This is a genomic window from Corynebacterium sp. HFH0082 (assembly GCF_000411235.1).
Classification (GTDB): domain Bacteria; phylum Actinomycetota; class Actinomycetes; order Mycobacteriales; family Mycobacteriaceae; genus Corynebacterium; species Corynebacterium jeikeium_D.
In genome coordinates this window covers 1,569,034-1,626,704 of sequence record NZ_KE150404.1, presented here as the reverse complement: position 1 = coordinate 1,626,704, position 57,671 = coordinate 1,569,034, and the positions used below count along the sequence as shown (strand labels likewise).

The window sequence follows — 57,671 nt, the reverse complement described above, 5'->3', positions numbered from 1 at the left end:
CCTAGGGCTGGTTCGCCGCCGCCGTCCTCCTGGCTACTGGCTGCGAAGGCCGCACCGAGGATTGCAGGTCCAGTGCGGTGCGGCTGGCCGTCGGGCGTGAATTGGCCGTCAATGTCGACATCGCCGAGGTTGACCCACTTGTGGACGGTAGAGATTCCGCCTCCTGGCAGTGCAATGGTCTGACCCTGGGTAGCGTCAATCTGACGCTGACCGAGAATGCGGGCGGACTCTGCTTCGTCTCCGTTGCCGGGACCCGAATTTGGCACGAGCCCCATGTTCGGGCTGATGTCACCCGGGCACGACATGGTAAATGCGGCGACAAAGGGGGCATCGGCCGGCTCACGGTGGGTAACCCCGCGGTCGACCTCAACCTTCCATGCTGCATAGCCCTTGTTGTCGCCGTCGATGATGGTGTGCTCGGGGCCGAAGGTGGTCGGATGAATTCCATACCAGTTAATGAATCCGACTTCGCGACCACCGCGACTCACGTGCAGTGTATGGCTTTCCGGGTTGACTCCGTCGGGGAAAAGACGCTGTTCTTCCTCGGGGTTACGCCTGAATGCCTCCAGGGAGCGGTTAACACCCGCATCCTTGGCAATCCCCTTGGTCAGGTGGATAGTCGACGGCTGGTAATCAGCGTGTGCACGTTCAATAGCCTTGACCACACCGACGACCACAGCTTCGAAAGTGACGGGACGGAAACCGAGAGTAGTCAGGTCGACCATAAGATGGCCCGATGTACCACCCGGCGCGACATGCGTATGAGATGCGCAGATAAGCACGTTGCCCTCGTGGTAGAGGTCTCCGAAGAGAGCTCGCAGTCGCCGCAGAACTTCCATCTGGATGGACTGGAACATGAGCCCCATATCTGCGGTGACGTGGACGACACGGTTGTCGTTGTCATCACCGAAGATGAATGCACGCGCCATCTGGCGAAGACGCAGACCCGAGGTGGTCTGGTCCATGACCGCATACCCGTTCATGCCAGCGCCGAGTGGCTCGCCTGTCATGTCAGCCATTCCTCGACCGACATTCAAAGTGGTGGTCGAATTCCCCGCGGCGGCAGAAGCCCCGTTTGCAGGAGCGGCGTTTGCCTTTGATGCACCATTTACGGCAGGCATCATACTCGCAGCTGACACGGCAGTTGCTCCGACGAGGAAGCCTCGCCTGCCCACTTGGTACGGGGCGCGTGCGGTTGGTTCTGCCGAATTCGACGATGATGCCATCTGGGGATCGAGCATGTCACATCCTCTTCATATTTCTTTTTGAATATCAATATGTTGGACTTTAATCAGACAATCCCCTACGCGTGGCCTAATAAGCCAAAGTTCCCAAAATTCCCCCCGCGACAGCAGTAACCGATACGACATTCGCAAGGCAGTATCACTACCATGGACACAGTAGAATTTCGCAAGCTTTAGCGCGCTCCTCGCAGACACAACTTCAGAAAGGGCACCATGGCTCAGGCTGTCGGTTTTAACCGCGAAAAGTACATCGAAATGCAATCCGCTCATATTAAGAAGCGGCGCGCAGACATCGCAGGTGAAGGCGGCAAGCTCTATCTCGAAATGGGCGGCAAGCTATTTGATGACATGCATGCCTCGCGCGTGCTCCCCGGCTTCACGCCTGACAATAAAATCGCTATGCTCGATCGCCTCAAAGACGATCTGGAAATCATGGTGTGCATCAATGCCAAGGATTTGGAGCGCCACAAGGTCCGCGCTGACCTCGACATCACTTACGAAGACGATGTGCTGCGCCTCGTCGATGTCTTTCGTGAACGCGGGTTTCTAGTCGACAGCGTCGTCGTCACGCAGCTTTCCGACGACAACACCCTGGCAAAGAACTTCATTGAGCGCCTGCAGCGACTCGGATTGAGCGTAATCCGCCATCGCAATATCGAGGGCTACCCGACAAACACGGAGAAAATTGTCAGTGAAGCCGGCTTCGGGCTGAATGAATGGGCGCAAACGTCGCGGGACTTGGTCGTTGTTACAGCGCCGGGCCCGGGCTCTGGAAAGCTGGCGACCTGTCTATCGCAGATTTATCACGATCACAAACACGGAATTCGTTCCGGTTACGCAAAGTTTGAGACCTTCCCTATCTGGAACCTGGCACTCGAACACCCGGTAAATCTGGCCTACGAGGCGGCAACAGCTGATCTCGATGACATCAATCTCATCGACCCTTTTCATTTGGCCGCCTATGACACCAAGGTCACCAGCTATAACCGTGATGTCGAGGTCTTCCCGCTGCTGCGCACTCTGTTGGAGAAGCTCGCGGGCGAGTCGCCGTACAAGTCACCGACCGACATGGGCGTCAATATGGCCGGTTACTGTATCGACGATGACGAAGTGTGCCGAGAGGCATCCAACCAGGAAATCGTTCGCCGTTACTACAAGGCTCTTGTCGACGAACACAAGAACAGCGCAGACGACGAAGTCTCACAGCGCATTGCCATGATTATGAGCAAGGCCAACGTGTCGACAGCCGCCCGCCGAGTCGTCGCACCAGCACTTGAAGTTGAGAAATCTACCGGGGCACCGGGTAGCGCAATCGAATTGCACGACGGCACAATCATCACGGGCAAGACTTCTGAACTACTCGGATGCTCAGCAGCAATGCTCCTCAACGCTCTCAAGAAGCTCGCCAATATCGACCCGGACTTGCACTTGCTCTCCCCAGCTGCCATTGAGCCAATTCAAACGCTTAAGACGCATCACCTGGGCAGCCGCAACCCCCGCTTACATACCGACGAGGTTCTTATCGCCCTTTCCGTGTCGGCGGCCACCAGCGACGATGCCCGCGCAGCCCTCGCCGAGCTGAAGAACCTTCGAAACTGCGATGTCCACACCACCACCATTCTGGGCAGCGTGGACGAAACAATTTTCCGCAACCTCGGTGTGCTAGTGACTTCGGAGCCTAAGTACCAGAAGAAGGCTCTCTATCAGAAGCACTAAGCCATACCAGCAGCTCACGCCGAAAATAGGATAACTGAGAGAGCAGACTAGAATAGTCCCCGTGAGCATCAGCAAGATTCTTCTGTACTACCAGTTCGCCCCACTGTCCGATCCGCGTGCCATCATGCTATGGCAGCGCGACCTTTGCGAGTCGTTAGGGCTCAAGGGCCGCATTCTGGTGTCCGAGCACGGCATCAATGGCACCGTCGGCGGTGATCTCGATGCCTGCAAGAAGTACATCAAGAAAACCAAGCAGTACCCCGCTTTTCACTCCATGCAGTTCAAGTGGAGCGAAGGCGGCGCTGATGACTTTCCAAAACTCTCCGTCAGGGTTCGCGACGAAATCGTCGCTTTCGGTGCTCCGGGTGAGCTGAAAGTCGATGTCGATGGTGTCATTGGCGGCGGCACACATTTGAAGCCGGAAGAGGTCAATAAACTGGTCGAGGAACGCGGCGACGATGTCATCTTCTTCGATGGCCGCAACGCAATGGAAGCCGAGATTGGCAAGTTTAAAAACGCTGTCGTCCCGGACGTAAAGACCACGCACGACTTCATCGACGAACTGGAATCCGGTAAGTACGACTGGATGAAGGACAAGCCGGTTATCTCCTACTGCACCGGCGGCATCCGCTGCGAGATCCTCTCCGCACTTATGAAGAACCGCGGTTTCGAAGAGGTCTACCAAATCGACGGCGGTATTGTGCGCTACGGCGAAAAGTTTGGCAATAAGGGGCTATGGGAAGGCTCCCTATATGTCTTCGACAAGCGCATGCATATGGAGTTTGGCGATGGCATCGAAGACGAGGACTACGTACAGCTCGGGCACTGCGTCCACTGCGGCAAGCCCACAAACACCTTCCAGAACTGCATCAACGAAGATACCTGCCGTCGTCAGGTGCTTATTTGCGATGATTGCTGGGAGCACACCGAGACACAGCACTGTGGGCGCGAGGACTGCAAGGAAGTTGCCGAAGAGCTAGCAGCCGCAAAGTAGGACGCTCCCTGCTGCCATCGGACTATCTCGAGCACCTCTTAATCAGCACAGATGTGGGTTGTCTCCCCAGACGCGGCTAATCTAGTAGGCAACCATGAGTACTCCTAGCCGTTCTGATAAACCAGCTCCACGTGCCCAGTCGGGAAACCACCACTCCGGCCACCGCAATTCCGCCAGGCCACAGCGCTCTGGCAAACCTGCTAAGGACACGCGTAAAAAGGAGCTCTACCAGCTCGCTGATCAATTGCCGATTCGGGAGGCTCAGTCCTTCCGACGCCGGCTAAAGCGAGCATCCGCGCCGAAGGCGCTGTCTGCAATCTCTGCAGACCTCGACTTTGCGCTGGAGCGGTTAGAAGATCGTCGTAAAGCGATTCCTCGCATCACCTACCCTGCCCAGTTGCCGGTGTCCGCGCGCCGCGACGACATTGCAGAGGCAATTGAAAACAACCAGGTCGTCATTATTGCTGGTGAGACTGGCTCTGGTAAGACTACGCAGATCCCGAAGATATGCCTCGAACTGGGACGCGGCGTGCGGGGCAAGATTGGTCACACTCAGCCACGTCGTATTGCGGCGCGTTCCGTCGCGGAGCGCATCGCTCATGAGCTGGGCGAAAAGATTGGACAGCACGTCGGCTATGCAGTGCGTTTTGATGATCGCGTGAGCAAGGATACCTGCATCAAACTGATGACCGACGGTATCCTGCTGGCCGAAATTGGCCGCGACCGACTGCTACGCGAGTACGACACCATCATCATCGATGAGGCGCACGAGCGCAGCCTCAACATCGACTTCCTGCTGGGATATTTAAAGCATATTCTGCCGCAGCGTCCAGATCTGAAAATCATTATCACTTCCGCGACGATTGATCCGGAACGGTTCGCTCGTCATTTCGCGCCTGACGACGAGCACCCTGCGCCCATCATCGAGGTGTCGGGGCGCACCTACCCGGTGGAAATCCGCTATCGCCCGCTGGTGCGGACCGTTGTTGCGAAGAATGGGCAGGAAAAGGAAGTCGCCATCGAGCAGATCGATGGTGTAATCGCTGCGTGTGAAGAGCTGATGCGGCTTGGCGACGGCGATATCCTGGTGTTCTTTTCGGGTGAGCGAGAGATCCGAGAAGCTGCCGAAGCCATCGAGGGCAAACACTGGAAAGGTGTAGAAGCCGTTCCACTATTCGGTCGGCTATCTAATGCAGAGCAGCATCGGATCTTCACTCCGCATTCCGGGCGTCGCATTGTGCTGGCGACCAACATTGCGGAAACGTCGCTGACGGTCCCTGGTATCGAGTATGTCGTCGATACTGGTACCGCACGCATTTCCCGCTACTCCACCCGCACGAAGGTGCAGCGCCTGCCAGTTGAGGACATCAGCCAGGCATCCGCGAATCAGCGCTCTGGACGCTGTGGCCGTGTAGCTGATGGTGTGGCGATTCGTCTCTACAGCGAAGAGGATTTTCTCTCGCGCCCCGAGTTTACGGATCCGGAGATTCTGCGCACCAATCTCGCTTCGGTTGTACTGCAAATGATTTCACTGCGGCTTGGCGCGATTGAGGACTTCCCCTTTGTCCAGCCACCAGAGCACAAAGCAATCCGCGATGGCATTAACCTGCTCACAGAGCTTCAGGCTATTACCACCACGTCGGGGTCTGATGCCCCCGAGCTGACGGACATCGGCCGACAAATTGCCCGTATCCCAGTCGACCCGCGTCTTGCCCGCATGCTGGTCGAAGGGTACGAGAACACCACTCTTGGGGCGGTAACCGTCATTGTCGCCGCTTTGTCTCTGCAGGATGTTCGCGAACGTCCACTGGAGTTCCAAGCTCAGGCAGATCAGCTACATGCCCGTTTTAAGGACACCACCAGCGACTTCAACTCCCTACTGAAGCTCTGGGAGTACCTGGAGGAAAAGCGTCGCGAGCTTAGCGGTAACCAATTCCGCAAGATGTGCAAGCGCGAGTACCTCCACTATCTGCGCGTTCGCGAGTGGCAGGACTTGGTGCGTCAGCTCCACCAGGCAACGGCCGAGCTGGGCTGGCATCTTTCGGCCCGCAGCTCAACCAACGGTGTCGACAATCCCGACGAGGTGGCAAAGTCACTGTTACCGGGTCTGTTATCGATGATTGGTACGCGCGAGGGCGAGGGCAAGGAATTTACTGGCACCCGCAACACTAAGTTCCTCATTCACCCCTCGTCCGCGTTGGCAAAGAAGCCGCCTCGCTGGGTGATGGCTGCGGAAATCGTCGAGACCTCGCGCACTTTTGCGCGCAACGTCGGCACGATTCAGCCGCAGTGGCTAGAGAAGGTAGCCCCTCATCTGCTCAAGCACCAGTACTCAAAGCCTCACTGGTCTACTAAGCGCGGTGCAGCGATGGCTTACCAGAAGTCGACGCTCTACGGCGTGCCCGTGGTGGTTGACCGTTTGATGCCTTATCACCGAGTCAATGCCGACGCCGCCCGCTCGATCTTCATTCGCTCTGCGCTTGTCGACGGCGAATGGAACACACATCACGAGTTCTTTAAGAACAATCAAGACAAACTTGCCGAAGCCGAGAAGATCGAGGAAAAGCAGCGTTCCCGCGGCATTGTCGTCGATGACGACGTGCTCTACGCGTTCTACGACTCCAAGCTGCCCGCCTCTATCACCACGGCCACCAATTTTGACCGCTGGTGGAAGAAAACTAAGCCCAAGCAGCCAAATCTACTGGACTTTGATCCCAATAAGCTGCTCAACCCCGAAGCCGGCGACATCGACGACAACGCCTTCCCCGAAATGTGGCAGCAGGGCTCGGTCGATTTCTCTCTGTCCTATAAATTCGAACCGGGCGCCCCTGATGACGGTGTGACTCTCCGTGTCCCCGTGCCTCTTCTTGCAGGTCTGCGTGAAGATGGCTTCGACTGGCAGGTACCAGGTCTTCGCGCTGAGCTCGCGGAAGCCTACATTCGCACTCTGCCGAAGGCACTGCGGAAGTCCGTTGTCCCCGCCCCGGATTTCGCACGCCGCGCGCTGGAGACGATGACTCCGTACTCAGGCCGCTTCGTCGATGTTTTTGCCGATGCTTTACGACGACTCGGAGGCTCGGGCATCAATGGTGCAGACTTTGCCCCTTCGAAGCTGCCAGCACACTTGCGCTTTAACTACGCAGTGGTCGACCGCCATGGAAAGATCGTCGATCAGAGCCGAGATCTTGCTGCGCTTCGAGACAAGCATGCCTCGACGGTCTCAACTGCTGTGTCGAAACGTTCGAAGTCTGCAGCACGCGAAGCTGTGAAAAAGTGGACTTCAGAGAACTTGGGCGCCGTCTCATTAACGGTCAAAAGTAATGTCGACGGTCAGTCCGTCACGATGTATCCGACGCTGGTGACCACCAAGGATGGCGTGGCCATTGAGGTCAAACCAACTAAGGCTCAGGCTGAGGCGACGTTGGCGACCACAAACTTGACAATGCTATTGCGGGATTGCCCAGTAAATGGTGCACAAATGACTAAGGGGCTTCCACTCCAGCAACGTGTTGGCGTGGACGCATGGCCACATGGGGGCGCCGATGGGCTTGTCGAGGACTGCCGTGTCGCAGTGATTCGCGACCGTATGATGGCTGCCGGCGGCCCGGTCCGCGATCCGAAGGAATTCGACAAACTACTCGAACACGTTCGTTCTGGAGTCGCCTCAGAGGTGCGCCAATTGGTCGTCGGCGTTGCCCAGGCAATGCCTCGTTATGTCTCGGTGGTAAATCAGCTAAACAAGTGGGAAGGCGATGCTATTGACGATATGCGTCGCCAGCTGGAGTTCATGTTCCCTAAGGGCGCTGTGGCAAGGCACGGTTGGCAGCACCTACGACATTTGCCACGTTATCTCCAAGCGATGGAGATTCGGCTTGAGGAAATGAACCGTGACCCGGACCGTGATGCCGAACGTGAAGATGAGGTGACTGAGGCCCGCGAATACTTGGCGGCAAAGCTTCAGCAGCTGCCTAAGGCACGTTCGAATTCCGCGGAGGTACGGGATATTCAGTGGCTCATTCAAGAGCTGCGCGTCAGCCTTTTCGCACAACGGCTGGGTACCGCCCAGAGCGTATCCCTGACTCGAATAAAGAAACGTGTGGATAAACTGCGTTAGTTCTTTTTAACCTCGTTGCCATTAGCCTGCGGTCCTTTCCCCTTGCGCATGCTGGCAATCTCTTGCGCGAAATCGTCCGCGGAGGAAAAGGACTTGTACACCGAAGCGAAGCGGAGATAGCCAACTTCGTCCAGTTCTTTGAGCGGCTCAAGGATGGCAAGGCCGATATCGTTTGAGTCCACCCGGGGCGTGCCTTTCTCGCGGAGGCTCTCCTCCACTTTTTGTGCAAGTTTCTTCAGCTGAGACTCTGATACTTCGCGCCCCTGGCACGCACGTCGAACACCCTGGATAACCTTTTCGCGGTTGAATTCCTCAGGGATTCCATCCCGTTTAACGACCATCAGCTGCGAGCGTTCAATCGTAGAAAAACGTTTGCCGCAATTCAGGCATTCCCTTCGGCGACGAATCCCCATACCGTTATCTATCAACCGTGAGTCCAAGACTCGTGTCTGATCATGATGACAAAACTGGCAATACACGGTCTCCAGTCTACGTCCCACCCCAACACCGGAAACTGGAATGATTATTGCGCGGAGTAGGAAGCGTACGTAGACGTAAAGGTGCTTTCGACCGCCTCACTTTGTCCCTGTTCAAAGACCATGCTGCCGAAAACTCCGAAGAAAGCACCAAGCCCTAGAGCCCATACCGCCATCAGGCGAGTCAGGTTAGTGCCTGCGGATACATCACTACGATTGGACTGCTGCGCCCTGCTAACGGATAGAGACGGACGCCCGTAGTTGACCGAGACATGACTGGGCCGCGACCTGTCCCTCCGCATTCGCGCCGATGAAGCCCCATTTCGATTGCGCTGTGCAATACGTGCACGCTGACCGGGCCGAACGATGTGCTGTGTGCAAGACGCACTACGTTCACCCCACACCAACGGGGCTTTCCGTGTCGTCCGAGCAGGGAGCTCGGAAACTTGAGAAAAGTCAATATCAGATGTGCTGCTAACACCAAGTGCGGTTGAAACCGTAGACATCATGTTTTCTCCCTTTCCAACGTTGACTCTCCCACCGTTGCCGGCCTGGAGAGAATAAGAGTTGTACGACCGTTTCCCGACGCTGTGGAGACTATGTCCAAGGGCGGATGCGGAGAATCCGTCTAGACCCTTTCATCAAACGACTGTTCGAGTAACTTGTCATGTTCGATTTATAACACCATGTTCGAATATTGTCTACTGCTATCCGGATTTATTTTCGATTTTCGACATCATCACCGCCTCCGAGCACGGATAATGTACACGTTTTCTAAAGAATTCAAGGGCGCACAGTGTTCGATGCTCGACGATTCGAACAGTTTTGAGTTATGATTCATTCGAAAGAGTTTGAGAAGGGATGTTCCATGGCTCAAAAGAAGAAAGCGAACCCTAAAACACTCACCGATCGGCAGCGTCGGATTCTTGACGTCATTTCGGATGCCGTCGTACTTCGCGGATACCCACCGAGCATTCGAGAAATTGGGGATGCTGTGGGCTTGAATTCCACCTCGTCGGTGGCATACCAACTCAAGGAGTTGGAGAAGAAGGGCTTTCTCCGCCGCGACCCACACAAACCCCGCGCGGTAAACGTAAGGGATTCGAAGTCCTCCGCTGGCACTTTCACTCCGGTAAAGCCTGGGCCAAAGGCTACTGGCACCACCCAAACTCCCGAGATGCCAGAGGACATGCCAGAGCCAATCTTCGTTCCTATCGTTGGACAGATTGCGGCTGGCAACCCTATTTTGGCGGAGCAGCATGTGGAAAGTCACATGGCACTTCCGATGGAGATTACGGGCTCTGGTCAGCTATACCTACTCAAGGTCGTGGGTGATTCCATGGTTGACGCGGGCATTCTCGACGGAGACTGGGTGGTAGTCCGTTCCCAAGACGTGGTCGAACAGGGAGATTTCGTTGCAGCCCTGTTTGAAGATGAAGCAACAGTCAAGGAATGGCACGAAGACGCTGCTGGCAAGTGGCTCATGCCCCATAATCGCGCCTTTGACCCACTCCCCGCGGAGCACGCCAAAATCCTCGGCAAGATTGTCAGCGTCCTACGCAGCCTCTAATTTCCCACATTTTCGTTGCCCGAAACAGACATAAACGGGCATACTGGGAACAGATAGTAAAGCTGAAATTTCTTAACAGCTAAGGAGCGGGGAATGTACGCAGAGGAACGCCGCCGGAAGATTGCGTCTTTGACAGCAGTCGAAGGGCGCGTGACGGTCGCTGATCTTGCGGAAGCTTTCGATGTCACAGCAGAGACGATTCGCCGTGACCTAGCTCAGTTGGATGCAGAGGGCGCAGTTCACCGCGTACACGGTGGCGCTGTGGCTACTCGTTCTTTTCAGACTGTTGAGTTTTCAGTTGCCGCTCGAAAGAACGCGCAAAAGGACGCGAAGCTCTCTATTGCCCGCTGTGCTGCGGATTTTCTGCCTGACTCTGGTGGTGGAATTTTTCTCGATGCTGGAACTACCACCGAGGCTCTTGCAGAGCTGATGGTCCACTCCCCTGATAACCGCCGTTGGTCGGTTGTCACAAACTCTCTTCCCAACGCCATCACACTCGCAGGATCGAACCGCATTGAGCTTCAACTCCTTGGCGGCCAAGTTCGCGTCATTACTCAGGCGGTTGCTGGCGATACGGCACTCCGCACTCTCGCGGTTATGCGTGCCGATGTCGCTTTCATTGGTTCTAATGCCTTGACAATTGACCACGGTCTTTCTACTGCTGATCCGCAGGAAGCGGCGGTAAAGCGCGCGATGATTACGAATGCGCGCAAGGTCATCGTTATGGCGGACTCGACGAAACTTGGCCGCGACTTTCTCGTCAGCTTTGCAGCATTGGAAGATATCGACGTCGTGATTACAGATTCCTCTGCCCCGGAACAGTTCGTCAACGATCTCAGGGAGCAAGGTGTCGAGGTTGTGGTTGCTTCATGATCCTGACCTTGACTGTAAATCCGTCAATCGATCGACTTGCTCGACTCGATACGGAGCTCAAGCGAGGTGGCGTGTTCCGCCTACCAATGGCTGAGGACATGGCTGGTGGCAAGGGAATTAATGTGTCCAAGGCGTTGCACTACGCCGGAGAAAAGACGCTCGCGCTCTACCCGGCATCGGACTCCGGAAAATTCACGCGCCTGTTGGAAGTCTCTGGCATACCCCATGAAGCCATCAACACGACTAACGAAGCCCGCGTTAATCTCACACTCGCAGAGCCAGATGGGACGACCACCAAGCTCAATTCCCCTGGCATGACATTGACGAAAGCGCACCGTAGGCGTGTCCTGGAGAAACTTATCCACCATGCTAAACACGCCACGTGGGTAGTTTTCGCAGGTTCATTGCCCCCTGGTGTCCCCAGGGATTTTTACGTTCAATGCACCGAGGCGGTGTATTCGGTCAACCCGAATATTCGTGTTGCTATGGATACGAGCGACGGCCCACTGACTGAGGTCGTTCGCGCATTTCCAAAGGTGCGACCTTTTTTGATGAAGCCGAACGCCTACGAACTTGGTCAAATCATTGATCAGGACGGCGAAGAACTTGAGGCCGCTGCAGCCGAAGGGAACTATCTTCCCGTAGCGCAGGCTGCTCGTGCGCTGAACGAGCTTGGCGTTTCCGAAGTCCTGGCCACTCTCGGCGAAGCAGGGGCGGTGCTTTCAGTGAAGTCAGGCGGTTGTTTCGCTGCTACCTCCCCCTCGATAGTCGCTCAGTCGACGGTCGGTGCTGGAGACTGTGCTTTGGCCGGCTACGTTATGTCCCGCGAACGCGGTGATAGCTACCAAGATGCACTAACCACCGCCGTAGCTTATGGGGCGGCGGCAACCAGTCTTCCCGGTACGACCATCCCCTATCCAGAACAGGTTCACCCCGAGGCCGGCCGGTTATGGCAGCTCGACACTTAGCTTTTCGATGCCTAGATAAGGAGCATTAGAAAACCATGTCTTCTTCGGCAGATTTTTCCGCTATTGCATCAGACCTAGCCGATGAGTCGACAGTGTTCCTTGACCTAGATATCGGTCCGCAAAAGGAGAAGATCCTTAACTATCTCATCGCTAAAGCTGTAGAGACCGGCCGCGCCACCGACAGCAACGGCATCGTCGCAGCAGCCCTCGAACGCGAAGAGAAGGCCCCGACAGGTCTGTCGGGAGGGATAGCCATCCCCCACTGCCGCCATGAGGACTGGTCGAAGCCGACCCTGATGTTTGCCCGCTTAACCAGCGCTACAGAATTCACCACACCAGATGGGCCGGCGGACCTGCTCTTTTTCATTGGTGTCCCATCTAGTAACAGCGATGTCCACGTCGATATTCTGGCCGCACTCGCAAAAGCACTTCGCGATAAGGGGTTTCGCGCAGCTCTTCGCGGTGCTGAAAGCGATGAAGAGACTGCCCGGATCATTAGCGAGCACGTCACCAAAGCGCCTCGTCGGAAAGCGAAAAAACCTCCGGCGAAGACCAATATCGTCGCCATCACGGCCTGCCCCACGGGCATCGCACACACTTATTTGGCAGCCGAAGCGCTTACTGGCGCGGCAGAAAGCATGTCTGATGTCACACTAACTGTAGAGACGCAGGGCTCGGCAGGAACCCAGGAAGCCCCCGCAGAGGCAATTGCCCGGGCCGACGTGCTAGTAATCGCAGCCGATATTGGGGTTACGGGGCTTAAGCGCTTCAGCGATAAACCACAGGTCAAAGTGCCAATTCGTAAGGCAGTCAATGAACCTACTGCGGTTATTGAACAAGCGAAGGCAAAAGCAGAACAATCACGGGTTCGCGCCTACGACCGAAAGGCGCCGCAACCTAAGGATGACCACGACAAGGAGGCCGGTCCGCAAACCGGTACTACCGGCGCGGACCCTTCATCTGAGAGGGTACAAGCAACTACCAAGGTGGGGGCACATAAATCATCCTTAGGCGGTGACAAAGCCTTCGGACACTGGGTTCGTGATGCCATTATGACCGGTGTCAGCTATATGGTGCCGTTCGTGGCCGCATCGGGGTTGTTGATTGCGCTGGGATTCCTCGTCGGCGGTCATCAGGTTGGTGTAGTAGCTGACGCCGTGACTAGGGATTTGCGGCTGCCGGAGATTATCGGACTCGATGCCCCGATTGCTGTGCCGACAAAAGATCTCGGCACCGTGCTAATTGATCGTAGTGGGCTGTGGCTGTATCTCGGCTCGGCGCTTTTTGCCATTGGCAACCACGGCATGCAGGTCATTGTGGCTGTAATGAGTGCTTATATCGCCTTTGGCATGGCTGGCAGAGCCGGCATTGCACCAGGCTTTATTGGCGGTGCCATCGCGGTCACGGTTGGCGCCGGCTTCCTTGGGGGCCTGGTGACAGGCATCCTGGCGGGACTAGTTGTAGCCCTACTGTTGAGGATGAAAGTCCCGGACTGGCTGCGACCGCTGATGCCGGTTGTCGTGATTCCTATGCTCGGAGCTATGGCCGTTGGGCTCACCATGTACCTGCTGCTCGGGATGCCGCTGGCTTGGCTGATGACGGCTCTGCAGCAGTGGCTGCAATCACTGGATACGACGGCGGCGTTCCTGTTCGGTGGTCTTCTCGGCGCAATGATGTGCGTGGATATGGGCGGAATGATCAACAAGGCTGCTTATCTTTTTGCCGTCGCAAACATCGCCTCAGCAGATCCCGCATCATGGAAGGTCATGGCCGCTGTGATGGCGGCGGGCATGGTACCTCCATTGGCTACATCTCTGGCAGTTGTGCTCCGACCAAAGCTGTTCAGTTCGGCGGAGCGTCAAAACGGCAAAGCGGGCTGGGTGCTCGGTGCGGCCTTCATTTCAGAGGGAGTAATTCCCTTCGCCGCCGCAGATCCGCTACGTGTGATTCCGCCGATTGTGATTGGCGGTGCCGTCACCGGTGGCACCTCAATGGCTTTGGGTGCGGCCACACGTGTTCCGCACGGAGGTATTTTTGTGCTGTTTGCAATCGACAACCCTGTCGCATGGCTTACTGCAATCGTCTTGGGCAGCATAGTGGCAGCAATTCTCGTTGTGGCAGCTAAAAGCCTGTGGCCGCGGCAAGTCAGCACCGATAATCAAAACCTAGAAGCGGACGTTTCAGCGGAAGCGTAGTTTTTACCGCACCGGCTGGTTTATCCCAACGAGCATTTCTACGATTTTCAGCAAACATTCCCCAACCCATCCGGGCAACCTATTAAGCTCAGAAATGGCATCGAGGAAATCGAGAAGCAGAAAGGCAGGATGCCGCTCGCATGGTTACTCAACATGTCCACGTCGGCTCCAAGGTGGGTATTCATGCCCGCCCTGCAACGGTCATCGCTGAGCGTGCCTCCCGTTTTCAGGAAGAAATTCTGGTCGAGCTCCTTGACTCAGACGAGCCCGACAACGAACCGGCCGATGCTTCATCCTCGTTGATGCTCATGGCACTCGGTGCCGAATTCGGCGATGAAGTCACTGTGACCAGTAGCAACGCGGTTGCGGTAGAGAAAATCGCCGAACTCATCGCCCAAGATCTGAGCGATTAAAAAGCAAAAGAGCTTAACGACGAAACATCGTGGCAACGGTCACGTGGTTCCGTCGTTAAGCATTCGTGCGAGATTCTGCCCTGGACGGGTGGCCTACGAGCGGTTCTCGCCGATGCGGTTGTAGAGCCAGTTCAAAATTGGATAGCCGATAATAATGCCGACCGACCCCCAAGCAATGCCCTCCAGCGTCAGCGAACCAATGTCGAGGGTGAGGTTGCCGATACCCGCGATCAGCGCGGTAGCGGCAGCGGTGAGATTAACCGGGTTGTTGAAGTCGACCTTTTCGTCCATCCAGATGCGCACACCGAGCAAACCGATTAGGCCGTAGAGCACCATCGTTGCCCCACCGAGCACGCCGGTAGGAATGGTCAAGATGAGTGCGCCGAACTTTGGAATGAAAGCCAGTGCAATGGCGGTGAAAGCTGCCACCCAGTAAGCTGCGGTCGAATAGACACGGGTAGCGGCCATAACACCGATATTTTCAGCGTAGGTAGTGGTACCAGAACCACCAGCTGAACCGGCGATGGTGGTGGCTAGACCGTCTGCAATAAGAGCATCGCCAGCGATGTCATCGAGGTTTCGGCCGGTCATGGCAGCAACAGCCTTGACGTGACCGACATTCTCTGCGATGAGTACTACGATGACGGGCAGACCAATCAGCATCGCATTGAAGTGGAACTCCGGCGCGTGGAATGCGGGCAGACCGATCCAGGCGGCATTGCCGACAGTTTCTGTAGCCTCGGGCGAGAGATTTCCAGTGGCAGCGGCGAAGACCCAGCCGATTAGTACGCCGATAAGGACACCCAGACGGCTGACCATACCGCGGCCAGCGACGGTTGCGAAGACAATGGATGCCATCGTGACAAATGCGACCAACGGCTGAGTGGCGAAGTTCTCCGTGGCGGCAGGCGCCAGGTTAAGTCCGATGAGAGCGACGATGGCACCGGTTACTGCAGGTGGCATCACTGCATCGAGGACACGCTTGCCGGCGAACTCTACAACGCAGCCAACGAGCATGAGCGCGATGCCGGCGCAGAGCACGACACCGAGCTGAACACCAATACCCTGCGCCTGTGTCGCGGTCAGTGGTGCGATGAAGGCAAACGACGAGCCCAGGTAAGAGGGCAAGCGGTTTCGGGTGATTAGCAGGAAGACAATCGTGCCGATACCCGAGAACAGCAGTGTGGTATTGACTGGGAAACCAGTCAATAGCGGCACCAGAAGAGTTGCACCAAACATGGCAATGACGTGCTGTGCGCCAATGCCAATTGTACGAGGCCAATCGAGGCGTTCGTTGGGAGCCACCACGGCTCCCGGTGCAATCTTTCGACCGTCACCGTGAATATCCCAACCGAAAAGACGGCCACGTTCGGCGTTTTCAGCAGGCGGATTTGCGGAGGTTCCCTGTTGGGTCTCCGCGTCAGAAGTAGAATTCATGGTTGTAATGCTAGTGGATGCCCACCGCAGATCACGCCACGGATACAGCATTAAACCCAGGACTGCCGGAGCTCTTTGTCGCTCTCCCTATTCCAACTCCGCTCGCCCTATTCCGACTAGCCGTCGTTGCTACTATCCTCATTCGCGTCGGCCGAGAAGTCAGTATTCTCTGCAGGTTCGATGTGGTATGCCGACAGTTCATCCGCGAGGCTAGTGGGCAAACGCACATCCATCTGGGTGCCTTGCTCTGTCCATGTCTCCGACAGCACGGTCGCATCTTCGTGGAGCATGGAGACAATATTGCCCTTGTCATAGGGGATCAACATGTGGACGTGAGACTCCAGCTCATTGAGTGCAAGCTCGAGTCGGGTCTCCAGTTCACCGATCCCCTCACCCGTTCGCGCAGAGACAAAGACCGCATCATCGAGCTGGTGGCGCAGTTGCGCCAGAGTGATGCCATCGGCCTTGTCCACCTTGTTGACTACCAACAGCTCGGGCGGAATCTCGGCCTTTTCTTCCTCCGCGATTTCGTTGATGACTTTGTTGACAGCCTTAATCTGCTCCAGCGGGAATGGGTCAGAGGAGTCTACGACGTGCATGATGACGTCGGCTTCGAGCACCTCTTCCAAGGTCGAGCGAAAAGCTTCAATGAGCTGCGTCGGCAAGTGGCGAACAAATCCGACCGTATCGGTCATAATCACCGTGCGACCGTCGCGAAGCTTGGTGCGACGAGTCGTCGGGTCCAGCGTGGCAAACAGCGCATCTTCCACCAGCACACCGGCACCTGTCAGTGCGTTGAGCAACGAAGACTTACCCGCGTTGGTGTAGCCGACAATTGCCACGCGCGGCAGGTGTCCAGCCTTACGACGTGCGCGCTTGATCTCACGCGCAGTCTTCATGCCAGCCAATTCCTTGCGAATCCGCGCCATATCTTGGCGTAGCCGCTGACGATCGGTTTCGATCTTAGTTTCACCCGGACCACGCAGACCCACGCCGCCGTTGGAGCCCGCGCGACCACCAGCCTGACGCGATAGGTTGCCACCCCAGCCGCGCAGACGCGTGTACAGGTACTGCATCTGCGCCAGCGAGACCTGCGCCTTGCCCTCCTTGGACTTCGCGTGCTGAGCAAAGATATCCAGAATCAGCATGGTGCGGTCAATAACCTTGGCGTCAAGGCGATCCTCCAGCGCCACCAATTGGCCGGGAGACAGCTCACCGTCGCAAATAACTGTATCTGCGCCGGTAGAGGCGACAATATCGCGAAGCTCGTTGAGCTTGCCGGATCCCACGTAAGTACCAGGGTCCGGCTTATCACGACGCTGCAGCACCATCTCTAAAACTTCCGAACCTGCAGTCTCTGCCAGTGCGGCGAGCTCCTCCATCGCCACTTCGGCTTCCTGAAGGGTCCCGGATGTCCAGACACCGAGCAACACAACGCGCTCCAGTCGGAGCTGACGGTACTCGACCATCACCTCTTCGGATTCAGTATGTGCTACTGACCTGGTCAGCCGGCGCAGAGAGGAACGCGCCTCCAGATCCAAATCACCGACGGTAGGTTCCCTTTGCGTGCCGACGTCCGTTGCGAACGCATCCCCGGAGGCACTATCGGCGTTTTCGCCAGCATCGTTAGCGTCGATGAAAAAATCGTCCATCTCGTGCGAGGTGCGAGCTTGCTGCGACGTTTCGTCGCTGACCTCATCAAAGTTGTTGGAAAAATTCGTCATACTAGCTGCTATTGTCGCATGACAAGCCAAATTCTCCGCATTGTGTGCGGAGAATACCGAGCCGAAGCTCAAGACTTAGGCTGCAGAAGGTGGCCTGCGTGTCAGAACCAGTGCGACCGGACCACTCTTAGAACTACCACCAGTACACGTACCGCTGTCGGACATTCCGCAGTTGGAACAACCTCCGCCTGGGCACATGCCACCGAGGGATTCCCGGCGCAGTTGGCCGGTGTGTTCCATGCGGTCAAGGATGAGGTCTACCGTTGCTCGCTGCAATCCGGTGATTTCGCAAATCTTGCGTCGGGAGCTAATGCCCTGCGCAATTGCATCCTGAACGGCTTCTGAAGGCCGACGAGTAACCGTCGTATTCTTCCTGGCTCTAAAGAGTCCCACGGCGATAGCTCCTTTCCGTATCGCGATTCTTGTTGGATCTGATTTCTAGTTCGCAAGTGTGACTTAGTAGCTTTGCCGAAGCTACTAGGAATCAACGAGGCTTTACAGGAACAGCTTCAACCCTTGGAAAACAATCACGGCCAGTGCCCATGCAACGACCAGCTGCGCTAGCAAACCGAAGCCCGTCCACTTCAAGCCGATCTCTCGACGTTGTGCCGCGAGCGTAGCCACGCACGGTGTGTAAGCCAGCAGGAAGATCATGTAGGCCCAGACTGCTGCCAATCCATGTCCATCGGATGCATTGTCAAAGTCACGTCGAATACTCTCCGCGAGCGGGCTGGAGGCCTGTTCGCTCGAATCGGAGTCGGTGACGTCCTCCACTGCATAGGTCTGTGCCCAGGTAGAAATGACGGCTTCCTTGGCCACAAAGCCCGTCACCAACGGACCTGTCAGAGACCATGTACCGAAACCTGCCGGGTTAAACACAGGAGCAATAGTTTCGCTGACTGCACCGTATGCGGAGTCCTGCGGTGCCAGGTCTTCATCGGCAAAGGAGTGCCCGGAGACAACCGGGATAGACATCAGAAGCCATACGACGATGACGGTGCTGACGATGATTCCACTAGCGGTCTGCAGGAAGCCCTTCAGACGCATCCACATCACAGATAGTGCCAGCCGTGCGGTCGGAAGCTGGTAGGTTGGCAGGTCAATGACCAGCGGTTCCGACGGCATGGTGCGCCACAAGGTCTTACGCAGTGCAAGGCCGGTCAGAACGATCAGCAGAATCGAGATCACGTACATAGCGAAGACGACTGTGCCCGCGTGTTCCGGGAAGAACACCGCACCCAACATGACATACACGGTTAGACGCGCCGAGCAGGAGGTAAACGGAACCAGTAGTGCCGTCAAAATGCGGTGGCGCGGATTACTCAGCACACGTGTTGCCGAAATCGCTGGCACGTTACAACCAAAGCCAACAATCAGCGGAATAAATGCCTTACCCGGAAGACCAATTGCACGCATGACACGGTCAGCCACCACGGCTGCACGCGCCATATACCCTGAATCCTCGAGTACTGCGAGGCACAGGAACATGAGTGCCATCAGCGGAACGAAGGTCAGCACCATGCCGACACCACCGATGATGCCGTTTACAAGCAGCCCGGTGACAATCGGATGGTCCCATCCCACCGCTTCTAATCCACGAGTAACCAAATCTGCGAAATTACCGGTAATAAGGGTTTCCAAACCGTCCTGCAACGGTGCTGCTACCGTCGTCGTGATTTGGAAGACTGCCCACATAACTGCCAGGAACACAATCGGTCCGAGCACCGGGTGAAGAACCACGTTATCAATGCGGTCGGAGAAAGTCTGGCGATCTTCCACCCCGCCCGTAGATGCCGCAACCGCCGCATCAATCGCGGCAAAGCGTGCGTCGTCCAGGCGTTCAATCGATTCACCATCGACCTGGCGAATCGGTGACGACACCGAACTACATCCGTCCAGAGCCGCTGCTACCGCGTCGGCCAACCGCGCCATTCCCGCTTTACGACGGGGATCCAGCGCCACCACCGGCATCCCCATAGCTGACTGCAATGCGTCCGGATTCACATCGATGCCCTTGGCCTTGGCAACATCTAGTTTGGTCAGAGCCAGAACGATGCGCTGGGGCTGTTCCGCCAATTCCGCGGCCATGTAGAGACCACGGCCCAGTGCCGTGGCGTCGACAACGACAACGACGAGATCCGGGCGTTCTTCTTCCGGTTTCTCGATGAGCATCTCGCGAGTGAGCTCTTCGTCCGGACTCATGGCATCCAGCGAGTAGGCACCCGGGAAATCGATGACATCGTACTCAGCGGCATCGGTCTTCCACGCGCCGCGGCTGACCTCTACGGTCGTACCAGGCCAATTGCCCATCTGCGCTTTCGCACCAGTCAAACTATTGAACAGTGTTGACTTACCGGAGTTCGGTGCGCCGACTACTGCGACAACAGGTGCACCATCCTTTGCTGGTGCTCCGCCACTGCATGCATGGCAGCTGGGCGTGGATGCGAATTTTCGCGTTGAGGAATCCGTAGGTGTTGTCATTGTTTACTTTCAGGAGGGAGGTGAGAAAAGAGATGTAGGGGACCTAACCCACGACGGACATCTTGTGCAGCGTGCTGGCATCGATGGCGTAGCGCGTTGCGCCAGCATGGACGATTCGCCCACCGCCGCTGGTGCTCCGTCCCACAGTGACACTCATTCCAGGGCGAAGCCCCAGTTGCGAAAGCCTGCGGCACAGGCGCTCATCCACATGCGACGCTCCCAGAGTGACGGTTACCCCCACCGGGACGTCGGCAAGCGACTGAATGTCATCCGACTGTTTTCGAGACCGCAATCCGAGCATGAGAAACCTCGCTTATATAGATAAGAATTAAGCTAAGCAAATCGTGTTTACGGAGATGAGCTTACTCTTAGGCATGCCTAAATGGAATAAACCGGGCACACCTAAGGAAAGTTATTTATGCCACACTTAATATTTGCCTATTTAGCGTGGCAGAATTGTTAGTCCCATCCGAATAGTTGCCGCGGCGTGGAGGAATGGTTCTAGGTACCCCAGAGCACAATGTGCTCACGTGCGATTCGTTAGTTCGCAGATGAAGATATGGGAAGTATCATCGAAAAGTATGACTACTGACTTGCGAAGCATTGGCATGGACTACCCCAGCTGGCGAGACGCGATGGAAGCCGCGATTGCCAGTGACAATCTGTCGGTCATCGGCGAGGTCCGCGGTGGCCAGCTGGTCCGTTTCGAAGATTCCTCTGGTGCGCGTCTGCACATCCTGGGTGTTGAACCATTTTCTACCTACGCCGGCTTCGCGGGCAGCCCGACCGTCACTGCCCATGTATCCAGCGTGGACGATGTCTTGGCGCTCGTGGAAATCGTCGAGGATGATCCCTCCTCGGATAACTTTGACAAGGTCATCGAGGTCGCTACCTGCCTGCTGTCACAGGGGCCAATGATTGTTGATGCCGGAACTCAGACTTTTGAGCATGTCGCGCTATCAGCTCTGGCAACTGATTTCACCCTCGACGCATCCGCTGAGGAGTACGAAAAGCGCACTGGGGCAACCCCGACAACATTGGACTTCGAAGGTGCTAAGGCAATTGTCGGAGATCAGGTCGGCAAGGCATCGCCTAGCGCAACCGTCAAACTGGCTGGTGTTATCAATAACTCCCGCAAGCATGTCAATGAGCTGACCGGCAAGAAGTTCTGGGTGCTCAACCTTGCTCTTCCGACCCCCATGGACGTACTTGTCCCCGGCGGCGACGAAGCTCCCCAGCCAGGTATGGTCGTCTCCGGCACTTTCTCACTGACCGGTGAGATCATTCCGCCTCAAGGTTGCGGAGGCGGCTGTGGCGATGGCGGCTGTGGTTGTGGCGACGGTGGCTGCGGCGGACACTAGTCCGCTAACTCCCCACCGCTTCCACTACCCCGCTAGGGCTCCTGCTGCACTAGCTACCAGTCACAGGGCTTCCAGCTCAATATCGCCGAGCGTGTGAATCACGCTCGGCCCGGTCAAGGTCGCCGAGAAGTCCCCATCCGCATTGCTGGCCTTGTGGACATCCACAGTCACCACACCGCCAGGCACCTTGACTGTCACAACCCCCTCAGTCCGGCCGGCATCGGCCAGCGCGGCAATAGCTGCCGCAACCGTACCGGTGCCACACGAGCGGGTCTCACCAACTCCACGTTCAATTACTCGCATGGACACCGAATCAGAGGCATCCAGCGGGGTGACAATTTCCACATTGAGGCCGTTCGGGAACATGGCTTCGTCGGCACGCACTGGCTTCGCGACACTACCCGCCGCTTCCAATTCCAGCTCCGCCAGAGCGGCGGCATTTAGGCCAGGCATGACGCAGGCCAAATGCGGATTTCCCACGTCGACACCAATCCCGGCGAATTTCTGGGCATTGTTGCCCGAACCAATGAACGCAGTAGCGAGGCCGAGGACTTCCGGCTGGCCCATATCCACCCCAACGACCGCGTGCCTGCGGCTGAGCTCATCAATCGAAACAGCGCGCAGCCCTGCTCGAGTGCCCACCCGCAAAGTTCCGTCGACGACACTGTCCGGGCTGTGAATCGCGGCAATATAGTGTGCAAAGACGCGGACACCATTCCCGCACATCTCGGCAATAGAACCGTCACTATTGCGGTAGTCCATAAACCAATCGTCGGCTTTAACGCCCTCCGGCAATGCCGCCAAAACACCGGCATCGACGAGTTTCCCCGCACGGGCAACCCGCAGGACGCCGTCAGCGCCAAGACCTCGCTGTCGATCGCACACTGCTGCGACCAGTGATTCGGTCAAATCAATCGACACCAAATCATCTGGAAAAATCAAGAAATCGTTTTGCGTACCGTGGCCTTTGGCAAATGAAACCATGCCCTTGATGCTAGCGGGAGGTCCGAATCTCTTACAGACCAAGTGCGGAAAACGCCTGTCCCGGCACGTCACCGGCAGCGTCTAGCCACATGATCCGATGATCACGGTTGAACCAGGAGCGCTGACGTCGCACATACCTGCGCGTACCAGTAATCGTGCGTTCACAAGCCGTATCCAGGTCGTAAACCCCATCGAAGTAGTCCAGCACCTGCGCATAGCCGATCGCGCGACTAGCGGTCACACCTTCGCGCAACCCTTGCGCAATCAAACTCTCAGTTTCTTCCACCAGGCCAGCGGCAAACATGCCCCGCGTACGCTGTTCAATCCGCGGATTTAGCCATTCCGCCTGCGTGCGCAACCCCAATATGCGAGTGTTCCACCGCGGTGGCTTATCAATCGACGGCTTCGACGCTGCAAAAGGTTTGCCCGTGAGCTCGATGACCTCCAGGGCGCGGACGGTGCGCCGCGGGTCATTGGTCTCAATAATTGCCGCCGCATCCGGATCAATCTCTGCCAGCCGATCATGCAACGCCGCCGGACCGATCTCGTCCTGCACTGTCTCCCACTTCGTACGTACTTCAGGGTCCGTAGGTGGGAACTGCCAGTCGTCCACCAACGCCTGCACATACATCATCGACCCGCCGACAAGGATGGGGACTTTCCCCCGCGCGCGAATGGCCTCAACATCCGCGACCGCCTCACGCTGATACGTCGCCACACTCGCCGGCTGCGTCACGTTCAGCACATCGAGTTGGTGGTGCGGAATCCCCCGCCGCTGGTCCACCGACAGCTTCGCTGTTCCGATATCCATTCCTCGATAGAGCTGCATCGAATCAACATTGACGACCTCACCGCCAAGCTGCTCCGCAAGTACCAGCCCCAAATCCGACTTTCCCGACGCCGTCGGCCCTACCACCGCAATCGGCACCGGCAAGCTCTCACTCTCGAAAGCCGTCACTACCCAGTTCACACTCCTGCACAAAAACTAAAAACGCGCGCTCTTACTTCGCAACACACCGCCAGCTGGCCACGTGGTAGCCGATTCCATAAGGCGCCCCGTCATAGTAAGAACGCTTTACGACGGTCAATCCAGACCCCTTCCAGCTTTCAGCAGCTTTACTCAGCTGCTGCCATAACTCGGCTGCGTACGCGCCGGGAGCTGGAAACACAATATTTTCCACGTTAATACTTGAGCAGTCCTGACCAGCAATCAGACTGCACAGCGCATCAACCTCCGCTGCACCTTCAATTACGCCGACCGGGGAATCGTCCGCAAGGCCGAATGCGCCGTCGACAAGCACAAGCAGACGCGTGTGACCGGCAGCGAGTGCCTCAGCGATAGAGTCGAAGCACGTTGCCTGAATGACGCGGCCAGTGGGTCCTTCAGAATTCCGTCGCGCGTAGTCTTCGATAAGCCAGCGTCCCAGCAGCTCAGGTAATTCGGTTCCGCCTGACACCGTGACATCAACCCCATACGGAGAAAAACTGCCGGGTGCGCTGGTCTGGTGCGGGGACTTCGCCTGCATCCTGCCAGTGATAATAGCGACCGCGCCGGGCTCCCCGGGTTCGTCATCTGTCCACAGCGTCGCGACGGTTTCACGGGCATGACGGCGCAATTCCGTGGCGATAGGTGCAAAACCACCCAGCTCCTCGACGATGAGGAGCGCACGCGGAACGATAACAAGCCGAGGCAAACGCGAATTCACGTCCTCAACGCTACCGTGAGGGGCTAGTCGATGCCTTAATCCGGCGGTGTTACGCGCGCTGTGCCAAAATTTTTGGGATACTCGAGCACATACCGTAAGTGTTTGATGGCAGCCGTGTCGCGCGGCAGTTCTGCATGAAGATTGGAAGAGGTTTACCCACTATGACCGGTACCAGCAATTCCCCTAAGCCAGGTCCACGCCCGGGTCCACGTCCGGGACCTCGACCAGGCTCAATGCCGGCTCATCGTAAGGCCCCTGGAGCTACTCCAGCGCCTGCGGGGTCGGCCGCTGTGGCACATGCCGTCCACAATGATCCAAAGAAGTTTGGCCGCATTGACGAAGACGGCACTGTTTGGCTGGTCACCAGCGCCGGCGAACGCAATATTGGCTCCTGGCAGGCTGGCACCGTAGAAGAGGGTTATGCCCACTACGGCAAGCGCTACGAGGATCTGGCCACCGAGGTCGAGCTACTGGAATCTCGTGTAGTCTCCCACCCGCAGGAGGCAAAGACCATTTCTCACAACGCAGTTGAACTGCGTGAGAGCCTTGCCACCGCCACGGTCCTCGGCGATATCGATGCGCTGGATAAGCGCCTTGCAGAGGTCATTGCCACCTCCCACGTCGCAGAGGAAAAAGTCGCTCACGACAAGGCAGAGCGCCGTAAGAACGCCATCGCACGTAAGGAAGAGCTCGCCGCAGAGGCCGAAGAGCTCGCAGAGAACTCCACCGAGTGGAAGGTCGCCGGCGACCGTATCCGCGAGATTCTCACGGAGTGGAAGCAGATTCGCGGCATCGACCGCAAAACTGATGATCAGCTCTGGCGCCGTTACTCCCGCGCGCGTGATTCTTTCAACCGCCGCCGCGGTGCCCATTTTGCGGAACTGGACCGCAACCGTGCGGCTGCTCGCCGCGTTAAGGAGGACATCATTGAGCGAGCTGAGGCCCTGAAGACCTCCACTGATTGGGGTGGCACCGCTGCTGCCTTCCGTGACCTGATGGCTGAGTGGAAGGCCGCTGGTCGAGCCCCGCGCGAGGTCGATGACAAGCTGTGGGCGCAGTTCAAGGCCGCCCAGGATGAGTTCTTTGGTGCTCGCAACGCGGTCAACGAAGCTCGAGACAGGGAGTTCGAGGAAAACGCTGCGGCCAAGGACGCACTGCTGGCTGAATACGAAGACCGCATTGATCCGTCCAAGGGCCTCGATCACGCTCGCAACGAACTGCGTCAGTTGCAGGAGAAATGGGAGGCCATCGGCTTTGTGCCGCGTGGTCGTGTGCGTGAGTATGAAAACCGCATTGGCGCACTGGAAAAGCGCGTCTCCGATGCTGCCGATTCGCAGTGGCGCCGTACCGACCCCGAAGCACAGGCTCGCGTCCAGCAGTTCGCCGACCGCGCAGCGGAGTTTGAGCAGAAGGCCGCCGAACTCGAGGCGAAGGGCAAGGCTTCTCAGGCAGCCAAGGCTCGGGAGCAGGCCGAACAGTGGCGACAGTGGGCAGAGCAGGCCGCGGAGACTCTCAAGGAGCTCTAACAGAAGCTAGTTGTGTGTCGGGGAAGCATGTTCTCGCTCTCCGGCTTCCTCAACCGAATCTGGCTCAGCTGGGCGCTGGCAACGCGTCGATGGTTAAAAGTATGGGGCTCTCTTCCGGAGTGGAAGAGAGCCCCATACTTACTGCGCTAGTTAAAAAGTCTCACTACTCGTCGCTGACCTGTTCGTCCTTTTCGCCGGTCTGCTGAGAGACATTATCCGCGCTACTGCCCTGCTGGACACGATTGCGTCGGCGAGCGCGTTCACGGCGGTCGTCGACGACCTCAACATCCGTAGTCGTATTCGGGGTCAGGCCCGCCCGCAGGTAAACCTGCTGCGCGCGCAGTACCGGATCGGTGTCAGCGTGCTTGCGACGTTTCGTCGCGATTGCGAGCTGCTCCTTACTACGTCGGAAAGCGATGAAAGTCACGGAGATGGCCAGTAGAAAACTGCAGAAAATACCGAGCATCAGGCCGAAGGAAATACCCTCGCCGGCCAGTTCCTGTGGACGAGACTGACGCATCCAACCAGCGAAGACTGAGTAGACCATCTGAATACAGGCAAAAAACCAGGTGACGAATGCGAGAATCGTCGTCCGCGTAATCAGCGTGGCAATAGCTAGCAAGACACCTACCACCACGAGAATGGAGTAAATTCGCTCCGGTCGAGTCGTGAAGTACTGATGCGCAACATCCGTATCCAGCAACACATCAAAGCCCAAAACAACGCCCGAGTGCGGAAGGAAGAAACTCGTAATGAGGCCGATGACGGCAACCATCATCGGAATCACCGCACGGCCGAGGTCCAGCTCGCCAGCGGCCTTGCGCTCCTGAACCCGCAACGCCTGCGCGGATTCCACCGACTGCTCGCTAGTGGATTCCATATCACTTTCCGGCGAAGCCTTGTCACTACTCACAGCCGCATCCCTCACTTACACTCGTTTTCTCCGGGCGTCCAATCTTTGGCAAGCCCAGACCAACTCCAATCGGAGCGGTCGTCGGAGTCTGACCGACCTCTACATTATCCCCCGCCTTAGTGCGGCGGTGTGTGAGCACACCGGAGTCAGCAATGAGGAAGTGCGGTGCGGAGTCGGTCACACGCACTGTCACGTAATCACCTGGGCGAATCTTGCGGTCGACGACGCCTGGTTCGCTTTCCGACGGGCTGAAGTGCACCAGGCGGCCATCCCGACTCCGACCTGACATGCGATGAGTCTCCGCATTTTTACGCCCATCGGACTGGCTGACCAGCAGCTCAACTTCCCGACCGACGAGCTTGGCGTTTTCTTCCTCGGAAATACGCTCCTGAAGCGCTAGCAGCCGACCATAGCGTTCTTTCACAACCTCTGGTGGAACCTGATCAGTCATGGTCGCCGCCGGAGTTCCCGGGCGAGGCGAGTATTGGAAGGTGAACGCCGAGCTAAAACGAGCCTTTTCCACCACGTCGAGAGTTTGCTGGAAGTCCTCTTCGGTCTCGCCTGGGAAACCGACAATGATGTCAGTGGTAATGGCCGCGTCCGGCATTTTTTCCCTAACCTTCTCCAGAATTCCCAGGAATTTCTTGGTGCGGTAGGAACGGCGCATGTCTTTCAGCACTCGGTCGGAACCGGACTGTAGTGGCATGTGTAGCTGATGAACCACATTCGGTGTCTCCGCCATAGCGTCGATGACATCATCGGTGAACTCAGCTGGGTGCGGAGACGTAAAGCGCACGCGCTCCAACCCCTCAATCTGGCCGCAGGCGCGCAACAACTTGGAAAAAGCCGAGCGGTCGCGTTCCATGTCAGGGTCGGCGAAGTTAACACCATAGGCGTTGACATTCTGTCCGAGGAGGGTGACGTCAGTAACGCCCTGCTCCACGAGTGCCTGTACCTCAGCGAGAATCTCGCCCGGACGACGATCGCGTTCCTTACCACGCAAACTGGGGACGATGCAGAAGGTGCACGTGTTATTGCAGCCTACGGAAATACTCACCCAACCTGCGTAAGTGGATTCACGCTTGGCCGGCAGCACCGAGGGAAATTCTTCCAGCGCGTCCTTAATCTCGACTTCAGCCCGGTCATTATGAGCGGCGCGTTCCAACAAAGCTGGCAACGAACCCAAGTTATGCGTGCCGAAGACTACGTCCACCCATGGGGCCTTCTTTACGACGACGTCCTTATCCTTCTGGGCCAAGCAGCCACCGACGGCAATCTGCATGCCTGGGTGAGCATCCTTGACCGGTTTGAGCTGTCCCAATGTGCCATAGAGGCGATTGTCCGCATTCTCTCGAACGGCACAGGTGTTGAAAACGACCAGATCAGGATTATCGCCTTCTGCAGCCGCTACATAACCGTTTTCTTCCAGCAAGCCAGACAGTCGTTCCGAGTCATGGACGTTCATCTGACAACCGAACGTACGTACCTCATATGTGCGAGGCGAAGACTGCTGCTGAGAGTTCAAAGAAGGGGTAGTCACGGCAGTTTAGGTTAGCTGTTTATGGCCCATTTCCCCAATCAGCGACCCCTTTAAACCTGACGGGTCCGCAGCCGGCGTGCTAATCCGGCGTGCGGTGGCACCGGCGCTAATCTGTGTCCTCTTCGAGTTCCCGGTATCGCTCTTCTAACTGATCCCGAGCAATGCTCATGGACAATTCAGAGGGGAAACCGCGCCGCGCCAGCACACCGACGACTTTGCGTAAATCCTTTTGCTTGGAGTTGAAGTCAGGTGCCACTGTTTTAATAGTGGCCGCTTTCTTCGCCGCTAGCTTCCGGGCGACTTCTTCTTCCGCGTTGTGCGTAATCTGCTCCAACGCATCTGCACGAAGAGAAGCATCAATGCCTTTTTCCTGCAGCTCCCGGTTCAAAACCATCTTCGACTTGCCGCGACTGGCAAAGCGCTGCCGCACCCATTCGGATGCGAAAAGCTCGTCATTAACCAATCCACTTCGGGTCAGGTCATCAACGACTTCTTCAATCATCGAGGTTGGAAACTCCTCGACTGCCTCGAGCCTTTCTACGAGTTCCTTGCGGGAACGCATTCGCTGATCGAGCAAGCGCAGTGCCTTAGCACGAATCGGGGCCTTGGATTCCTCACGACCCGCATCGTAGAGCGAACCACCGTCAGCTTCCGCAATCTGCTGAGCAAGCTTTTCGATAGTCTCCCGCACATCGCGGCCGTTACGATCCTCCACGGTCCTCTCTTTTCGTGTGTCGCGGCACTACGCCGTGAGCTAGCTAGTCTTCCAAATCATCGAAGTCGATGTCCGGCACGACATCGACAGGGGCATCGATATCGGTCTCATCCTCGACCTCCGCGAATTCCCCGACACCGAGCTTCTTCTTGATCTTGACTTCGATTTCCTGGGCAATTTCTGGATTCTCGCGCAGGTGCATACGAGCCTTTTCCTTGCCCTGACCCAACTGATCGCCCTCGTAGGTAAACCACGAACCGGACTTCTTGACAATGCCGTTATCAACGCCCATGTCAATCAACGAGCCCTCACGCGAAATGCCCTCGCCGTAGATGATGTCAAACTCTGCCTGCTTGAACGGCGGCGACACCTTGTTCTTGACTACCTTCAAGCGCGTGCGGTTACCCACCGCATCCTGGCCGTCCTTCAACGTCTGAATTCGGCGTACGTCACAGCGAACGGAAGCGTAGAACTTCAGTGCTTTACCACCCGTGGTGGTCTCAGGAGAGCCGAACATGACGCCAATCTTTTCACGCAGCTGGTTAATGAAGATGGCAGTGGTGCCGGTGTGGGACAGCGCACCAGTCATCTTGCGCAGCGCCTGACTCATCAACCGCGCCTGCAGGCCAACGTGGGAATCGCCCATTTCACCGTCGATTTCAGCCTTCGGAGTCAACGCGGCCACCGAGTCAACCACGATGATGTCAATAGCACCGGAACGCACCAACATATCTGTAATCTCAAGTGCCTGCTCACCGGTATCTGGTTGGGATACCAGAAGGTTGTCCGTATCTACTCCAAGCTTGCGCGCATAAACCGGATCCAGCGCATGCTCCGCATCAATAAATGCGGCAATACCGCCCTGCCGCTGCGCCTCTGCAATAGCATGCAGTGCGACTGTGGTCTTACCTGAGGATTCTGGACCATAGATTTCTACGATACGACCACGCGGGAACCCGCCCAGGCCCAAGGCCACGTCGATAGCGATATTGCCGGAGGGAATAACCTGAATTGGAGGACGATTGTCGTCCCCCAGGCGCATAACTGCACCCTTACCAAAGTCCTTCTCAATGTTCGCCAGAGCTACATCGAGCGCCTTCAGGCGATTATTGCCCTGGTTCGAAGCCGTAGCCTTCTTACGAGCCATAGTTCGTTGTTCTTCCTCATTGTCATTGTCGCGGTCATTGTCGCGTACGGTATCGGGTTCTGGAGCCGTACTCAGAGAATGTGTCTCCCGATTTTCATCCAAAACAGAAACTTCGCTCACACTTAATTAGGCGCGAAACTAGCCGTTCCGGTTCCAAATTGGTCCGCGACACCTCTACTGCCGGTTACACCCGGAAGTTATACCGAATCAGACGGATTGACTTCATCAGCACTTTCGATAATATGCGAAACCCTGTTCGAATGGCAACGACACGCAAGAGCCGTCGGCAAGCATTCACCGTCGTCTACGCCGGAACCTATTCGTCAGGACCGTACCAGCGGTCTTCAGGAATATCGTGTTCCCTACACAGCGCCCACCAGATATCCCGAGGTTCGACCCCGTCCTCGAGCAGTTCCGCGGGAGTTTTTCCATATTCCATCAGTACGTGGGAATGCAACAGCCACGGGCCGTGCTGAGGCCCAAATTCGTGGTTGACGAAGTTGTGAAAATCGGCCAATCGCATGAGACCAACGTACAAGATACCTGTCACTGATACCTACCTGGGCGCCTTTTTGCATAGACGAATCCCCGGCCCCCTGCCTGAACAGTGCTCAACTCAGGGGTTTAAGATGAGAGCTGTGAATAATTCCAAGGTGTATGACCTCACTATTATCGCTGCTTTCGCAGCACTAATCATCGTGCTCGGCGGCATTGCCATTCCCGTTGGCGGCCTCGGCGTGCCAATCGTGCTACAGAACATGGGCATCGCACTGGCCGGGATGATTCTCGGATTCAAACGTGGCGGCCTCGCCACTACCCTGTTCCTGGCTGTTGGTCTCGTGGGTGTCCCAAACATGGCGGGCTGGAAACCACTTCTCGCCGCACTCCCCGGCCCTACCGTGGGTTACATTGTCGGCTATTTAATTGCCGGTTTCGCAATCGGCGCGATTGCCCAGCAAGCACCACGGGCGAAGGTTTCACGAATCAGCGTCTTCATCGGCGCAGGCCTCGTCGGAGTTCTACTACAGTACTTCTTCGGATCTGTCGGATTGACTTGGCGTATGGGACTTAGCTTCACCGACGCACTGATTACCAACGTCCCGTTTATCCCAGGCGACGTGGCAAAGGTTGTCGTAGCCGCGCTTATTGCTACTGCCGTACTGCAGGCTTTCCCTGATTTGCTTCCCGACGCTGCCAACCGTAAGCAAAGTCGTTTGGTTAAGGAAGCAGCCACCTCGGGCAATTAACCCCACAGAATTAGAAAGGGTCTCGAGTCGCACTATGCCCACCATCGCTTTTGACCGCGCGTCCGCAACCTATTCGGGACGCCAGATACTGAAGCCGACCACGCTAACTCTCACAGAGAACCGCATTGGCATTATCGGCGAAAACGGTGGCGGTAAGTCCACGCTGGTGCGACTCATTAACGGCCTGGGCCCGGTCACTGGTGGCACGGTCACGTATGAGGGCATGAATGTCGCAAAGCAGGCAAAGGCAATTCGCAAGAATGTCGGCTTCATCTTTTCTGATGCGGATAACCAAATTGTGATGCCGACAGTCGCAGAGGACATTGCCTTTTCACTACGCAAGCGAAAACTGCCAAAGGATGAGCGCAACCAGCTGGTGCAGGAAGCTCTTGAGCGATTTGGGCTCGCCAATCATGCTGACGCCTCGCCACACTTGCTCTCGGGTGGACAAAAACAGCTACTGGCGCTGGCGGCAGTGTTAATTCTTAATCCCACGACCATTATTGCCGATGAGCCCACTACGCTCCTCGACTTGCGCAATCGTCTCCACATTCGGAGTATTTTCGCCCAGCTTGAGCAGCAAATTATCGTGGTCACTCATGATCTGGATTTTCTTATGGACTTCGACCGGGTTATCCGCGTAAGCGCAGGAGAAATCGTCGACGACGGTGCGCCGAAGGAAGTTATTGACCGATACGTCAGCGATATGACTCGTGCGGAAGAAGGCCGCTCATGATTCATCCAGCCGATGTCCCGTTAGGGCTTTACCTAAACCATAAGTCGCCTGTGCACAGGCTCCCGACGGCCCCCAAACTCATCATTGTCATCGCATTTTTATTGCTCACCGGGATTCTCGTGGATACCTGGCTAGGCGGGGCGATTGCCCTGGCAATTATCACCCTTGCTTATGCGGTGGCCAAGGTGCCACCAATGGTTGCTTTCCGACAGCTCCGTGGAGCCGTCATCATTTTGGCGCTGCTTTCGCTTCTCCTGTGGTGGCGCGCCGGAGGTGAGCAAGCGCTGACGACCTTCCTCGCGCTTCTCGCCGCAATCGCAGCGGCAATATTGCTAACGCTGACGACCCGCGTCAGCGACATCATGGATACTTTGACCACTGCGATGCAGCCGTTCGCCCGTTTCGGCCTACCAGTCGACACCATCGCGCTCGCACTATCGCTGACGCTGCGTATGATTCCGCTTCAGGTTATGGCCGCTGCCGAGGTACTGGAAGCTCGAAAAGCACGAGGGGCTGCCGGCTCAATCATTGCCTTCGGCGTACCAGTAGTCATCCGAACCATTAATCGCTCGAAGGCAATGGGTGATTCGCTAATCGCACGTGGTGAAGGTGAGTAGGAGAATTAATTGCCCTCACGCAGCTGGCGCATGCGCTCAGCAACAGCAGGGTCAACGTTGGAGGCAGCGCTTCCCTCGATGGACTTCTGAGCCTCGCCACCAGAGAGCTCGTTGCCACCGTTCATTTCTGCGCGGATTTGCTCCAGGCGAGAGTGCCCAGCAAGCTGAACGCCTGCGGCCTCTACCTCAGCCATACGCCCCTGAACCGAGTTCTGAGCTAGCTCGGCCTGACCAAGAGCGTTAGCGTAACGACGCTCAATCTTGTCACGAACCTGATCCAGATTAGGTGTAGCCCCCGAAGAAATCTGATTCATCGACTGCAGGGACTCAGAGACTTTCTCCTGCATCTTTGCTTGCTCCAGCTGGCTGAGGAGCTTTGCGCGCTCCGCGACCTTCTGCTGCAGCTGCATGGAATTACGCTCGACGGCCTTCTTAGCCTGAGCCGCCTGCTGCAGCGACTGATCGTGCAGAGCCTTCAAATCTTCTACCGACTGCTCAGCAGTAACCAACTGAGCTGCGAAAGCCTCAGCTGCGTTCTCATACTCCGTAGCCTTGGCAGTATCCCCCTCAGCACGAGCCTTGTCAGCGAGCTGCAATGCCTGACGAGTGTTCCCCTGCAGCTTCTCAATCTCAGCGAGCTGACGGTTAAGGCGCATTTCCAGCTGGCGCTGATTACCAATCACCGCCGCTGCCTGCTGCGATAGTTCCTGGTGCTGCCGCTGGGCATCCTCGATAGCCTGCTGAATCTGCACCTTCGGATCAGCGTTTTCCTCAATCTTGGAATCAAAAGCGGCCATCAAGTAATTCCACAGCTTTACAAATGGATTAGCCATAGCGTCCCATACACCTTTCTTATTGCAACTACCTCAAAGCAGGTCTGTGCTTATCGCGCACCCAATCTTAACTAAAGCCGAGCGTCTTCGGGTGCTAAGTACCGGAGCAATGGAATGAAATTCCACCGCCGCAACCAATTTCTACATCGCTGCCAATTCTGGGCTCGCCGAATGCAGGGCCATCGCTGTGGCTGCTTCCATCATCAAATCCGACACCGTCACACCAAGCGCCGCGCATACCGACGCCAGCAGCTCAGATGAGACTTCTTTCCGTCCACGCTCAAGCTCAGACAAATAACCAGGGCTAATAGCCGCATTTTCAGAAAGCTCACGCAGCGTCTGTCCACTGCGCGAACGGATATCACGCAGCGTCTCCCCCAGTGCCTCTCGCAGGAGTGGCTCACGGGATTCTCCCCGTTCCGCCAAATCCTGTGCCGTTAACTTTGCAACCGATCCAGGCTGCTCCCCTACAGCCACCCGCGCCGACGGTGCTGTGGCATCCATGGAAGCTTCGAAAGCGGCAGCGCTATCTACCTCTGGGTAGCGAATGGTCATAAGTGCAGTATTGTTGGTCATCACTTTCTCTAACGCTTTAGAAGGCCGACCTGTTCCCAATTTTCAAAAATTCTACTCACCGTCGAGATTCTGCAACAACAGTTCTAACGCCAATACCACTGCTTGACGACGAATCTCCGCGCGCGACCCCTCTTTATTCACCGGCAACCTAACAGCAGTTACCCCATCAAGGTACGAAACTCCCGGCGGTTTCAGACCACACCAGACTTCACCTACTGGGTGCCCATCCTGCATCGCTGGACCAGCAACGCCAGTTAGCGAAATCCCCCAGTCCGCCACTGCTTTATTTGCCACTCCAAGTGCCATATACCGGGCCGTCAACTCGGACACGGGGCCATATGCGGCCAAAGCATCCTTTGGCACGTCGGCAAGCAACGCCTTCGTGTCAGTGGCGTAAGTGACCACGCCACCGCGGAGAACGGCGGAGGCTCCCGGTACGGAGGCAACTGTAGCGCAGAGAAGACCTGCGGTAAGTGATTCTGCGGCTGCAAAAGTCTCGCCACGAGCCGTAAGCGTTTGGACGAGTTGAAGCGAAACGCCATCGACACCGTCAGCGTTTTCGTCGCTCTGGGCGAGGCGTTCGACTGTGTTCACAGCTTTACCCTCCACTTAATTTCTCTACGAGACCTTTCGCGCATCCACAATGTACTGGATACCAGTACCGACGGTGACGACAATGGCGGCAACCATCACAATCCAGGACGGCCAGAACAACCAGTCCACTGGCATCAGGAAGAGCCCCACTGCTACAGACTGCAGGACCGTCTTTATCTTGCCGCCCCGAGAAGCCGGAACAACACGCCCCTGACGCAGGGCGAACATACGCCAGATGGTGATGCCACCTTCGCGAATCACGATGATGACAGTCACCCACCACGGCAGAATGTCGATGATGTTCATACCAATCAGCGCAGCCAGCATTAGAGCCTTATCGGCAATCGGATCGGCAATCTTGCCAAAGTCGGTAATGAGGTTACGGCTACGTGCGAGGTGCCCGTCCAACTTGTCAGTCGCCATCAGAAGCGCGAATACGACAAACGACCACCAGCGCCAATTGGTGGCTTCGCCGCCCTCCTGAAGAAGTACCCACAGGAACACCGGTACTCCGAGGATGCGAAGCACGGTCAGGAAATTGGGCAAGTTCCAGTTGGAAACACGGCTTGTATCAGCACTTGGAGCAGTCACAGTTGTTACCTTATCTCACAATCGTGTTCGATTAACGCCCAGGCTCGTTCTTACCGGTGTGTGAACCGTTAGTTTCGCTTCCGGCCGACGTTGACCCCTCACTGACAGAAGTAGAGGAGGCGTGAGAGCCGAGGCCATCGCGGCTTCCATCATCATCGTGGTGAACACGCGGAAGGGCAATCGCACCCATGTTTTCATCACGCTTGCTCTTGAGCCACGATGCCAGGACAGTCACCACCAGAACGATGACGATGACCGCCAGCGACGCCCAGGTCGATACTTCAGGCACCGACACGTTCTCACCGCTGTTGATAAACGGCAGGTTGTTTTCATGCAGTGCGTGCAACAGCAACTTCACACCAATAAAGGCCAGGATGACACCCAGGCCATAAGCCAGGTACACCAAGCGATCCAGCAGACCGTCGAGCAGGAAGTACATCTGTCGCAACCCCATGAGAGCAAGGGCATTTGCAGTAAAGACGATATATGCCTCATCCGTCAGGCCGTAGATAGCCGGGATAGAGTCAAACGCAAACATCACATCGATAAAACCGATGGACACCAGCGCGATGGCAAGTGGAGTCAAGTAACGCTTGCCGTTTTCCTTAACGGTCAGCTTGTCCTTGTTGTAATGGTCCGAAATTGGGACGATTCGACGCAGCCATTGAATCAGCTTCATATCCGACGGATCGGGTTCCGGCTTATCGACGGCTTCGTCGTACACCGTCTTGATAGCCGTGTAAATCAGGAAGATTGCAAACAGGTAGAAAACGTCAGACCACTTGGCAATAACTGCCGCACCAGCCCAAATGAACAGGCCTCTGAATACCAGCGCCATCGCAATACCGAACAGCAAAACCTTTTGTTGGTACTGGCGCGGAATCTTGAATGCGCCGATGATGAGTGCAAAGACAAATAGATTGTCTACGCTGAGCGCCTTTTCGGTGATATAGCCCGATAGAAACTCAATGCCTCGGTGGTGATCCCATAACAACCACACCATTCCGCCGAAAATTAATGCCAAGACTACGTAGAAAGCGGTCCAGATGCCGGCTTCCTTCATAGTTGGGTTATGCGGCGTGCGAACGTGTGCATAGAAGTCAAAGGCGATAAAACCCATGACGACCACAATGGTGATAATCCATACCAATGCGGGGACATGCATATTAAAAAAAGACCTCCGGTCGTGCGAACATGAACCGGAGGTCTCTCCTGCTTCTGCCATAGTGGCAAAAGTGACGGCACCGGGATTCGATGTGCGCAAGACGAGTCTGTGCGTCCAATCCGTGCTGACGATAACCGTCACGGGCTAGCGGAAAACATCCACTTTTACCGGGGATACTCCCCTCCACGTGTGCCGACTATACACGCAATCAGAAACGGCGGTAAGGCTGGGTCGTCCTACGCCATAGACTGATTCGGATCAGCGTCGACTACGTTTACTTCTTCCTTAGGAGCATCCTCCGGGTTTGCGCCCTTGATCATCCACTTAATGGTTTCGAGCTCCTCTGGCTTGACCAGCACCTCACGTGCCTTAGAGCCCTCTGATGGCCCGACCACTCCGCGAGTTTCCATCAGGTCCATCAGTCGACCAGCCTTGGCAAAGCCGACTCGCATCTTGCGCTGCAACATCGAGGTCGACCCGTGCTGTGCGGTGACCACCAGCTCGACTGCCTGAAGCAAATCTTCCAGGTCATCTCCAATATCGGGGTCAATGTTGCGCTCAGCCTCAGCGCTCTTATCCTCTGTGACACCCTCGGTGTAATCCGGCTCGGCCTGTGCCTTAGCCGCATCGACTACTGCCTGAATCTCCTCGTCTGTGACGAAGGCACCCTGCAGCCGTCGCGGCTTGCCTGCACCCTGTGGAATGAACAGGCCATCGCCCATACCAATGAGCTTTTCAGCACCTCCCTGGTCAAGAATGACGCGGGAGTCCGTGAGTGACGAGGTAGCGAATGCCAATCGCGATGGCACGTTCGTCTTAATCAAACCGGTGACCACATCCACAGACGGACGCTGCGTAGCCAACACCAAGTGGATACCGGCGGCACGGGCCTTCTGCGTGATGCGCACAATCGCATCTTCGATATCGCGGGGTGCGGTCATCATCAGGTCTGCCAGCTCGTCGACGACACAGACAATGTACGGGTACGGACGGTACTCGCGTTCCGAGCCAAGTGGCGTCGTAATCTCACCGGACTTGACCTTACGGTTGAAGTCCTTGATGTGACGGACGCGGGCGGCCTTCATGTCCATGTACCGCTGTTCCATCTCTTCAACCAGCCACTGCAGAGCCGCCGCGGCCTTCTTCGGCTGAGTGATGATTGGCGTAATCAGGTGAGGAATCCCCTCATATGGAGTCAGCTCGACCATCTTCGGGTCCACCAGAATCAGGCGGACATCCTCCGGGGTCGCACGAGTCAGCAGCGAAACCAACATCGAATTTACGAACGCGGACTTACCCGAACCGGTCGAACCGGCAACGAGAAGGTGCGGCATTTTCTGGATGGAGTGCGAGATAAACTCGCCCTCAATATCCTTACCGAGCCCAATCAGCATCGGGTCATCGTTCGCAACGGTTTTGGGCGCGTTGAGTACGTCGGCAAGCCGAACCATCTCACGGTCGTTGTTCGGTACCTCGATACCAACGGCTGACTTGCCCGGAATCGGAGTCAGTAGGCGGACATTGTCGGTCGCTACCGCATAGGCAATGTTGGACTGGAGGTTCGTGATCTTCGAGACCTTCACGCCCGGGCCAAGCTCGACCTCGTAGCGAGTCACCGTCGGACCGCGAGAGAAACCAGTCACCGCAGCATCGACCTTGAATTCTGCGAATACTTCAGTAATCGCCTCAATCATGCGGTCGTTCGTCGCCGTACGTGTCTTGGGACGCTCACCTGGAATCAACAAATTAGTCGATGGCAGGTGGTAGTCAGATTCCGGCGTGCGTGCCGACGAACCGGAAGTACCCTCGGCATCCTTTTCCAATTCAGACTTCGGAGTTGTGGCCGGAATCTTAGAGGCATCGATACCAGAACGAGCGGCAATGGCATCCATTGTGCGGCGGGTAGCCTCAGACACTGCATCCCGCGAATCATCGACAGACGACTCGCCCTGCGGCGCGCTCGCCGGCTCTACGGCCTCAGGTTGAACAGCGGGCTGTTTCGGAGCTCGGGAATCGGAAACACAATTCCGTTCGCTGTTATTAGCTGCAGCAGCCTCCTGCGTCGGGTACTCGGAGTACTCGTCATAATCCTCGTCGACAGCGTGGTAGTTCGTGCCCCCGACAGCTGGAATAGTCGATTCTGTCTCAGCGGTGTCGCGATGTACTGCATCCGACTGAGCTTCCTCCACGTACTCAGCTGCCGGAAACGCCGGCTCCACTGGGGAAACTCGATTGGAGTGCGGTGCCCCATTCCGGACATCGAACACTGTGGTCTTTGCCGAATCGTAGTCGACATCCTCAACCTGACGGGCACGTCGCGGAGCCTGTCGGTTCCTCTGCGGCTCTTCGTCCAAAAGATCGTAGAGGTTACCGTCAGTATCCGGTTCGTCGTAAGGCGCGGGTTCGGGTGCGGATATACGGCTATCCGCGCCACGGCGGGACGCTCGGTAAGCAGGGCGACCGGTCGAACGAGACGAGGAATGCTGCGTGCGGCTGCTGTGGCTTGGGCGACGCTCAATTAGCTGCGTCGGCTGGTCAAAGTCCTCATCGGCATATGCGGTATCGGAATCCCAGCTCGCACGACGTTCCAGCATGTCATCGACATTGCCGTAGGGATCGTCCGATTCCGGCTCGTCGCCGGCACGACGCGAAGACCACTCGGAAAAGTTGAAGTATTCCTTAGTGGCATCGATAAGCTGGCGCACCGTCGCGCCAGAGAGCACCAGAGCGCCGTAAAAAACGATACCCAGCAACAAAACCACGGCGACCCACGAGGTAAACCCGGCTGCTAGCGGCGAACCGATATAACCACCAATTGCGCCACCAGCTGCACGTCGCCCCTGCCAGTCCGCAGGACGACCCGAGCCGATATGCACAATTGCGAGCAGCCCCACCACGATCAGCGAAGCTCCAGTGATGGTAGGTGTCAGACGTTCACGGCGCGGCATAGCATCCAGCATCATTAATACGGAAACAACACCGAGCAGCACCGGAAGTACAAAAGCGCCGATACCAATGAGCGTGCGCACTGCCGTTTCAATGAACTCCCCCACTGGCCCTGCCAGGTGGAACCATGTCGAGCCAGCGAGCACAATCGCCAACGCCAGCACGAGTAGTGCGAGGCCATCCTTCGATCCCGGTTCGCCACCCTCATCGAAGTCTGCGTCGAACTCGTCAGCTGGCACGGAGGCCGGTGCCGGCGGTTCAATTACATCGTCATAGCCGCTAGCTGCTTTACGACGCTTCCTACGGGGCTTCGTCGAAAAATCGGCGTCTCTTTCGCGCCGCGACATATTCTCCTCTTCATCTCGCTTATTTTTGCGACCGCCTACCCGACGGGCAAGACCGGCCACGCCGCGGGCAGTTTCAGTCCAGGCGCTGGCCAAGCTATTGCCCACGAACGACATGGCGCTAGGAGTGCGCTCGAATTCCTCCGTGGCACTGTGCACGGGGTATCGCCGCGTGGCATCTGTCTCCGCAGAGCGGGAAGATCCACGACGATTGTCAGTTCTGGTTCGGCTGGTCGCAGACATGACCATAACCTTACAGCTAACACCGGATCGTTTTCACATTAGTCACACGCGTGTCATTGTTTAACAGGCGGGCTGCCACGACTGTCCAGAACTGAGAACGTGATCTTAAAGGCTGTTGCGCTTGATGCCCGATTCGTCGCCGTCGATGGTGACGCGTACCTCGTCACGGCCATAGAGCCACAACACCAGTTCCCCGACGCTTCCGCGGACAGTCACAACCGGAGCACCCTTAGCACTGTTGTCGATTAGGGTCACCGCAACCCCGTCGTCGCGCATTAGCACCACGGTCGAGGTCGAACCGCGCAACATCATACGGCCGGCAGTAGTGACCAGGCGCCACAGGTCTGAAACTCCGGAGGGTGGCAGCTGACGAACGGTCCAACCTTCCTGGGCACGACGGACGTCCTCGTGGTGAACGAAGTTCTCCGCAGTGTTGACATAGCGGTCTGCCCAGTTCATTGGATTCCATCGCGGAGCACCACTGCCCCACTTCCCCACCACTTCGACGTAGGGCATTCGATTGACCTCAGCGGTAACAGCATCGAGGCGTTCCGAAAGCGCCTTGACGAACATCCCGCCAGCGGCATCCAGACGGTTTTCGCGAATGTAAAGGTGGTTGGCCAAATCCCGGGTTGTCCAGCCCTCGCACAAGGTCGGTGCGTCGGGGCCGACGCTAAGCAGTAGATTAGCTAGGTCTTCACGTTCCCGTTCAGCAAAAGTCATAGCTCCAGACTAGACCAGGCACGGAGAAGCCCGCATCCACACGGCTTTAGGTGGATGCGGGCTCTTACGCTAAAAGACGCTCTAGAAACTTAGATGCTTTCGCGCGACTCCTTGATTTCCTCATCGGTGACCTCTTCGGCTGCCTCTGAGGACATCGGCACGATGGTCGGAACAACCATCGGGCTGCGACGCCATTTCTGGTTAATGACGCGCTCGGTGCGGCGACGAACTTCCTGAGCCATACGGTATGGATTGTTCTCGCCACTGCCAGCCAGGTCAAAGAGAGTATCGTCAACGACCTGCTCGACGGTTGCGAGCACTTCCTTGGCGTCGTCCGAGTAACCGCGAGCCTGAGCCCGTGGCTTCTCCAACGGACGACCAGTGCGGTTATCGATGACGGCTGTGACGGTGATAAGACCACCTTCACGCATTTCAGCACGGTCTGCCAGCACGTCAGCGTCGACGTCACCCATGGTGACGCCATCAACGTAGAGGTTACCGACCGGAACCTGGCCAACTACACGAGCGCGGCCGTCAACGAGGTCGACAACCACACCGTTCTGAGCGAGGACAACGTTTTCTGGCTTCACACCAGTGGACACAGCCAGTTCCTTGTTGGCACGAATGTGGCGCCACTCACCGTGAATTGGCATGACATTCGACGGACGGGCTGCGTTGTAGAGGAACAGCAGCTCGCCGGCAAACCCGTGACCGGAGGTGTGAACCTTGGCATCCTTGCCAGTGATAACCGTGGCACCAATCTGGGCCAACATGTTGATAACGCCGAAGACCGCCTCTTCGTTACCCGGTACCAGCGAAGAACTGAGGATAATCAGGTCGCCATCACGGACGGTAATCTGACGGTGCTCACGACGGGCCATGCGAGACAGCGCAGCCATTGGCTCACCCTGCGTACCGGTAGTCACCAGCACGACCTTGTGGGGCGCCATGCGAGCGGCCTCGTTCATCTCCACGATGGTGTTCTCTGGCGCGGTCAGCAGACCCAACTCCTGCGCGATACGCATGTTGCGAATCATGGAGCGGCCGTTGAACGCGACCTTTCGTCCAGCCTTGACAGCTGCATCGATAACAGCCTGAACGCGGTAGACATTCGACGCGAAAGCCGCAACGATAACGCGCTGCTTTGCGTCCATAATCAGACGACGCAGGGTCGGAGCCAACTCCGCCTCGGAACCGGAGAAGCCCGGGATTGTGGCGTTGGTGGACTCACACAAGAAGAGGTCGATTCCCTCATCACCGTAGCGGCTCAGCGCCGGCAGGTCAGTCGGCTTTCCGTCCGGCGGGGTCTGGTCCATCTTCACGTCACCGGTGTGGACAACCATGCCAGCTCCGGTCTTAATGACGATGCCAAGGCACTCCGGAATCGAGTGGTTGACGTTGAAGAAACGCAGATCGAACGGACCACGCTGAATGTGGCTGGTGTCGTTGACCTCGATGACCTTCGGGCGCTGACGGTGCTCCTGTGTCTTGGCCTGAATCAGTGCCAAGGTAAAGCGGGAAGCAATAATCGGGATGTCCGCGCGCTGCTTGAGCAACCAAGGGATAGCACCGATGTGATCCTCGTGACCGTGGGTGACCACGAGAGCTTCCACGCGATCCCACTTGTCTTCCATGTAGGAGAAGTCAGGCAGAATCAGGTCAACACCCGGCTCATCCGAGCTCGGGAACAGCACGCCACAGTCGACGATAATCAGTCGGTTTTTGTACTCCAACACGGTCATATTGCGACCGATTTCGGAAATACCACCCAGCGCGACCACACGCAGACCGTCCTTGGGGGCCTTCGGCGGCGCGGGCAGACGTTGCGTCAAGTCTGCACCCTGCATCGACTGCACTACGTTACGACGGTTGCCGCCACGCCCGCCACGGCCACCCCGCGAATTATTTCCGCGGTTACCGCCACGGCCACCGCGACCACCACGAGAACCGCGGTTGGAAGAATTCGACGAACCTTGGGACTTCTTAGCGTTGCCGGCGTTCTTACGATCACCGGAACGCTGCGAGGACTTCGAGCCGTTGGATTTAGCTCCACCCTTGTCGGAGCCCTTGGATGCAGAGTTCTTGGACTGCTCTGCTGCAGCCACGTCAGACTCGGAAGGCGGACCGGCCTTACGAGTTACCTTGCGGGCGCGATTGCGTCCTTCAGCCACTACAGAACACCTGCCTTCCGCATAGCTTCTTCAAGCACCTCAAGCTGCTGGTCATTTGCTGCAATTTGCGGCAAGCGTGGATCTCCTATCTCAATGCCCTGCAGACGCAGAGCGGACTTAGCAAAACTTACACCGCCAAGTGCAGCCTGAGCGGCAAACAGCGGAGTCATCTTCGCGTGGGCTGCCTGCGCACCAGCAAGGTCTCCCTTGTCAAAGCAAGAGCGCACCTCAGCCAGCAGCTGCGGGGCTGCATGTCCAATAACGGAAATAAACCCGGTGGCGCCAACAGACAGCCACGGAAGGTTCAGCACATCGTCACCGGAGTACCACGCCAAATCAGTATTAGCGATAATGCCGGCGGCAGCTCCCAAATCCCCCTTGGCGTCCTTAACAGCCTGGATTCTCGGGTGCTCCGCCAACCGGTAAATGGTATCAACTTCAATCGGAATAACCGAACGCGGCGGAATGTCATACAAACACACCGGCGCCTCGGTTGCGTCAGCCACTGCCGTAAAGTGACGGTACAGCCCCTCCTGGGACGGCTTGGAGTAATACGGCGTGACGACGAGCAGCGCATCCGCGCCCGCCTCCACAGAAGCCTTTGCCAGCTCGATGGACCCGGCCGTGTCATTGGTGCCGGCACCGGCCACGAGCTTAACCTCGTCACCCATCTCTGCACGGACAGCTCGGAGAAGCTCAAGCTTTTCCTCAACCGTCGTAGTAGGCGACTCGCCGGTAGTACCGGCCAGAATGAGTGCATCGCAGCCACCGTCTACAAGATGACCAGCGAGCTGCACACCCGCCTTGACATCGAGGTTTCCGTCCTTATCAAAAGGGGTCACCATAGCTACGGCGACGGTGCCGAAAATGTCAGCACCGCGAGTTGACGCAATTCCTGTGCTCATTGTTGACTACCTTTTCTTAAAAATCTCAATCGACTATATCTTCACACTGTACGTGCGATTACCCCTCGAAGGCGTAAGGACTCGACGCGACGACCGACCCATCCTTCAGAGTGTTAATCTCAAAATCCCCAAAAGCAACAGGAGCACAGCGCTGCAGCTCCCGCAGGCAAGCCACTGCCAACTCCCGAATTTCAGCATCGGCATGCTCAGTCGCACGCATCGAAATGAAGTGGCGCCAAGACCGGAAGTTACCAGTAACCACGATTCGAGTTTCGGTGGCATTGGGCAAAACCGCCCGGGCTGCCTGGCGTGCCTGCTTTCGCCGCAAGATAGCGTTGGGCTCGTCGGCCCACTTCTCTTCCAGTGCGTCTAATAACTCACCATAGGCGAAACGGGACTGATCAACCGCGCTTTCGAAAACTCGCAACAGATCCGGGTCCTCCGCAATTGCGGGAGGAACCACAACATTGTTGGAACTGGCCGGCACAAACCGCTGCGACAACTGCGAAAAGGAAAAGTGGCGGTGCCGTGTGAGTTCATGTGCACACGAGCGCGACAGCCCACGAACATAGATGCTTGCACTTGCGTGTTCAAAAAGTGAGGTGTGGCCTACCTCAAGCACATGTCGCAGATATCCCCTATTCGTCGCCGTTCGTGGATTGGGCTTGTCCCACGTTTCATAACAAGCCCTGCCGGAGAACTCAATCAATGCTTCCCCACCATCGGCATCGCTATCAAAGTCGATGTCCTCCGGCGGGAAGAAGTTGGTCGCGGCGATTAGCTGCGCCTTGAGAGTGACATTTTCAGACATTTTCAGTTAACTCCCGGCCATTAAAGTCCCAGGAACGGCTCCAGTCCCACAGTCAGGCCCGGAAAATCCTCAATCTTGCGCACACCCAGCAGAACGCCTGGTACGAAGCTGGTGCGCGAGTAGGAGTCCTGCTTGATGGTGAGCGACTGCCCTTCTGCACCGAAGATAACGGTCTCGTGAGCCACCGAACCGGTCATACGGACTGCGTGCACCGGAATGCCCTCGACCTCAGCACCGCGAGCACCATCGAGAGTTTGCTCAGTGGCGTCCGGCTGCTCCCCCATGCCGGCTTCCTTGCGAGCACGAGCAATAGCCTCAGCAGTGTGGATAGCGGTGCCCGAGGGGGCATCCTTCTTAAAAGGGTGGTGCATTTCGATAACTTCAGCGGAATCGAAGTACGGAGCGGCTAGCTCCGCCATCTTCATCGTCAGTACCGCGGAGATTGCGAAGTTCGGTGCAATAAGAACATTGGCCTCACCGTCGGCGTCGTCAAGCCAGCGCTGCACCTGATCGAGGCGCTCCTTGGTAAAGCCCGTAGTACCCACGACGGCGTTGATGCCATTCTTAATGCAGAACTCAAGATTGCCCATCACAGCGTCGGGCTGAGTAAAGTCAACAATGGTCTGCACACCAGCGGTGACAAGTTCATTCAGGTCATCGCCAGAGTCGAGACCCGCTGCCAGCTCCAAATCGTCGGCGGCTTCAACTGCCTCGCAGATGGTGGACCCTACCTTGCCCTTGGCGCCAAGTACGCCGACCTTGATATTGCTCACAGCTATTGTCCTTTCCCAACGGGTTTATCTTTCTCCCTTACCTTAGAATGTGTTGGCCAACTTGTGTGCCAATGCCCCCGTCCGCTTTGCCTTTTTGTCGACTTACGACGGGGTTTTTGTTGCGCTAAGATTCCATGTCTTCGACAATTACCTATTTCTGTACCGATATATAGAAAGAGACTTCAATTGGTTTCTGAATCTGAAGATTCCGAACTCAGCCCAAGTTCGGAGGCACCACAGGCCGATGCGCCCAAAAGTGCTTATATGGCCATTTACGTGCTACTAGCTGCGGCATTCATGGCTATCTTGAACGAGACGGTCATGAGCGTCGCAATTCCCGTCGTCAAGGCGGACCTCGGAATCAGCGCAGCTACCGCAGGCTGGCTGACAACATCGTTCCTACTGACCATGGCAGTTGTCATTCCGGTCACTGGATTTCTCATTTCGGCAGTGCCGTTCCGCATTCTTTTCGCGGTCAGTCAAGGACTATTCGTCGTGGGCACTCTCATCGGTGCTTTCGCGCCAAACTTCGCGATCGTTCTGCTCGCACGCATTGTCCAAGCGTCCGGTACCGCAGTGCTGCTGCCGCTGCTGATGACCACGGTGCTCAACGTAGTACCGGAGCATGAGCGCGGGCGCATGATGGGACGAATGAGCGTGGTCATCGCTGTCGCGCCTGCTATCGGACCGACCATCTCCGGTCTCATTCTGGAGATTGCCAATAACAATTGGCATGCGCTTTTCGACACGATGTTGCCGCTCGGCCTAATTGTGCTGGTAGTGGGTGTCATTCTCGTTCCCAATATTGAGGAAAACTCCGCGAAGTCCATCGATATCCTCTCGGTGTTCCTCAGTGCCGGCGCATTCGGTCCGCTGGTGTACGCGCTGAGCCGCGTGGGCGCAGAGTTTTCGCTTATCGACGGAATCCTGTGCGCAGTCGGCATCGTGCTGTTGGTGTTCTTCATCATGCGCCAGCGCCGTTTGGCACCGCACAACCGAGCTCTGCTGGATCTTCGAACCTTCCGCACAAAGAGCTTTAGGCTGTCCACAATCATTCTGACCATTGGTTTCATGCTGATGTTCGGTGTGATCATCATTTTGCCGCTCTACCTCAATCTGCGAGGTGTCGACGTCAAGACTATTGGTTTGATTGTGATGCCTGGTCCACTGGTCATGGGCCTTATGGGACCGGCTGTCGGCCGGCTCTTTGACAGCTATGGTCCGCGCCCACTGGCAATTCCCGGCTCCATTGTCCTTGCCCTCGGTCTTTTCGGGCTCGGCTTCATCTCAGCATCGACTCCGCTATGGTGGATTGTCGCCTGCCACATCGTCCTTGAGATTGGCCTGGGGCTGCTGTTTACTCCGCTGTTCACATTCGGTCTTGGTGATCTTCCGAAGCGCCTCTACCCGGATGGCTCAGCAATCATGAACACGCTACAGCAGGTTGCCGGCGCTGTCGGTACCGCACTGTTTGTGGCGCTGTCAGCTGTTATTGCCACTGGCCTGTCCGGCACTGGTGCAGCAGCTCCTGCCGCCGACGACTTGATTCGTGGCTATAGCATTGCGATGTTTACCGCCGCGGGATTTGCCGTGGTGCTAATCTTCCTCACCACGCTGCTCAAGCCGCAGCGGAAGAAGATTGCATTACAGTAGCCCCCCCCCCAAGACCGGGGGGGGAATACCGCCTAAACTAGGCGGCTTGCTCCCGGCCCGGGATTTCCATTGAGGGGGCTGCACTCTTCTGCGCTGGGAAAACTATTTTCCGCCCGTTTCCGCGCGCAGTCCCATGGCAAGAGTTGTTGTCTCTCCAGCCTGAACTCGCAGCAAACCGGTACCGGAGCGTAGCGCATCCGGCGGACATGTCATTGGCTCCACCGCAATCGCATTCCCGTGCCCAGGAAATCCTTCTCGTCGTCCGGCGTCCGCAACATAGACCTGGAAAAACCTGAATTCATCATCGGCCCAGAGCACAGCACCCTTGCCATTTGGCCCAACCAAATGCGCTTCACGACGGCGCGGCGAGTCACTCCCCGCTGTCTCCTCGGCAGCAAAGAAGCAGTGATCCAGCCACAGTCCATCCAGGGATACTCCCTCTCGAAGGCTGGGAACCACCGTCTCGGCTGGCACCGCTGGGCCGGCGGGCAAGTTTCGAATTGGCTCCAGTGGCAGGTTTTTATCAACGGGCAACCGCAGTGTGCAACTGCCGAAGTCAGCGCCCAACGCGCTTAAATAGGGATGCCAGCCCAGACCAAACGGGCACTCCCTATCGCTGCGATTATGCACTGTGAACTCCGCCGATAGGCCATCTGAGGCTGTGACTTGCCAACGCACGGTCAGACCGAGTTCCCAAGGCCAGCCCGGCTGCGGCTCAACTTCCACGCCCAAGGTGACGCTGCTGTCATCAGAATCGACCACAGACCAAACGCGATCTGCAACAAACCCGTGAATAGCATTCGCCCGGGACGGCTCCGAAATATCTAGCCGATGTACTTCCCCATCAAAGATGAATACTCCGTCAGCGACCCTGTTCGGCCACGGAGCCAGGAGCGTACCTGCGGACAACGGTGGATTGAACCCTTTGGGATAGTCAGTCAGCAGTGGCAGGCCACAGTACTCCAGTGATCTCGGACCACCACCGAACTGGGAAATACTTGCGACATAGTCACCGGCCGCAATGTCAATGAATTCATGATCGTGCGCGACAAGTTGCATGCGCAAATCACCTTCCATGTGGGTTCGAAAATTAATCCGTTCGAAACCCGAGATTAACCCAAAACAAAAGCGCGGTTAGGTCAATTTGTGACCTAACCGCGCCATCGCTACACGCGTTGTCGGAGGCTACCTACAGCGCATCCTCCGTCGCCAAGCATTAGTTGTCTTCGACCGGAACCAGCGAGATCTTGCCGCGGTTGTCGATATCAGCGATTTCGACCTGAATCTTGTCGCCGACGTTGATGACATCCTCGACCTTCTCGATGCGCTTGTCGCCACCGAGCTTGGAGATGTGGATCAGACCGTCACGGCCCGGAGTCAGGGAGACGAAAGCACCGAAAGCGACAGTCTTCACGACAGTGCCCAGGTAGCGTTCGCCGACCTTCGGCAGCTGCGGGTTAGCAATGGCATTAATCTGCTCGATTGCAGCGTCCGCGCCCTTACCGGAAGTTGCCGAGACAAATACGGTGCCGTCGTCCTCGATAGAGATATCAGCACCGGTTTCCTCGGTGATACCGTTGATGGTCTTGCCCTTCGGACCGATGAGCTCACCAATCTTCGAAGCCGGAACCTTAACGGTGGTGATCTTCGGAGCGAGACCACTCATCTCGTCCGGAGACTCGATGACCTCAGCCATGGTGGACAGGATGGCCAGACGTGCATCACGAGCCTGGGACAGAGCATCGGCCAGAACCTTCGACGGAATACCGTCGAGCTTGGTGTCCAGCTGCAGTGCGGTAATGAAGTCCGCAGTACCAGCGACCTTGAAGTCCATGTCACCGAATGCGTCTTCGGCACCGAGAATATCGGTCAGTGCGACGAAGCGGTTCTCACCGTCAACCTCGCCGGAAACCAGGCCCATGGCGATACCGGCAACCGGAGCCTTCAGCGGCACACCGGCGTTGTACAGCGACAGAGTCGAAGCACAGACCGAGCCCATGGAGGTCGAACCATTCGATCCAAGAGCCTCGGAGACCTGGCGAATGGTGTACGGGAATTCCTCGCGGGACGGCACGACCGGCAGCAGAGCGCGCTCAGCCAGTGCCCCGTGACCAATCTCGCGGCGCTTCGGAGAGCCAACACGACCGGTCTCGCCGGTGGAGTACGGCGGGAAGTTGTAGTGGTGGATGTAGCGCTTCGAGGTAACAGGAGTCAGCGAGTCAATCTGCTGCTCCATCTTCAGCATGTCCAAAGTGGTGACACCCAGAATCTGGGTCTCGCCGCGCTCAAACAGCGAAGAGCCGTGGGCACGCGGAATCAGACCGACCTCAACGCCCAGGTCACGAATGTCGGTGACACCACGACCATCGATGCGGAAGCCCTCAGCCAGAATCTTCTCACGGACAATCTGCTTCATCACTGCGTTGTATGCAGCGCGAATCTGCTTAGATGCAGCTTGCTCGTCGACATCATCGGAGACGAAGCGCTCCAGCAGCTGCCCCTCGACGTCCTCCATGTACTCATTGGTGGCGTCATCTCGTTCCTGCTTACCCGGGATGGTGAGCAGCTTGACCAGCTTCTTAGCGGACTTCTTCTCGACTGCGTCAAAAATCTCATCGCTGTATGCCGGGAACAGCGGGAACTCCTGCGTTTCCTTCGCTGCGCGCTCAGCCAGACCCTTCTGTGCCTCACACAGAACCTTGATGTGCGGCTTTGCTGCCTCGAGGCCAGCGGCGACGATGTCCTCGGTCGGCGCCGGTGCACCGTCAGCAATACGCTTGACGACGGTCTCCCCTGCTCCGGCCTCCACCATCATGATGGCGACATCTTCGACGTTCTTGCCGCGACGCTTGCGGGTGACGATACGGCCAGCGACGACCATCTCGAACAGAGCCTGCTCGTGCTGCTCCTCGGTCGGGAAAGCGACCCATGCACCCTCTGGGTGCTTGTCATCAGCAACGAGCGCGATGCGGACGCCACCGACAGCGCCGGAAACCGGCAGCCCGGAAAGCTGAGTTGCAGCTGACGCGCCGTTGATTGCGACAACGTCATAACGGTCCTTCGGATCCCAGGACATGACGGTGACGACAACCTGTACCTCGTTGCGAAGGCCCTTGACGAAGGTCGGACGCAGCGGACGGTCAATCAGACGACATGCCAGGATGGCGTCGGTGGACGGGCGGCCCTCACGGCGGAAGAACGAACCCGGAATCTTGCCCGCGGCGTACATACGCTCTTCAACGTCGACGGTCAGCGGAAAGAAATCAAAGCCCTCGCGGGGCTGGTTGGAAGCGGTGACGGTGGACAGGAGCATGGTCTCCTCGTCCAAGTAGGTGGTCACCGAACCATCGGCCTGACGAGCCAGCTGGCCCGTTTCAAAGCGAATGGTGCGGGTGCCGAAATCACCATTGTCGATGGTGGCAACGGCCTCGGTAATACCGAAATCCTCATCAAAGAAAAATTCAACAGCCTTGCTGTTGGCCATAGGTTTCTTACTCCTAGAAATAGCGGCGATCATCGATGTCGCCTGTAAAAGATCGAATGAACTTCGTTTGCGTCACGCATTCTACCAGCTAACGCGGAAAGTTCTCGTATTGGACGGATCGGAGATCTCTCACTGCATCTGGGTTCTTGCACCTACGCGGGGTTCTAGGAGTTTGCGGGGCGGGGGCACTTATCGATGACTTTTCTTGACTCATCGATGGTTTACCGTGTCTTATCGACGAATTACCGTGTCTTATCGATGGGGCCCCGGCACTTATGCGCACGCCTTCGATCAGCCCCTCCACATGTCGATGAGGGATTCACTTGTGGCCACGCTACAGCGCATCGATGAGTGAATACCACAACGACAAGTGATCAAAAAAAGACCCGCCGTGAGCTTCCATCCAATGGAAACCCAAACGGCGGGTCTAAAAAGCTTAAAAGCCTTGAATTAACAGAGCAACTTACACCAATGAAGCTCTGACAAACAAGACATTAGGGAGAACCTTAGCGACGCAGACCCAGGCGCTCGATCAGCTTACGGTAGCGCTCAACGTCGTTGTCCTGCAGGTACTGCAGCAGGCCCTTGCGGCGACCGACCAGCAGCAGCAGACCACGACGAGAATGGTGATCGTGCTTGTGGAACTTCAGGTGCTCGGTCAGCTGACGAATACGTGCGGTCAGCAGTGCAACCTGAGCCTCCGGGGAACCGGTGTCGGTCTCGTGCAGGCCGAACTCCTTGAGAATCTCAGCCTTTTCTGCAGTGTTCAAAGCCATGTAAATCTAACTCCTTGAATCAAATTATGGTCGTTTTTTCAGTCCACATTCTCGGCTTTTCCGGAACCAAACAGCGTCTGGCAGCTGGTTCCTCGCAACTGCTTGTGGACCGCAGTCACAGCCGACGTTTTACTTTAACAGCTAATCGGTCTTAGCCAAAATGGCCTCGGTGTCTGCCACGTCCTGGTTCATCCGGTCAATGAGCTCCTCGACCGAGTCGAACTTCTCCATTCCGCGAATCCGGTCGACAAACTCAACCTGCCCGGCGGTGCCGTAGAGGTCCGCATGACGGTCAATCACGTAGGCCTCGACCGTTCGATCAGTGTCTCCAAAGGTCACATTAGTGCCCACCGACACGGCCGCTGGGTAGCGCACCCCAAACTCGATATCGCCCTTCGGGTCCGGCTCCGGGCGGGCTGCCGTCGGCTGAACCGTGAACCATGCCGCGTAGACACCATCAGCCGGGATTGCCAGGCCCTCAGCGAAGTCAATATTGGCGGTCGGAAAGCCCAGCTGCGCTCCTCCACGCCCCTGACCTGGAAGAACATCACCATCGACACGGTAGAAGTACCCGAGACACGAGGCGGCTGCGGACACCGCACCGTCGGCAAGCAAACCGCGAATACGTGTCGACGAAACACGTTCGGTCGAGTCCGCGGCAGTGACGTCGAGAAGGTCGACGATGGTGACGTCGACCCCACACTTACAGCCGTGCTCCGGCATAGTCTCGGCGGTACCTGCGGCCTTCTGCCCATAGGTGAAGTTCTGGCCAACGAAGACGGCCTGTGCATTCAGCTTGTCGCGGACAACGGTGCGTACAAAGTCTTCTGCGGGGATGCTGGAGAAGTTCTTGTCGAAAGGCACGACAAGCATGGCATCGATTCCCTCCGCTTCTGCCAGCTCGGCGCGACGGGACACGGTGGACAGTGCCGGCGGCACCTTATCCGGGGCAAACAGCGCTACGGGATTGGGATCGAAAGTCATCAACAGCGACTTCACGCCACGAGCGCGAGCGTCACTGACCGCAGCAGCTATCAGGCGCTTATGCCCAAGATGAATACCATCGAACACTCCGATGGTTACGACCGTGTCCCCCAGGTCTTCGGGTGCATTGTCCAAGCCATACCAAATCTCCACAAAGAGCCAGTGTAACTGGTCACCGTTTAACACACCGCATATAGCGCAACATAGGATTGCGTCTATGACCGACTTCGATCCGATTGCAGACTCCGGCATTGTTATCGTCGACAAGCCCCAAGGCTGGACAAGCCACGATGTAGTGGGCAAACTCCGTCGCATCTTCCGCACCAAGAAGGTCGGCCACTCCGGTACCCTCGACCCAATGGCCACCGGTGTGCTCGTCCTCGGCATCGGCCGCGGCACCCGTTTCCTGCCACATGTCCACGCCGACACGAAGTCCTACCAAGCCACCATTCGACTCGGCGCTGCCACGCTTACCGACGACGCCGAAGGCGAGTTGCTCTCCGAATCCTCGGCGGCATCGGTGACTGATGAAATGGTTCGAGCGGAAATTGCGAAGTTCACCGGCACAATCATGCAAAAACCCGCGGCGGTATCAGCGGTGAAGATTGACGGTGTCCGCGCCTACGAGCGCATCCGCCGTGGTGAGAAGGTCGATATCCCTGCGCGCCCAGTGACGATCACCCGCTATGAGGTTCTGGACATCCGCCACGACTCCGATCCTTCGCGCCCCGGGGAGTGCATCGATATCGACGTGGAGGTCGACTGCTCTGCCGGCACTTTCATCCGCGCCCTAGCTCGTGACTTGGGGGATGCACTGAGAGTCGGTGGTCATCTCACTGCTCTGCGGCGTACTGCCGCCGGCGTTTTCACTATTGATGAGGCGTTGACTATCGACGAGCTCACGGCGAAGGCCGAGCAGTTCGACACCGCCCATCCAGAAATTGCGGAGATGCGACGCCCAGTCCCGGAGCGCGCCGCTTCCTTGCTGCCGATGAGTCTGGACGAGGCCTGCCTGCGTTGCTTTGATACCCGCGAAATTACTGAACAGCAGGCGGCTGATTTGGCTCAGGGCAAGTGGCTGGAGCCGATCGGAAAACCTGGAGTCTATGCGGCGGTGTCACCAACGGGAAAGGTTCCGGCGCTGCTCACAGAATCTGGCAAACGGGCTAAGACGGTCTTCGTGGTGCGCCCGGCCACGCTGTGACTACCTCTCAAGGATTTTAAGACTGCTCGAGCCACACCGCGGTTGCAACGATGCCTGCACCGCGAGCCCAGAAGCCTTTTACTCCGCAGAAGGCGTCGGGAATCTCACGGTGAAACGTTAGCTGTAAAGGTCCGCCTGTGAGTCCTCGGGAAAAACCTCGCACTGCTATCCGTTTCTTTCGCAGTTGGACGGAGACTTCGTCGAAGTCTAGCCACTGCCCGACTATCGGCTCCCAGAGTTTGTACATTGATTCCTTGGCGCTAAATTGCACCAGCGGGTCAAGGCGTGCTTCGTCAGTGCGCAAGACTGCCTCGATGATTCCTAACTCTAGAGTCTGCTCGACCTCGACATCGATGCCAATCCCCTGCAGCTGTTCAGCGCTCGCGGACACGGCTGCCACGGCCCCGTCGCAATGGCTAATTGACCCCACGACTCCTCGCGGCCACAGCGGCGCTCCGGTGGTCGACATGCCAATCCCATGTGGGGCAGGCTCTCCTAGCCGTTGCACCGCCTCATGCGCAGCGAGGCGCCCTCGGGTGAAATCGCGGATTCGAACAGGTGCTGCACCATCAGACAGCCTGAACTCAGCGCTACGGAGCTGCTGCAATTCCGCATCACTAAACGGACGCTCGGCATTGGAGTCAATAACTAGCCGGCTACGGGCGGGCAAATGCCTGGCCAGGTACTCCTGGACGTCGACAAGCACACTCATGCGCTGATGCCGTACCATTTCTCTCCACGGAAACGGGTAGCGACAAAGATGAGTCGCAGAATCATGAAGGCCAAGAGACCGCACCACACGCCGGTCAGCCCCCAGCCAAATGCCTGCGCCAGCCAGACCGGTGGGAGGAAACCGCACAAGACCGCGCTAACGGTGGCGTTACGGAGGAAGGCTGCGTCGCCGGCGCCGAGCAAAACGCCATCGAGCGCAAAGACGACACCGCCGATAGGAATCATTGCGACAAGAATCCACCATGGCCCTGCGGTGACTGCGTCAATCACGCCTGTGGCGTCGGTAAAAATGCGGACGATGCTGGCATTACCCACTGCGAAGACAACCGCTAGGCCGAGGGCAATGACGCTTGACCAGACAGTAACTCGCTTGCCAGTCCAGCGGGCAACAGACGTGGAGCTACCTCCCAACGCTGCACCGACGAGCGTCTGTGCAGCAATGGCTAGCGAGTCGAGCACCAACGAGATCAGGTTCCACAGTTGCAGCATGACCTGGTGTCCACCGAGCGTGGTCGGCCCAACGCGGCCAGCAACCGCTGCGGCAGAGAGGAACGCTACCTGGAAGGACAAGGAGCGAACGATGAGATCGCGGCCGAGGACCAGCTGGCTTTTGATAATGGCGCCATTCGGGCGCATGGAGAGCTTGCGGCTAGAGCACTCTTTGAAAAGACGGCGGAGGAACAGCCCGCCGGTAATCAATTCGCCGAAAAGAACGGCCATCGCAGAGCCCTCGAGACCGAAGGCGCGGACCAGCGGCACAATCACAATGGCGGCCGGAACAAGGCCTGAGAGCACATATAGCAGCGGCGCGCGGGTGTTTTGGATACCGCGCAACCAACCATTTCCAGCCTGCGCAATCAACGTCAGCGGAATGGCGAAGGCAGCAACTCGCAACCACTGCCCGGCATCATGAGCGACCTCCGGATGAGGAGCTAACCAACCGGTAAATACTGGTGCCAACCCCACGATGATGGCAAAGAGGCTAAGGCCCACAAAGATGGCGACCCACGTCGCTTGCAATCCCTCTTCAACCGCCTCGTCCACGTTGCCCCTGCCAAAGGCTCGCGCTGATCGGGCGGTCGTGCCGTAAGCCAAGAAAGTGAGCTGCGTAGTTACCACGGAAAATACCGTCGAACCAGCGGCAAGCGCCGCAAGCTGGACAGCTCCAAGCCGACCAATGACAGCCGTATCCAGCAGCACATAGAGTGCGGGCGCGGCAAGAACACCCAACGCTGGCAGCGCCAGCGAAACGATTGCGCGAAGGCTGACATCTGACTTCGCACTGTGCCCGGTTCGCTCTATGCCAGTTTGCTCAATCTCAGTGCGCTCCTGAGTTTCTCGCGAGTCCGACAATCCCCTAGGCCTCGCTCGTGCCTCGGCGTGCCTGGGCTGCGACATCGCTGGTGTCCAGGATGGCCTGCAGCAGCTCATCCTTGCTGCACTCCCGAGTCAGACCGGCGGCACGCTCGTGGCCACCGCCGCCAATTTCCAGGGCGACCTGGGAGACATCGACAAGCTCGCGAGAACGCAGCGAGACGGCCCACTGGTTTGGCTCATACTCCTTAAGCACGGCACAGACGTCGGCCGCATTAGTCGTACGCACAATGTCCACGACCGATTCAATCTCATCGTGGCCAACTTCGGCGGTCTGGTCGTGCTCAATGACGACGTGGATTAGGCCAGCGCCGTCGCCCCACTCGGGCACCAATGTCGCGGTGGAAAGCACCTTGCCCAGGAATGGAAGGTAGGAAAACGGATGTTCTTCCAGCAGCTGTGCACCAATCGTGCGCGGATTGAGCCCCTTATCCAGCAGGCGCGCCGCTGCAGTGTGCATGCGGGAATGGCCGAACTGGAACGATGCGGTGTCCGTCAACAGCCCTGCATAGAGAGCATGAGCCATCGGCGTGGTCAGCTTGATACCCCAGACACCAAAGAAGTCCAGGAGCACCATGGTCGAGGACTCTGCGCGTTCGTCAACCATGTTGACGGACCCAAAGCGAGTGTTGGTCGCGTGATGGTCAACATTGATAACGCGGTCGGAGGCCATCACGCGATCTTCCAGCGCACCGAGGCGCCCCGGGCTTGCGCAGTCGACAGTCACCCACGTGTCAATGTCTTCATCCAAGTCCGTGTACTCGACAAATCGCTCCCATCCGGGGATGGTCAGCAGCGACTTGGCTGGCAAATCGCTCTCACCGTAGCTGGCTACAGCCGAAATGCCACGTTGTACAAGAGCCATGACCATCGCAGATGCGGCACCAATCGCATCCGCATCGGGGTGAACATGGGCAATGACGCCGACCTTCTTGGCGTCGGCAAGCATATCCTGCATCTGCTGAATCGGCTTGGACATGCGGCGATTAATCGCCTGGGAAAGCTGGTGAGCTGCCTGCTCCTGAGCCTGCGGAGAAGTGGTCACGTGGGTGCCCCTTTCATCGATAGATGTGGCCGGTGGAGAGTTTTACTCCTCGTCGCGGTATGGGTTGGCATCGCCTGCGGGCTTTGCGTTTCTAGCCTGCTCAGCCAATTCCGCGTCGCGCGCGCGAGTCTTATCGAGCAGCTCCTCAAGGTGCGCGGAAATCTCCGGCACGGTGTCAACCTCAAAAGCCAGCGTCGGTGTGTAGCGCACACCGGTGCCACGACCGACCAGGGAACGCAGCTGCCCCTTCGCCTTTTCCAGCGCTGCTGCTGCCGACTCGTAGTCCGGTTCCTCGTCGAGCGTACGTCCGCGCACAGTGTAGAAAACTGTGGCGTCGTGCAAATCGCCGGTGACGCGGCAGTCGGTGATAGTCACAAACTCCAGCCGCCGGTCCTTAATCTCACGCTCAATTGCGCTGGCGACAATCTCCTGAATACGCTTGGACAGCCTGCGCGCGCGTGCTGGATCTGCCATTTTTGGCTACTCCCTATCTATCTCTACCTGTGCGTAACGATTCGTAGCTAGACCCCATTTAGCGTGGGGCCTGAAGTGCCCCTTCGCTGACAAAGACCCATTTGGGATCCGGCAAAACGGTTCAATACAAAGGACTGCTAATACTAACACGCAAAACACTACTCAACTTCGAACCGCATGTTTCGCGACTTCGCCCGCACCCGTTTACCGAGTGCAGCCAATTGCTTCGCCGCACGCTCGCCCTTTGTTATTAACCCATTAATCATCACGACAACACTGCCACCACCATCGATGTCATCGACGGCATGGGGAGTCGCTACTACGGAATTGCGCAGCTGAAACGCAGCCTACCCGTACGCTCTTAACGGCGCTCCACGAAGTTGTACATCGGTAACCCATTAACATGAGAGCAGTCAGGCAGTGAATCCATCACACTGTCCTGCAATGGTGTTTCTCCCTCGATGCCGAAAATCCATTTAACCGCAGCATTGCCTAAATCCAGCGGATGGAAAAGGTAACTTACCTCACCATTTTTATCCTTGGGCGCCGCGCTGCCATGGGTTTGTTCCCATT

At 57.1% G+C, this 57,671-nt stretch carries 50 protein-coding genes (2 of these 50 only partly in view); 15 read left to right on the top strand and 35 right to left on the bottom strand.

Annotated features, from left to right (window positions below):
- Positions 1-1,241, bottom strand: partial view of a neutral/alkaline non-lysosomal ceramidase N-terminal domain-containing protein gene (locus tag HMPREF1206_RS06995; RefSeq protein ID WP_016422634.1) — the 5' portion only. 862 nt of this gene lie to the left of the window's left edge; 1,241 of the gene's 2,103 nt are visible here — the first part of the coding sequence; it begins with the start codon at positions 1,239-1,241; its stop codon lies beyond the left edge, outside the window.
- A 216-nt stretch (positions 1,242-1,457) separates the two neighbouring features.
- Between HMPREF1206_RS06995 and HMPREF1206_RS06990 the strand changes: the two genes are divergently transcribed.
- From HMPREF1206_RS06990 to hrpA, 3 genes are all read left to right on the top strand, one after another.
- The gene (locus tag HMPREF1206_RS06990) at positions 1,458-2,960 is read left to right on the top strand and encodes a DUF1846 domain-containing protein (RefSeq protein ID WP_016422633.1); all 1,503 of its coding nucleotides are present in this window, start codon (positions 1,458-1,460) and stop codon (positions 2,958-2,960) included.
- Positions 2,961-3,021: 61 nt separating this feature from the next.
- Positions 3,022-3,954: a rhodanese-related sulfurtransferase gene (locus tag HMPREF1206_RS06985; RefSeq protein ID WP_016422632.1), complete on the top strand. Its 933-nt coding sequence runs from the start codon at positions 3,022-3,024 to the stop codon at positions 3,952-3,954.
- A 94-nt stretch (positions 3,955-4,048) separates the two neighbouring features.
- The gene (hrpA, locus tag HMPREF1206_RS06980; RefSeq protein WP_016422631.1) at positions 4,049-8,068 is read left to right on the top strand and encodes an ATP-dependent RNA helicase HrpA; all 4,020 of its coding nucleotides are present in this window, start codon (positions 4,049-4,051) and stop codon (positions 8,066-8,068) included.
- Here hrpA and nrdR read toward each other — a convergent pair.
- Positions 8,065-8,547 carry a transcriptional regulator NrdR gene (gene nrdR / locus HMPREF1206_RS06975; protein WP_042388651.1) on the bottom strand — a complete coding sequence of 161 codons (483 nt, stop codon included), beginning with the start codon at positions 8,545-8,547 and terminating at the stop codon, positions 8,065-8,067. The two genes, hrpA and nrdR, sit on opposite strands and share 4 nt — an antisense overlap.
- An 865-nt stretch (positions 8,548-9,412) precedes the next feature.
- Here nrdR and lexA point away from each other — a divergent pair.
- The 5 genes from lexA (at position 9,413) to HMPREF1206_RS06950 (ending at position 14,563) form a co-directional block, all read left to right on the top strand.
- A complete protein-coding gene (gene lexA / locus HMPREF1206_RS06970) occupies positions 9,413-10,114 on the top strand; it encodes a transcriptional repressor LexA (protein ID WP_016422629.1) in 702 nt (233 codons plus the stop codon).
- Positions 10,115-10,207: 93 nt separating this feature from the next.
- On the top strand, positions 10,208-10,987 hold the full coding sequence (locus HMPREF1206_RS06965) for a DeoR/GlpR family DNA-binding transcription regulator (protein WP_016422628.1): 780 nt from the start codon (positions 10,208-10,210) through the stop codon (positions 10,985-10,987).
- Positions 10,984-11,955: a 1-phosphofructokinase family hexose kinase gene (locus HMPREF1206_RS06960; protein WP_016422627.1), complete on the top strand. Its 972-nt coding sequence runs from the start codon at positions 10,984-10,986 to the stop codon at positions 11,953-11,955. Before HMPREF1206_RS06965 ends, HMPREF1206_RS06960 begins: the two co-directional genes overlap by 4 nt.
- Positions 11,956-11,990: 35 nt before the next feature.
- A complete protein-coding gene (locus HMPREF1206_RS06955) occupies positions 11,991-14,150 on the top strand; it encodes a fructose-specific PTS transporter subunit EIIC (RefSeq protein WP_016422626.1) in 2,160 nt (719 codons plus the stop codon).
- Between the two features lie 140 nt (positions 14,151-14,290).
- Positions 14,291-14,563, top strand: coding sequence for an HPr family phosphocarrier protein (locus HMPREF1206_RS06950; protein ID WP_016422625.1), 273 nt, complete (start codon positions 14,291-14,293; stop codon positions 14,561-14,563).
- A 93-nt stretch (positions 14,564-14,656) separates the two neighbouring features.
- On the opposite strand, the gene HMPREF1206_RS06945 is transcribed toward HMPREF1206_RS06950, so the two are convergent.
- From HMPREF1206_RS06945 to HMPREF1206_RS10975, 5 genes are all read right to left on the bottom strand, one after another.
- Positions 14,657-16,000: a uracil-xanthine permease family protein gene (locus HMPREF1206_RS06945; protein WP_231367193.1), complete on the bottom strand. Its 1,344-nt coding sequence runs from the start codon at positions 15,998-16,000 to the stop codon at positions 14,657-14,659.
- Between the two features lie 116 nt (positions 16,001-16,116).
- The gene (gene hflX / locus HMPREF1206_RS06940; RefSeq protein ID WP_016422623.1) at positions 16,117-17,724 is read right to left on the bottom strand and encodes a GTPase HflX; all 1,608 of its coding nucleotides are present in this window, start codon (positions 17,722-17,724) and stop codon (positions 16,117-16,119) included.
- Between the two features lie 75 nt (positions 17,725-17,799).
- Positions 17,800-18,117, bottom strand: coding sequence for a FeoC-like transcriptional regulator (locus HMPREF1206_RS11140; RefSeq protein ID WP_016422622.1), 318 nt, complete (start codon positions 18,115-18,117; stop codon positions 17,800-17,802).
- A 102-nt stretch (positions 18,118-18,219) separates the two neighbouring features.
- A complete protein-coding gene (feoB, locus tag HMPREF1206_RS06935) occupies positions 18,220-20,205 on the bottom strand; it encodes a ferrous iron transport protein B (protein WP_042388649.1) in 1,986 nt (661 codons plus the stop codon).
- A gap of 43 nt (positions 20,206-20,248) precedes the next feature.
- The gene (locus HMPREF1206_RS10975; RefSeq protein ID WP_016422620.1) at positions 20,249-20,506 is read right to left on the bottom strand and encodes a FeoA family protein; all 258 of its coding nucleotides are present in this window, start codon (positions 20,504-20,506) and stop codon (positions 20,249-20,251) included.
- A gap of 280 nt (positions 20,507-20,786) precedes the next feature.
- Between HMPREF1206_RS10975 and HMPREF1206_RS06930 the strand changes: the two genes are divergently transcribed.
- On the top strand, positions 20,787-21,566 hold the full coding sequence (locus tag HMPREF1206_RS06930; RefSeq protein WP_016422619.1) for a hypothetical protein: 780 nt from the start codon (positions 20,787-20,789) through the stop codon (positions 21,564-21,566).
- Positions 21,567-21,626: 60 nt separating this feature from the next.
- Here the strand turns inward: HMPREF1206_RS06930 and dapF are convergent, their stop codons facing one another.
- From dapF to HMPREF1206_RS06915, 3 genes are read right to left on the bottom strand one after another with little or no spacing between them, the layout of a single operon-like run.
- Positions 21,627-22,550: a diaminopimelate epimerase gene (gene dapF, locus HMPREF1206_RS06925; RefSeq protein WP_016422618.1), complete on the bottom strand. Its 924-nt coding sequence runs from the start codon at positions 22,548-22,550 to the stop codon at positions 21,627-21,629.
- A gap of 31 nt (positions 22,551-22,581) precedes the next feature.
- Entirely contained in the window at positions 22,582-23,508 is a 927-nt protein-coding gene (gene miaA / locus HMPREF1206_RS06920) for a tRNA (adenosine(37)-N6)-dimethylallyltransferase MiaA (RefSeq protein WP_016422617.1), read from the bottom strand.
- Between the two features lie 43 nt (positions 23,509-23,551).
- Positions 23,552-24,256, bottom strand: a complete 705-nt coding sequence (locus HMPREF1206_RS06915) for a hypothetical protein (protein WP_016422616.1) — start codon at positions 24,254-24,256, stop codon at positions 23,552-23,554.
- Between the two features lie 161 nt (positions 24,257-24,417).
- Between HMPREF1206_RS06915 and HMPREF1206_RS06910 the strand changes: the two genes are divergently transcribed.
- Positions 24,418-25,782 carry a DUF349 domain-containing protein gene (locus HMPREF1206_RS06910; RefSeq protein ID WP_016422615.1) on the top strand — a complete coding sequence of 455 codons (1,365 nt, stop codon included), beginning with the start codon at positions 24,418-24,420 and terminating at the stop codon, positions 25,780-25,782.
- A 163-nt stretch (positions 25,783-25,945) separates the two neighbouring features.
- Here HMPREF1206_RS06910 and HMPREF1206_RS06905 read toward each other — a convergent pair whose 3' ends face one another.
- The 5 genes from HMPREF1206_RS06905 to HMPREF1206_RS06885 all read right to left on the bottom strand — a co-directional run bounded on the left by HMPREF1206_RS06905 (position 25,946) and on the right by HMPREF1206_RS06885 (position 30,647).
- Entirely contained in the window at positions 25,946-26,695 is a 750-nt protein-coding gene (locus HMPREF1206_RS06905; RefSeq protein ID WP_016422614.1) for a hypothetical protein, read from the bottom strand.
- On the bottom strand, positions 26,688-28,235 hold the full coding sequence (gene miaB, locus HMPREF1206_RS06900; protein WP_042388645.1) for a tRNA (N6-isopentenyl adenosine(37)-C2)-methylthiotransferase MiaB: 1,548 nt from the start codon (positions 28,233-28,235) through the stop codon (positions 26,688-26,690). The genes HMPREF1206_RS06905 and miaB overlap by 8 nt, the downstream gene beginning before the upstream one ends.
- Positions 28,236-28,341: 106 nt before the next feature.
- Positions 28,342-28,950, bottom strand: a complete 609-nt coding sequence (locus tag HMPREF1206_RS06895; protein ID WP_016422612.1) for a regulatory protein RecX — start codon at positions 28,948-28,950, stop codon at positions 28,342-28,344.
- Between the two features lie 43 nt (positions 28,951-28,993).
- Positions 28,994-30,097 (bottom strand): recombinase RecA, encoded by a 1,104-nt coding sequence (gene recA / locus HMPREF1206_RS06890; protein WP_016422611.1) that lies wholly within the window; start codon positions 30,095-30,097, stop codon positions 28,994-28,996.
- Between the two features lie 316 nt (positions 30,098-30,413).
- Positions 30,414-30,647 carry a DUF3046 domain-containing protein gene (locus HMPREF1206_RS06885; RefSeq protein ID WP_005509697.1) on the bottom strand — a complete coding sequence of 78 codons (234 nt, stop codon included), beginning with the start codon at positions 30,645-30,647 and terminating at the stop codon, positions 30,414-30,416.
- 79 nt (positions 30,648-30,726) lie between these two features.
- Between HMPREF1206_RS06885 and HMPREF1206_RS06880 the strand changes: the two genes are divergently transcribed.
- The 3 genes from HMPREF1206_RS06880 to HMPREF1206_RS06870 are packed head-to-tail and all read left to right on the top strand — an operon-like array spanning position 30,727 to position 32,697.
- Positions 30,727-31,344, top strand: coding sequence for a biotin transporter BioY (locus HMPREF1206_RS06880; RefSeq protein WP_016422610.1), 618 nt, complete (start codon positions 30,727-30,729; stop codon positions 31,342-31,344).
- 34 nt (positions 31,345-31,378) lie between these two features.
- Entirely contained in the window at positions 31,379-32,080 is a 702-nt protein-coding gene (locus HMPREF1206_RS06875; protein ID WP_016422609.1) for an energy-coupling factor ABC transporter ATP-binding protein, read from the top strand.
- Entirely contained in the window at positions 32,077-32,697 is a 621-nt protein-coding gene (locus tag HMPREF1206_RS06870; RefSeq protein ID WP_016422608.1) for an energy-coupling factor transporter transmembrane protein EcfT, read from the top strand. Before HMPREF1206_RS06875 ends, HMPREF1206_RS06870 begins: the two co-directional genes overlap by 4 nt.
- Before the next feature lie 5 nt (positions 32,698-32,702).
- Here HMPREF1206_RS06870 and HMPREF1206_RS06865 read toward each other — a convergent pair whose 3' ends face one another.
- The 11 genes from HMPREF1206_RS06865 to dapB all read right to left on the bottom strand — a co-directional run bounded on the left by HMPREF1206_RS06865 (position 32,703) and on the right by dapB (position 45,372).
- Positions 32,703-33,530, bottom strand: coding sequence for a PspA/IM30 family protein (locus HMPREF1206_RS06865; protein WP_005509356.1), 828 nt, complete (start codon positions 33,528-33,530; stop codon positions 32,703-32,705).
- Positions 33,531-33,671: 141 nt separating this feature from the next.
- Positions 33,672-34,106 carry a helix-turn-helix domain-containing protein gene (locus tag HMPREF1206_RS06860; RefSeq protein WP_016422607.1) on the bottom strand — a complete coding sequence of 145 codons (435 nt, stop codon included), beginning with the start codon at positions 34,104-34,106 and terminating at the stop codon, positions 33,672-33,674.
- A 51-nt stretch (positions 34,107-34,157) separates the two neighbouring features.
- Positions 34,158-34,700: a CinA family protein gene (locus tag HMPREF1206_RS06855; protein WP_016422606.1), complete on the bottom strand. Its 543-nt coding sequence runs from the start codon at positions 34,698-34,700 to the stop codon at positions 34,158-34,160.
- Positions 34,701-34,724: 24 nt separating this feature from the next.
- Positions 34,725-35,291 carry a CDP-diacylglycerol--glycerol-3-phosphate 3-phosphatidyltransferase gene (gene pgsA, locus HMPREF1206_RS06850; protein WP_016422605.1) on the bottom strand — a complete coding sequence of 189 codons (567 nt, stop codon included), beginning with the start codon at positions 35,289-35,291 and terminating at the stop codon, positions 34,725-34,727.
- 31 nt (positions 35,292-35,322) lie between these two features.
- Positions 35,323-36,456: a TerC family protein gene (locus HMPREF1206_RS06845; protein WP_016422604.1), complete on the bottom strand. Its 1,134-nt coding sequence runs from the start codon at positions 36,454-36,456 to the stop codon at positions 35,323-35,325.
- A 236-nt stretch (positions 36,457-36,692) separates the two neighbouring features.
- The gene (locus HMPREF1206_RS06840) at positions 36,693-39,989 is read right to left on the bottom strand and encodes a DNA translocase FtsK (protein ID WP_016422603.1); all 3,297 of its coding nucleotides are present in this window, start codon (positions 39,987-39,989) and stop codon (positions 36,693-36,695) included.
- Positions 39,990-40,094: 105 nt separating this feature from the next.
- The gene (locus HMPREF1206_RS06835; protein WP_016422602.1) at positions 40,095-40,712 is read right to left on the bottom strand and encodes a TIGR03085 family metal-binding protein; all 618 of its coding nucleotides are present in this window, start codon (positions 40,710-40,712) and stop codon (positions 40,095-40,097) included.
- An 89-nt stretch (positions 40,713-40,801) separates the two neighbouring features.
- Positions 40,802-42,883, bottom strand: coding sequence for a ribonuclease J (locus tag HMPREF1206_RS06830; RefSeq protein WP_016422601.1), 2,082 nt, complete (start codon positions 42,881-42,883; stop codon positions 40,802-40,804).
- Positions 42,883-43,788: a 4-hydroxy-tetrahydrodipicolinate synthase gene (dapA, locus tag HMPREF1206_RS06825; protein ID WP_016422600.1), complete on the bottom strand. Its 906-nt coding sequence runs from the start codon at positions 43,786-43,788 to the stop codon at positions 42,883-42,885. The genes HMPREF1206_RS06830 and dapA overlap by 1 nt, the downstream gene beginning before the upstream one ends.
- Positions 43,789-43,846: 58 nt before the next feature.
- Entirely contained in the window at positions 43,847-44,599 is a 753-nt protein-coding gene (gene thyX / locus HMPREF1206_RS06820; RefSeq protein WP_016422599.1) for an FAD-dependent thymidylate synthase, read from the bottom strand.
- A 20-nt stretch (positions 44,600-44,619) separates the two neighbouring features.
- Positions 44,620-45,372, bottom strand: coding sequence for a 4-hydroxy-tetrahydrodipicolinate reductase (dapB, locus tag HMPREF1206_RS06815; protein ID WP_016422598.1), 753 nt, complete (start codon positions 45,370-45,372; stop codon positions 44,620-44,622).
- 264 nt (positions 45,373-45,636) lie between these two features.
- On the opposite strand from dapB, the gene HMPREF1206_RS06810 reads away from it, so the two are divergent.
- A complete protein-coding gene (locus HMPREF1206_RS06810; protein ID WP_224784239.1) occupies positions 45,637-47,025 on the top strand; it encodes an MDR family MFS transporter in 1,389 nt (462 codons plus the stop codon).
- Positions 47,026-47,127: 102 nt separating this feature from the next.
- Here the strand turns inward: HMPREF1206_RS06810 and HMPREF1206_RS06805 are convergent, their stop codons facing one another.
- The 4 genes from HMPREF1206_RS06805 to HMPREF1206_RS06790 form a co-directional block, all read right to left on the bottom strand.
- Positions 47,128-48,084: an aldose 1-epimerase family protein gene (locus tag HMPREF1206_RS06805; RefSeq protein WP_016422596.1), complete on the bottom strand. Its 957-nt coding sequence runs from the start codon at positions 48,082-48,084 to the stop codon at positions 47,128-47,130.
- A gap of 157 nt (positions 48,085-48,241) precedes the next feature.
- Positions 48,242-50,509 carry a polyribonucleotide nucleotidyltransferase gene (locus HMPREF1206_RS06800; protein ID WP_016422595.1) on the bottom strand — a complete coding sequence of 756 codons (2,268 nt, stop codon included), beginning with the start codon at positions 50,507-50,509 and terminating at the stop codon, positions 48,242-48,244.
- Positions 50,510-51,015: 506 nt separating this feature from the next.
- Positions 51,016-51,285 (bottom strand): 30S ribosomal protein S15, encoded by a 270-nt coding sequence (gene rpsO, locus HMPREF1206_RS06795; protein ID WP_016422594.1) that lies wholly within the window; start codon positions 51,283-51,285, stop codon positions 51,016-51,018.
- A 141-nt stretch (positions 51,286-51,426) separates the two neighbouring features.
- Complete coding sequence (locus tag HMPREF1206_RS06790) at positions 51,427-52,422, bottom strand: bifunctional riboflavin kinase/FAD synthetase (protein WP_042388641.1); 996 nt, start codon at positions 52,420-52,422, stop codon at positions 51,427-51,429.
- 64 nt (positions 52,423-52,486) lie between these two features.
- On the opposite strand from HMPREF1206_RS06790, the gene truB reads away from it, so the two are divergent.
- Entirely contained in the window at positions 52,487-53,473 is a 987-nt protein-coding gene (truB, locus tag HMPREF1206_RS06785; protein WP_016422592.1) for a tRNA pseudouridine(55) synthase TruB, read from the top strand.
- Positions 53,474-53,489: 16 nt separating this feature from the next.
- On the opposite strand, the gene HMPREF1206_RS10810 is transcribed toward truB, so the two are convergent.
- From HMPREF1206_RS10810 to HMPREF1206_RS06760, 5 genes are all read right to left on the bottom strand, one after another.
- Complete coding sequence (locus HMPREF1206_RS10810) at positions 53,490-54,203, bottom strand: 4'-phosphopantetheinyl transferase (protein WP_147580940.1); 714 nt, start codon at positions 54,201-54,203, stop codon at positions 53,490-53,492.
- Positions 54,182-55,558: an MATE family efflux transporter gene (locus HMPREF1206_RS06775; RefSeq protein ID WP_016422590.1), complete on the bottom strand. Its 1,377-nt coding sequence runs from the start codon at positions 55,556-55,558 to the stop codon at positions 54,182-54,184. The genes HMPREF1206_RS10810 and HMPREF1206_RS06775 overlap by 22 nt, the downstream gene beginning before the upstream one ends.
- Positions 55,559-55,562: 4 nt before the next feature.
- Complete coding sequence (locus HMPREF1206_RS06770; RefSeq protein WP_016422589.1) at positions 55,563-56,624, bottom strand: bifunctional oligoribonuclease/PAP phosphatase NrnA; 1,062 nt, start codon at positions 56,622-56,624, stop codon at positions 55,563-55,565.
- A gap of 42 nt (positions 56,625-56,666) precedes the next feature.
- Positions 56,667-57,098 (bottom strand): 30S ribosome-binding factor RbfA, encoded by a 432-nt coding sequence (rbfA, locus tag HMPREF1206_RS06765; RefSeq protein WP_016422588.1) that lies wholly within the window; start codon positions 57,096-57,098, stop codon positions 56,667-56,669.
- Between the two features lie 361 nt (positions 57,099-57,459).
- Positions 57,460-57,671, bottom strand: partial view of a hypothetical protein gene (locus tag HMPREF1206_RS06760; protein ID WP_016422587.1) — the end only. It continues 517 nt past the right edge of the window; only the last 212 of its 729 coding nucleotides appear in the window; its start codon lies off the right edge, out of view; the stop codon is at positions 57,460-57,462.

Coding starts and splice junctions, on each gene's coding strand:
- HMPREF1206_RS06990 (WP_016422633.1), top strand. CDS start 1,458: ATGGCTCAGGCTGTCGGTTTTAACCGCGAAAAGTACATCGAAATGCAA.
- hrpA (WP_016422631.1), top strand. CDS start 4,049: ATGAGTACTCCTAGCCGTTCTGATAAACCAGCTCCACGTGCCCAGTCG.
- lexA (WP_016422629.1), top strand. CDS start 9,413: ATGGCTCAAAAGAAGAAAGCGAACCCTAAAACACTCACCGATCGGCAG.
- HMPREF1206_RS06965 (WP_016422628.1), top strand. CDS start 10,208: ATGTACGCAGAGGAACGCCGCCGGAAGATTGCGTCTTTGACAGCAGTC.
- HMPREF1206_RS06960 (WP_016422627.1), top strand. CDS start 10,984: ATGATCCTGACCTTGACTGTAAATCCGTCAATCGATCGACTTGCTCGA.
- HMPREF1206_RS06955 (WP_016422626.1), top strand. CDS start 11,991: ATGTCTTCTTCGGCAGATTTTTCCGCTATTGCATCAGACCTAGCCGAT.
- HMPREF1206_RS06950 (WP_016422625.1), top strand. CDS start 14,291: ATGGTTACTCAACATGTCCACGTCGGCTCCAAGGTGGGTATTCATGCC.
- HMPREF1206_RS06945 (WP_231367193.1), bottom strand. CDS start 16,000: ATGAATTCTACTTCTGACGCGGAGACCCAACAGGGAACCTCCGCAAAT.
- hflX (WP_016422623.1), bottom strand. CDS start 17,724: ATGACGAATTTTTCCAACAACTTTGATGAGGTCAGCGACGAAACGTCG.
- feoB (WP_042388649.1), bottom strand. CDS start 20,205: ATGACAACACCTACGGATTCCTCAACGCGAAAATTCGCATCCACGCCC.
- HMPREF1206_RS10975 (WP_016422620.1), bottom strand. CDS start 20,506: ATGCTCGGATTGCGGTCTCGAAAACAGTCGGATGACATTCAGTCGCTT.
- HMPREF1206_RS06930 (WP_016422619.1), top strand. CDS start 20,787: ATGACTACTGACTTGCGAAGCATTGGCATGGACTACCCCAGCTGGCGA.
- dapF (WP_016422618.1), bottom strand. CDS start 22,550: ATGGTTTCATTTGCCAAAGGCCACGGTACGCAAAACGATTTCTTGATT.
- HMPREF1206_RS06910 (WP_016422615.1), top strand. CDS start 24,418: ATGACCGGTACCAGCAATTCCCCTAAGCCAGGTCCACGCCCGGGTCCA.
- recA (WP_016422611.1), bottom strand. CDS start 30,097: ATGGCTCGTAAGAAGGCTACGGCTTCGAACCAGGGCAATAATCGCCTG.
- HMPREF1206_RS06880 (WP_016422610.1), top strand. CDS start 30,727: ATGAGAGCTGTGAATAATTCCAAGGTGTATGACCTCACTATTATCGCT.
- HMPREF1206_RS06875 (WP_016422609.1), top strand. CDS start 31,379: ATGCCCACCATCGCTTTTGACCGCGCGTCCGCAACCTATTCGGGACGC.
- HMPREF1206_RS06870 (WP_016422608.1), top strand. CDS start 32,077: ATGATTCATCCAGCCGATGTCCCGTTAGGGCTTTACCTAAACCATAAG.
- HMPREF1206_RS06865 (WP_005509356.1), bottom strand. CDS start 33,530: ATGGCTAATCCATTTGTAAAGCTGTGGAATTACTTGATGGCCGCTTTT.
- HMPREF1206_RS06860 (WP_016422607.1), bottom strand. CDS start 34,106: ATGACCAACAATACTGCACTTATGACCATTCGCTACCCAGAGGTAGAT.
- HMPREF1206_RS06845 (WP_016422604.1), bottom strand. CDS start 36,456: ATGCATGTCCCCGCATTGGTATGGATTATCACCATTGTGGTCGTCATG.
- HMPREF1206_RS06840 (WP_016422603.1), bottom strand. CDS start 39,989: ATGTCTGCGACCAGCCGAACCAGAACTGACAATCGTCGTGGATCTTCC.
- HMPREF1206_RS06835 (WP_016422602.1), bottom strand. CDS start 40,712: ATGACTTTTGCTGAACGGGAACGTGAAGACCTAGCTAATCTACTGCTT.
- dapA (WP_016422600.1), bottom strand. CDS start 43,788: ATGAGCACAGGAATTGCGTCAACTCGCGGTGCTGACATTTTCGGCACC.
- thyX (WP_016422599.1), bottom strand. CDS start 44,599: ATGTCTGAAAATGTCACTCTCAAGGCGCAGCTAATCGCCGCGACCAAC.
- HMPREF1206_RS06810 (WP_224784239.1), top strand. CDS start 45,637: ATGGCCATTTACGTGCTACTAGCTGCGGCATTCATGGCTATCTTGAAC.
- HMPREF1206_RS06805 (WP_016422596.1), bottom strand. CDS start 48,084: ATGCAACTTGTCGCGCACGATCATGAATTCATTGACATTGCGGCCGGT.
- HMPREF1206_RS06800 (WP_016422595.1), bottom strand. CDS start 50,509: ATGGCCAACAGCAAGGCTGTTGAATTTTTCTTTGATGAGGATTTCGGT.
- rpsO (WP_016422594.1), bottom strand. CDS start 51,285: ATGGCTTTGAACACTGCAGAAAAGGCTGAGATTCTCAAGGAGTTCGGC.
- truB (WP_016422592.1), top strand. CDS start 52,487: ATGACCGACTTCGATCCGATTGCAGACTCCGGCATTGTTATCGTCGAC.
- HMPREF1206_RS10810 (WP_147580940.1), bottom strand. CDS start 54,203: ATGGTACGGCATCAGCGCATGAGTGTGCTTGTCGACGTCCAGGAGTAC.
- rbfA (WP_016422588.1), bottom strand. CDS start 57,098: ATGGCAGATCCAGCACGCGCGCGCAGGCTGTCCAAGCGTATTCAGGAG.